Below are 55,735 nucleotides of genomic sequence, written 5' to 3' on the forward strand. Positions count from 1 at the left end.
CCGGGCAACGCGCAACTGGAACAGCAGTTTGGTGACCAGCAGTTTTTCGTCGACCGGCTTCTCGACCAGATCGTTGGCGCCGGCCTTGATCAAGGCCGCCTGGTTGTCCGGGTTTTCGTCGCCGGTCATCACCAGGATCGGCAGCTTGCCCTTGCCGTAGCCGAAGAACTTGCGCACGCATTCCACTAGGTCGCCACCGGTCAACTCGCCTTTCAGGCTGACGTCGGTGAGCACCACGTCAGCACCGACCTCACCGCGCGCCTTTGCCGTCTCCAGGTGTGCCAGCGCATCTTCGACGCTCACCACGTGGTGCACGGTGAGACCGTATTTTTCCAGCATGCGGCGCGTTGCCAGTGCCACCACGCGACTGTCCTCGACGTACAGCACCGTGCCTTCCGCCGTGGCTTCCGGCAGTACGTAGCCGCGAATGAATGCGGCCAGCGCCTGAAAGCCGAGCGACTTGTCGAAGTAATCGGTGACGTCGTCGCCCAGCGTGCGCTTGGACAGTCGGGCGTCGACGTCGCCGGAGACGACGACGATCGGCACATAGGTCTGCGGCGCGGATTCGCGCACGAAGTGCGCCAGCTCCAGGCCATCCATGTCGGGCAGGCGCAGCGCAACAGTGATGAAATCGAACACGCCGTCGGCCAGCAGCCGCTGCGCCTCGTTGCCGGTGCCGCAGCCAACGATTTCCACGTTCGGCACGTCGGCCTTGAGCACGCGGGCAATCAACTGGCGCACCACCTTGGAACCGTCAACCATCAGCACGCGCGGCGCAGTGCTGACCAACCGTTTACTGATGCTCGCCGTCATGCCCTTGCCCCTGCCGCATTCACGCCGCTCGCCGCAATTGCCACGCACTGACCAGCCGCGCGCCCAGCCAACCCAGCACCGCGGCGGCCAGCGGCACCGCCACCAATAGCCACGGCGGCAGGCCGCCAAGTTGCAGTTTGCCGGCGTAGGCCGCGTTCAAGCGGGTTATCGGCGCCGCCAGCGAGAACTCGATGGCGAGCGCGAGCAGCACCGCCAGCACGCCACTGAACAGCCCATACCAGATGCCGGCGTACAGGTAGGGCCGGCGCACGAAAGCGCCACTGGCACCGACCAGCACCAGCACCGAAATCTCTTCGCTGCGGCTGGCGATGTCCATCCGCACGGTATTGCCGACCACCAGCAGCGCGGCCAGCGCCAACAGCGCTGCCAGCACCAGCACGATGCGGTTGCCGACGCCCAGCATGGCGTCCATCCGCGCCCGCCATTGCCCGCTGTCCTGCACCAGTGCCACGCTGCGCAGGTCGCGCAAGTCCGCGCTCATGCGCGCCACGCCCGGCGCATCGAGATCGGCCCGCGGGGCGATCACCAGCACGTAGGGCAGCGGGTTCGCGTCCAGCGCATTGAGGGCGCCGGAAAAACCCTGCAGCTTCGCCAGCTCGTCCAACCCCTGTTGCGGGCTCTTGACCGTCACCGTGGCCACATCGCTGCGCCCACGCAACTGTGTGGCCAGCAACTGCGCCTGCTGCGCGACCTGGTTGTTCTGCAAAAACACGTTGATGGTCTGGTCCTGGCCGAGCGCGCGTCCGAGTTGCTGCACGTTGCCCAGCAACAGATAGAACGCCAGCGGCAGCGCGAGCGCGAGCCCCATCACCGCCACCGTGAGCAGCGTGCCGAACGGGCGCTGGGCGAGCCGCTTGAGACTCGACCCCGCGCTCCAGCCGTGGTGCTCGCGCCAGCTGGCAAAGCGACTGGTCGGCGCCGTGCGCTTGCGCGACGCGGTCATTGGCACCGTTTCAACCGGCACGTTCACAGCACCTCCTCGGCGGCAAGGTCGGCCACCAGCCGTCCCTGGTGCAGCACCACCACGCGCTTTTTCATCTGCTTGATGAGGCGCAAATCGTGACTGGCCACCAGCACGGTGGTGCCGGTGGTCTGGAATTCGGCGAACAAACCCATGATTTCCAGCGCCAGTTGCGGATCGAGGTTGCCGGTCGGCTCGTCGGCGATCAGCAACGGTGGATGGCCGACGATGGCACGCGCGATGCCCACGCGCTGCTGTTCGCCGGTCGACAGCGTGGCCGGCAGCTGGCGCTCGTAATGCAACAAGCCGACGCGGTCGAGCGCGGCACGCACCAGCCGTGCGCGGTCGGCGCGGCCGATGCCGACAATCGTCAGCGGCAGTTCAACGTTGGCGAACACGCTGCGATCCATCAGCAGGCGATGGTCCTGGAACACCATGCCGATGCGCCGGCGCAGCTTGGCGATGCCGCGGCCGCGCACCTTGGCCAGGTTCTGTCCGTCGACGGTGATCGTGCCGTGGCTCGGCCGCTCGATCACCGCAAGGAGTTTGAGCAGCGTGCTTTTGCCGGCACCGGAGTGTCCGGTGACGAACGCCATCTCGCCATCGGGCACGTCGAAGGAAAGCTGCAAGAGCGCGTCATGCCCGCCCTCGTAACGCTTGCTTACCGCGTCGAACTGGATCACCGCGCATCCCCGCCGCAACTGGCCGCAACCGCAGCAAGGATAAGGGATGCGCGGTGCACCGCGCTCAGTGGCGGGTAAACAGCGCCGTCAGGCGCCGGAACAGGCCCGGCTTCTTCGGCCGTGCGTGCTCGCCGGCCACTGCCGCAACCTGGCGCGAGGGCCGGCTCACTGCCGCAGCCGATGCGGCGACCGGCGTGGTGGGAATCGGTTCGCGCGGCGGGCGATGTTCCGTGCGCGCGGCGCGACCACTGTGGTCGATGGCGCGCGGCACGGCGGCGCCCGCTGCCGCCACCTCGCCGCCTTCGCGTCGACGACCGCGACCGCCACGGTGACGGCGGCGCTTGGGCTCGCCGCTGGCGCCCGGCGCCGTTGCGGGTGACTGCGCCTGCGTCGCCGGTGCCGCTGCCGCTGGCATCGGTGCCGCCGCCAGCTCGGCGCCGGCCCGAGGCGGACGCGCGCCACGCGGACGCTCACCATGTCCGGCGTGCTCGCCGCCATCGCGGTGTGAACGGCGGCCGCGACTGTCCTTGCGCTCGTCATGCCGCGCTTCGACGCGATCGCCAAACGCCTCGCTGTCGGCAGCCACGTTCTTGACGTACTCCGGGTCCAGCGCCTTGGGCTTGGGCATCACCAGCAGCTCGGGTTCGAGCTGCGCCACCGGAATGGTCTGGCCGATATAGGCCTCGATGTCCGGCAGGCTCATGGCGTACAGGTCGCAGGCGAAGCTGATCGCGTCGCCCTCTTCGCCCAGCCGCGCGGTGCGGCCGATGCGGTGCACGTAGTCCTCGGCATCCTGCGGCAGGTCGTAGTTGAACACGTGGGTGACGTGCGGAATGTGCAACCCGCGCGCGGCGACGTCGGTGGCCACCAGGTAGTCGAGCTGGCCATCCTCGAAACGCTGCAAAAGCTTTTGCCGCTTGAGCTGCGGCACGTCGCCCGAAATCGCGCCGACCCGGCAGCCGTGGCGCTTCACCCGCTCGGTGACGCGCTCGGCGGCGGCGCGGGTGTTGACGAAAATGATCGCGCGCTTGGGCTGATGCTTGTCGATCAGATTCAAGAGCAGCGGCATTTTTTCTTCCTTCGCCGGGAAATACACCACCTGGCGCACCTTGTCGGCGGTCACGTGGTCGCTTTCGGCGACGATCTTCTGCGCGTCATGCATGTGCTCGTAGGCCAGCTCCAGCACGCGCAGCGACAGCGTGGCGGAGAACAGCAGCACCTGGCGCTGCTCGCGCGCCGGCAGGCGGTGGAAGATGTAGCGCACGTCCTTGATGAAGCCGAGGTCGAACATGCGGTCGGCTTCGTCGACCACCATCACCTCGACGCTGTTCAGGCCGAACACGCCCTGTTTGTAGTAGTCGAGCAGGCGCCCCGGCGTGGCGATGACGATGTCGCAGCCGTCCTTGAGCTGCTGGCGCTGCTTGTCGTAATCGACGCCGCCGTAGATCAGCGCCAGGCGCAGGCCGGTGTGCGCCGCAAGCGCCTGCGCATCCTTGTCGATCTGGATCGCCAGCTCGCGGGTGGGAGCGATCACCAGCGCGCGCGGGTCGCTGTCCTTGCGCTCGGCATTCGCCGAGTTGGTCAGCAGGTGGTTCATCAGCGCGACCAGGAATGCGCAGGTCTTGCCGGTGCCGGTCTGCGCTTGACCTGCGACATCGCGGCCGGAGAGCGCCACCGGCAAAGTCAGTTTCTGGATCGGGGTGCAGCGGGTGAACCCGGCCGCGTCGAGGCCTTGTTGCAGCAGCGGGTGCAGGTTGAAGCTGGAAAAGAGGGTATCGGTGAGTACGGTTTGCGACATGAAAGCGGACAGCCCATGGCTAGCGGGCACGGAACCAAGGCCGGCCCGGCTCCGCGCGACCAGGGTGGGGCGGAGCAAGTGGGGGAGGCGCGTGGCGACGGCGCGGTTGCGGCGCGGCAAGCCGCAAGTGCAACCGCGGAGCCGCGCAGGGCACCGGTGGACAGCAACGCCACCATCGGCTCCGCTGGCATAGGTGAGGCCACTGCAGCAGTGGCCTCGCCTATGTCAACGGAACCCGTCGTGGCTGCCCTTGAATCGCTTGAATCGCGCCCCGAGTTACAGTGCAATGATGGCGACGGCCTTGACGGCCACGCCCCTTTCCCGGTTCGACCCGCGCTTCTTGGGCGACCCAGTGTAGCCGATGCCGGCTGCGCGGTTGTCAAACCTTCCATCCGCCTGCGTTTCGGAGATTCCGGTGAGCGAACTCATTACCCATGCCAGCGACGATACTTTTGAGCAGGAAGTGCTGAAATCCGACACTCCGGTGCTGCTCGACTTCTGGGCCGAGTGGTGTGGCCCGTGCAAGGCCATTGCCCCGGTGCTCGAAGAGCTGGCCAAGGATTACCAGGGCAAGCTGCGCGTGGTGAAGATCGACATCGACGCCAACCAGAAGACCCCGCGCAACTACAACGTGCGCGGCATCCCCACCCTGATGGTGTTCAAGGGCGGCAAGGTCGAGGCCACCCAGATCGGCGCCGTCGGCAAGAGCCAGCTCGCGCAAATGATCGACAAGGCCATCTGAGCCCGGTTTCATCCCGCTGCGCGCTTTACGACAGCGCGCGGCGGGTGCTAGATTCTTCGCGTCCGTCGGGGTCTTCCTGGCCCCCATGCGCCCTTCTGGCGCGGCGCACACCCTTCCTACCCTCCGTAATTTTTCAACGGCGCCCCGCGAGGATTGCCCGTGTCCGATACCGATAACACCCCACCGACCCCCGCCGGCGACGCCAACCCTTCGCCGGAAGCGCGTCCGCGCGCACCGCGCCGCGCACCGCGCGCAAGCCGCAGCGCCAGCACCGAAACCGCCACGCCGGCAGCCGCCACACCGGCGCCCGCGCCGGTTGCGGCACCTGCCCCGGTTCCCGCTCCTGTTCCCGTGCCGGTGGCGCCACCCATGGCAGCCGAGGCTGTCGGCAATGGCGAACCGCGCGAACCGGCACCGTCTGCGGCCACCGCCGCCAACCCCAACGCGGGCCAAAGCCAGGCGCCGGGTCAAGGCCAAAACCTGCCCGGCAACAATGGCGGCAACCGGCAGGAGCGGGAGGGCCGCGGCCGGCGGCGGCGCCACGAGCGCAGCCAGAACCGCCCGCAAGGCGGCAACCCCAACGGCAACCCGCATCACAACAACAACCCGCGCGGCCTGCCGGTGGACGACGACAACGCCGATCCGGGCGCCGACGACCGCCTCATCAACCTGACCGAGCTCAAGCGCATGAAGGCGCCGCAGCTCCTGGCGTTTGCCGAATCGCTCGGCATCTCCGAAGGCATTGCCCGCGCGCGCCGGCAGGACGTGATCTTCGCCGTGCTCAAGGCGCATGCGCGCTCCGGCGGCGGTATCTGGGCCGAAGGCGTGCTGGAGATCCTGCAGGACGGCTTCGGCTTCCTGCGCTCGGCCGACGAAAGCTATCTCGCCGGCCCGGACGACATCTACGTCAGCCCCAGCCAGATCCGCCGCTTCAACCTGCGCACCGGCGACTACCTCACCGGGCGCGTGCGCCATCCGAAGGAAGGCGAGCGCTACTTCGCGATGCTGCGCGTGGACGACATCAACGGCGATCCGCCGGAGGCGTCCAAGAACAAGATGCTGTTCGAGAACCTGACGCCGCTGTTTCCGCGCAAGGCATTCAAGCTCGAGCGCGGTGATGGTTCCAGCGAGGACATTACCGGCCGCATCCTTGACCTGATGGCGCCGATCGGCAAGGGCCAGCGCGCCCTGATCGTCTCGCAGCCCAAGTCCGGCAAGACGATGATGCTGCAGAACATCGCGCAGGCGCTGCAGTACAACCACCCCGAGGCGCACGTCATCATCCTGCTGGTGGACGAGCGCCCGGAGGAAGTGACCGAGATCGCGCGCACGGTGCGCGCCGAAGTCATCAGCTCCACCTTCGACGAGCCCGCCGTGCGCCACGTGCAGGTGGCCGAGATGGTGATCGAGCGGGCCAAGCGCCTGGTCGAGCACAAGCGCGACGTGGTGATCCTGCTGGATTCCATCACCCGCCTCGCCCGCGCCTACAACACCGTGGTGCCCAGCTCGGGCAAGGTGCTCACCGGCGGCGTCGACGCCAACGCGCTGCAGCGCCCCAAGCGCTTCTTCGGCGCCGCGCGCAACGTCGAGGAAGGCGGCAGCCTCACCATCGTCGGCACCGCGCTGATCGACACCGGCTCCAAGATGGACGAGGTGATCTACGAGGAGTTCAAGGGCACCGGCAATATGGAAGTGCACTTGAACCGCCGCATCTCGGAAAAGCGCGTCTACCCCGCGATCGACATCAACCGCTCCGGCACCCGCCGCGAAGAGCTGCTGATTCCGCCCGACCTGCTGCAGAAGGTGTGGATTTTGCGCAAGCTGCTGCACCCGATGGATGAGCTCGCCGCGATCGAGTTCATGCTCGACAAGATGAAGAACACCAAGTCCAACGACGAGTTCTTCAATTCGATGAAGCGCTGAGGTCCAGCGCAGCCAGGCCTCAGCGCCGGGCCATGGATGGCCCGCTCGCGGTGCCGTCGCGCAGCGATGACACCGTGGAGCCGGTTTCGGGCCACGCCCGAAATCGGCGAGCCCGGAAAGGGCAGGAAAGTCCTTTCCGGGCGGCATCCAGTAAAGCCTTCGTCTCCCCCCGAACCGCGCTGCGGTAGTGATCCAGCGAGCCCCGGCTGCGCCGCGGTCTCACGCAGCCCCGGAAGCCGACGGAAAATCCACGCTGACCGCCAGCCCGCGGCCGTCGATGCCGCGGCCAATGCCGACCGTCGCATGGTGGGCCGCGGCAATGCGCTCGACGATCGAGAGCCCGAGCCCGCTGCCTGCGGCGCTGCGGTCGGCGCCGCGGTAGAAGCGGTCGCGCAGGCGCGGCCAATCCGCTGCGGGTACGCCGGCGCCATCGTCGGCCACGGTCAGGCGCCAGGCGTCGGCGTGCCGCTCCACGGCAACGGCGAGACGACCACCGGAAACGCCGTACTTGATCGCGTTGTCCACCAGGTTGTCGACCAGGATGCGCAACGTGGCCGGGTCGCCATGCACCACGCAACCCGGGTCGGCCTGCAGGTCGACCGCGATGCCGCGGGCATCGGCATCGCCGGCGCGCAGCGCCAGGCATTCGGCGGCAACCCCGCCAAGGTCCACCGCCTGCAGCGCCAGCTCGCCACCGTGTTCGAGCCGCGCCAGCGTGAGCAACTGCTGCGCCAGATGCGTCGCGCGATCCACGCCCGCGATCACTTGCGCGATGGCTTGCTGGCGGATTGCCGCATCCGGCGCGCCCAGTGCCACCTCGGCCTGCACCTTGATCGCGGCCAGCGGCGTGCGCAGCTCGTGCGCGGCATCCGCGGTGAACGTGCGCTCGCGATCCAGCGATGCCGCCAGCCGGGCGAGCAGCCCATTCAGCGCGGCGACCAGCGGCACGGCTTCGGCCGGAATCCGCTGTACATGCAGCGGTTCGAGGTTGCCCGCATCGCGGGTGCCCACGCTGCGCGCGAGGCGCCCCAGCGGGGCGAGGCCGCGCGCGACGCTGAGCCACACCAGCAACCCCAGCAGCGGCAGCACCCACAGCGCGACGCGACCCACGCGCCAGGCCACCTCGCGCACCGGATGCTCGCGCAGCGCCAGCGGTTCCAGCACCGTCACCTGGTAGCCGCGGCGGGCATCGCGCAGGCTGTAGCTGCGCCACGGGCGGGCGTCGATCACGCGCGTGGCATAGCCGTCGTCGGGATGGAAGCGCGCCGCCGGCGCATCCGGGCTGGCCAGCAGCAGGCGCTGGTCGCCGCCCCACACCTGGAACGCGAGCGGCGCGACCTGATTGCCGTGATCGTGCCCGTTGCCGGCATCGCCATCGCCCGCCTGCGCCAGGCGCGCGAGGCGCTTCAGGTCGAGCGCCAGCAGCGTGCGCGCCCCCTGTTGCAGGCGCGCATCGGCCAGCTCGTGGATCTCCTCGCGCACCTCGTCATAGCCGACCGCCAGCATCGCGCCCCACGCCAGCACGAGGCTGCCGATCAGCAGCAGCAACAGCCGCATGCGCAGCGAACGCGGCGTCATGGTTGATCCCTCGGCACCAGATAGCCGACGCCACGGATGGTCTTGATCAGGTCGGCGCCGAGCTTCTTGCGCAGGTTGGAGATGTGCACTTCCACCGCGTTGCTCTCGATCTCCTCGTTCCAGCCGTATAGGCCCTCCTCGAGCCGCGCGCGCGACAGCGCGGTGCCGCGGTGTTCGAGCAGGTCGACGAGGATCGCGCACTCCCGGCCCGACAGCACGATGGTGTCCTCGCCGCGCGTCACGGTGAGGCTTTCCGGCGCAAGCACGAGGTCGCGGTAACGGATGACCTCGCTACTGCGGCCATGCGCGCGGCGCAGCAGCGCGCGGATGCGCGCCACCAGCTCGGCCAGCGCGAACGGCTTGACCAGGTAGTCGTCGGCCCCGGCGTCCAGCCCGGCGACACGGTCGTGCACGGTGTCGCGCGCGGTGAGGATCAGCACCGGCAGGTCGCTGCCCCGGGCGCGCAGCGCCTTCAGCACCTCCATGCCGCCGACACGCGGCAGGCCGAGGTCGAGCACGACCAGTTCGTAGCCGGTGGTGGCAAGCGCCAATTGAGCGCTGCGGCCATCGCGCGTCCAGTCCACGGCGAAGCCCGCCTGTTTCAGCCCGGCCTCGAGGCCGTTGCCGAGCAACTCGTCGTCTTCCACCAGCAGCAGGCGCATCGCGGTTCTCCAGGCATGCCGCGCGATTGTCCGCGACCGAGCTTAAGCGGTTCTTGCGGCCGCGCGCGAAACGGCCCGGGCAGCTTAAGACCGGCTTCAGCACCAACCGCCACCTTGGCACCGTGCCGATCGGCACGCCGGCTGCGGCCGGATACCCCACTGGAGAAGAACCATGCGCAACCCTGTCATCCACACCGTCGTCGCGCTCGGCCTGCTCGGGCTGTCAGCCGGCGCGTTCGCCTCCACCTACAACGGCGAGTGCACGACCCGGCCGAAGTCCGAATGGAAGAGCACCGCCGACGTCAAGGCGCAGTTCACCGCGCAGGGCTACACCGTCGGCAAGGTCAAGGCCGGCGGCAGTTGCTACGAGGTGTACGCCAAGGACAAGAACGGGCAGAAAGTCGAGCTGTTCGTTGACCCGGTGAAGGGCGCCATGGTCGGGCAGGCCGGCAAGCCATGAGCGCCCGGGCGCCGACGGTGCGCGTCTGGGATCCGCTGGTGCGGATCTTCCACTGGTCGCTGGTGGCCGCGTTCTTCGGCGCCTGGTTCCTGGGCGAGGACGGCGGCGCGCTGCATCAGGCGCTCGGCTACACGGTGCTCGGGCTGGTCGCATTCCGGCTGGTCTGGGGCGTGGTCGGCAGCCGCCATGCGCGGTTTGCCGACTTCGTGCCCACGCCGCGCCAGCTCGCCGGTTACGTCCGCGACATGCTGGCGCGCAGGGAAGCGCGCCACCTCGGCCACAACCCGGCCGGGGCGGTGATGATCCTTGCCCTCATCACCCTGTTGGCGGCCACCGGCTTCACCGGCTGGCTGCAGACCACCGACGCGTTCTGGGGCAGCGAAATGCTGGAGGAGGTGCACGGACTGCTCGCCCACACCACGCTGGTGCTGGTCGGGCTGCACGTTGCGGGCGTCGTCTACAGCAGCCTGCGCCACCGCGAAAACCTGGTGCGCGCCATGGTGACCGGGCGCAAGCGGCCGCTCGGCGACGACGCCGCCGCACGGTCCCCGGAAGCCGCGTCGGCCGAGCGGCACCCCTGACGGCATGCGACAAAACGCAGCAGTTGCAGCCGGCCCCGGTTTGCGTAAGATAGTAACCAATTACTTACTGCAAGGCCGAACGCCAGCATGCCTGTCCGCCACCATCTCCCTGCCGACGAACGCCGCACCGCCACGGTTGAAGCCGTGGTGGAGCTGGCGGCCAAACAGAACCCCAGCGACATCACCACCGCCGCGATCGCCCAGCACATGGGACTGACCCAGGGCGCGCTGTTTCGCCACTTCCCCACCAAGGACGCGGTGATGCAGGCCGTGATGGCCTGGGTGACCGACCGCCTGCTGGGGCGCGTGGACGAGGCCATCGCGAATGCGCCGACGCCAGTCGCCGGGCTGGAGGCCGCGTTCATGGCGCACGTCGATTTCGTCGTGCGCCATCCCGGCGTGCCGCGCATGCTGTTCGGCGAGCTGCAGCGCCCGGCCGCCACGCCGACAAAAAAGGTGGTGAAGGCCCTGCTGCAGCAATACGCCAAGCGTGTCGCCACTCTGCTCGCCGCCGGCAAGGCGCAAGGCGCGCTGGATGCGAAGCTCGATGTCGACGCCGCCACGATCGCCTTCGTCGGCACCTTCCAGGGGCTGGTGATGCGCACGCTGCTCGTCGGCACACCCTCCCTGATGCGGCGCGAGGCCGGTGCGGTATTCGCGATCTACCTGCGCGGCATCGGCGGAGGCACGCCATGAAACGCCTCCACCTGCAACGCCGCACCTGGGCCCTGCTCGGCGTCGCGGCCGCCATCGCCGGCCTGCTCGGCTACGTCGCGGTGAGCACCGGGCCGTTCGCCGCCGTACCGGTCACCACCGCCACCGTGCAGAGCCGCGCGATCCATCCGGCGCTGTTCGGTATCGGCACGGTGGAAGCCCGCTACACCTACCGCATCGGCCCGACCAGCGCCGGCCGCGTCGCGCGCCTCGCCGTGCACGTGAGCGACCGGGTGCACGCCGGGCAGGTGCTGGGCACGATGGACGCGGTCGATCTCGACGAGCGCATCCGCGCGCAGCAGGCCGCACTCGCCAGCGCGCAGGCGGCGCTGGCGCAGGCGGGCAGCCAGCGCGCGTACGCGGCCACGCAGGCGCAGCGCTATGCGAAGCTGCTGGACGCGCGCGGCACCAGCGCGGAAATCACTGCCGGCAAGCGCCAGGAACTCGCCAGCGCCAGTGCGGCGCGGGATGCCGCCGGCGCCAACGTGGAACGCCTGCGCGCGGACGTGCTGGCGCTCAAGGCGCAGCGCGCAAATCTCGACCTGGTATCGCCGGTGGACGGGCTGGTGGTCGCGCGCCACGCCGAACCGGGCAGCACGCTGGTCGCCGGGCAGGCCGCGCTGGACGTGATCGACCCGCGGCAGTTGTGGGTCGACGCGCGCTTCGACCAGTTGGGCGCGGGCGGGCTCGCCGCCGGCCTGCCGGTGGGCATCGTGCTGCGCTCGCGCCAGGGCCAGACCCTGCACGGCCGCGTGCTGCGGGTCGATCCGCTGGCCGACGCGGTGACCGAGGAGACGACGGCGAAGATCGTGTTCGACGCGTTGCCCGCGCCGCTGCCGCCGCTGGGCGAACTGGCGGAGGTCACGGTGGCGCTGCCGGCGACGACAGCCGCGCCGACCGTGCCCAACGCGGCGATCCGCATCCTGGGCGACCGTCGCGGCGTGTGGGAGATGAACCACGGCAAGCCGCGCTTCGCCAGCGTCGCGCTGGGCGCCGCCGACCTCGACGGTGCGGTGCAGGTTACCCGCGGGCTCGCCGCCGGCGACCGCGTGATTGCCTACAGCGCCGCCGCCATCACGCCGCACAGCCGGGTCAAGGTGGTGCCGCGCATCCCCGGGGTCGCGCCATGATCAGCCTCGCCGGCCGCGACATCCTGCATGCCTGGGGCAAGTTCGTGTTCACCGGCATCGGCCTCGGCCTCCTGATCGGCGTGACGCTGACGATGGCCGGCGTGTACCGCGGCATGGTCGCCGACGCGCAGGCGACGCTCGACAACAGCGGCGCCGACCTGTGGGTGGTGCAGCAGGGCACGCTCGGGCCGTATGCGGAATCCTCCAGCGTGTACGACGACCTGTGGCGCGGCATCCGCGCCATGCCCGGCGTCGCGCAGGCGGCCAACGTCACCTACCTGACGATGCAGGTGCGCGCCGGCAACCGCGACGTGCGCGCGATGGTCGCCGGCATCGCCGCCGCCGAACCGGGCGCGCCGGGCTGGCCGCCGTATCTCGTCGCCGGGCGCCAGATCACGCGCAGCCATTACGAGGCCGTGGCCGACATCGCCACCGGCTTCAAGCTCGGCGACGTGCTCACCATCCGCCGCAACCAGTACACCGTGGTCGGCCTGACCCGGCGCATGGTGTCCTCCAACGGCGATCCGATGGTGTTCATCCCGCTGAAGGACGCCCAGCAGGCGCAGTTCCTGAAGGACAACGACGCGATCCGCATGCAGCGCCGGCGCAGCGCCGAAAACCCGGCGTTCGCCGCACCCGGCGTGCTGGCGGCGGTGAACGCCAGCCAGGCGAGCAACCCGTTCGTCAACGCGATCCTGGTGCGCATCCAGCCGGGCTGGACGCCGCCGGAGGTCGCCGCGCCGATCGCGCGCTGGAAGCGGCTCACGGTATACGACCGCTCACAGATGAACCACATCCTCGTCGGCAAGCTGATCGAGTCCTCGGCCAAGCAGATCGGCATGTTTCTGGTCATTCTCGCGATGGTCAGCGCGGCCATCGTCGCCTTCATCATCTACACGCTGACGATGGACAAGATCCGCGAGATCGCGGTGCTGAAACTGATCGGCACGCGCGACCGCACGATCGCCGCGATGATCCTGCAACAGGCGCTGGTGCTGGGCGTGATCGGTTTTGCGGTGGGCAAGATCAGCGCCAGCTTCGCCGCGCCGTATTTCCCCAAATACGTGCTGCTGATTCCGGCCGACGCCGTCGCCGGTTTCGCCGCGATCCTCGTCATCTGCGCGCTGGCCAGCGTGGTGGCGATCCGCATGGCGCTGCGCGTCGACCCTGCCGCAGCGATCGGAGGCTGAGATGGGCCACGGCATCCGCATCGAAGGCCTGCGCAAGCGCTACGGCAGCGGCGACACCGCGGTGGACGCGCTGAAGAACGTCGACATGACGGTCGCGCCGGGCGAAGTCGTGGGCCTCATCGGGCCATCGGGCTCGGGCAAGAGCACGCTGCTGAAATGCCTGGGCGCGGTGATCGACCCGACCGCCGGGCGCATGGTGCTGGGCGACGAGGTGATCTTCGACGAAGGCTGGAAGGTGCGCGACCTGCGCGCCCTGCGCCGCGACAAGATCGGTTTCGTGTTCCAGGCGCCGTACCTGATCCCGTTTCTCGATGTGGCCGACAACGTGGCGCTGCTACCGATGCTGGCCGGCGTGCCGAACGCCGAGGCCCGCGCCCGCGCGCTGGAGCTGCTGACCGCGCTCGACGTGCAGCACCGCGCGAACGCGATGCCGGTGCAGCTTTCCGGCGGCGAGCAGCAGCGCGTCGCGATCGCCCGCGGGCTGGTCAACCGCCCGCCGGTGATCCTCGCCGACGAACCCACCGCGCCGCTCGACCTGGAGCGCGCGATGGCCGTGATCCGCGTGCTGAACGACATGGCGCGGCAACTGCAGACCGCGGTCATCGTCGTCACCCACGACGAGAAGATCATCCCCACCTTCAAGCGCATCTACCACATCCGCGACGGCGTCACCGTCGAGGAACCCGGCGAAGGTCGTGCCTTCGACTGACGCCACCCCACCACGAGGAGTCATCACCATGCATCGCCATCTGCTCACCACCGCCGTACTCGCCGCACTCGTCGCCATTCCGGCGCTGCCGGCGCTGGCCGCGCCGCAACACACGCACGAAGCCGCGGCCGCCACCCACCAGCTGCAGCTCAACGCGGGCCAGAAATGGCAGACCGACGCGCCGCTGCGCGCCAACATGGCGAGCCTGCGCACGAGCCTGCAGCCGCTGCTGCCGGGGATCCACGCCGACACCCTGAAGCCGGAGGATTACCGCCAGCTGGCCGCCACCGTCGAGGCGCGCGTCACCGACATCGTGCGCCAGTGCCGGCTGCCGGCCGCGGCCGACGCCCAGTTGCACATCATCGTCGGCGAGCTCTTTGCGGGCGCCGGCGCGATGAAGGGCACCGACGCGGCCCACACGCCACGCGACGGCGCCGTCCAGGTCGTGGCCGCGGTCAACGACTATGCGCGCTACTTCAACGACCCCGGCTTCAAGCCGCTCGGCCACTGACCGCTGCCCGACGAGCCCACGCCATGCACTTCGCCATCCTGCCTCCGCTGCGGCACACCGCCCTCGCGCTGGCCCTCGCCGGCCTGCTCGCGGGCTGCATGGCCGGACCGGACTACGTGCGCCCCGCGGCGCCGACCGCCACCGGCTACACCGCAACCCCGCTGCCGGCGCACACCACGTCGGCCGCGGGTGCGACGCAGGCGTTCGCGCCCGCCGCGGCGCCTGACGCGGAGTGGTGGCGTGCCTTCGGCTCCCCCGAACTCGACGGCCTGGTCGCGCGCGCACTGCGCGACAGCCCCACCCTCGCCGCGGCCGAGGCGAAACTGCGCGAGGCCGGCGCCAACCAGGCGGCGCAGGCCGGCGCCACCTACCTGCCGCGCGTGGACGCCGGCGTCGGCGCGCAGCGCCAGCGCTTCAACCCCAACCTGCTCGACCAACCCGGCACGCCGCGCGACTTCGACCTGTACACCGCCAATGTCGGCGTGCATTACCGGCTCGACCTCGGCGGCGGCAACCGGCGCGCACTGGAAGCGCTCGCCGCGCGCACCGACTACCAGCGCTACCAGCTCGAAGCCGCGCGCCTGACGCTCGCGGCCAGCGTGGTGGGCACCGCCATCAACCGCGCGCAGCTCGCCGACCAGATCGCGGCGACCGAAGCCCTGCTGCGCGACGAGGACGCGCGCGTCGCCCTGCTGCGTGCGCAACTGCGCCTGGGCCACGCCACGCCGGATGCGCTGGCCGCATTGCAGGCCGAAGCGGAGCAGAACCGGGCCGGCCTGCCGGCACTGCAGCAGTCGTTCGACCAGAGCGGACACCAGCTTGCGGTGCTCACCGGCCAGTCGCCGACGCAGGCCAAGCTGCCGCCGCTCACCCTGGCGGACCTGCACCTGCCGCGCGCGCTGCCGGTGGTCGTGCCTTCCGAACTGGTGCGCCGCCGCCCCGACATCGGCGCCGCCGAAGCGCTGCTGCACGCGGCCACGGCGGACTACGGCGTCGCCGTCGCCAAGGCCTACCCGCAACTCGATCTCAGCGCCAGCCTCGGCTCGCAGGCGCTCAGCACCGGCGCATTGTTCGGCAGCGGCGCGGCGGTGTGGAGTTTGCTCGCGCAATTGACCCAGCCGTTGTTCGACCCCGCGCTGCCGGCAAAAAAGCGCGCGGCCTTGGCCGCGGTCGACGCGGCCGGCGCGCAGTACCAGGGCGTGGTGCTGGATGCGCTGCGCGAGGTCGCCGACGCGCTGCGCGCCAGCCAGCACGACGCGGAAACGGTGGCCGCCCTGCAGGCCGTCGACACCGCGGCCCGCGACCGCCTGGTGATCGCCACCCGTCGCCACGCCCTGGGTGCCGCCGCGGACGACGACGTGCTGCAGGCCCGGATCGGCGCCACCCACGCGCGCCGGCAGCTCGACGCCGGCCGCGGCGCGCGACTGGCCAGCACGCTGCAGCTGTTCCAGGCCATGGGCAACAGCCAGCCGCCGGTGGCCCGCGCGGCGTTGCCGGCCGCCGCGCCATGACCCGCGTCAAATCACTGTACTGACGCGTACAAATATTTTCGGTCAAGCCCTTTTCGTCGGACACCCGCGCCTCCATAGTCGTCAGGTCGGATTACCAAGGCAGCACGCGTGTCCATAGCCAGCACCATTGAAAGCACCCCGATCACGGGGCGCCAGCAGCTTCTCGACTACATCGCGGCGGGCGAAAAACCGCTTGAGCGCTGGCGAATCGGCACCGAACACGAGAAATTCGGCTTCCGCACCGACGACCTGAAACCGCCCACGTACGAGGGCGAACGCGGCATCCGCGCGCTGCTGGAAGGCATCGCGTCGCGCCACGGCTGGAACCCGATCGCGGAGAACGGCAACCCGATCGCGCTCACCCGCGAGGCGGCCAACATCACGCTCGAACCCGCCGGCCAGCTCGAGCTTTCCGGCGCGCCGCTGGAAACCATCCACCAGACCTGCTGCGAGGTGAACACCCACCTCGCCGAGGTGCGGTCCGTCGCCGAACCGCTCGGCCTCGGCTTTCTCGGCATGGGCTTCCAGCCCAAGTGGCGGCGCGACGAGATGCCGTGGATGCCCAAGGGCCGCTACGCGATCATGCGCAAGTACATGCCCAAGGTCGGCAATCTCGGGCTGGACATGATGACCCGCACCTGCACGGTGCAGGTCAATCTCGATTTCGGCAGCGAAGCGGACATGGTGGAGAAGTTCCGCGTCGGCCTGGCGTTGCAGCCGATCGCCACCGCGCTGTTCGCCGACTCGCCGTTCACCGAGGGCAAGCCGAACGGCTACCAATCGCTGCGCTCCCACATCTGGGAAGACACCGACCCCGACCGCACCGGCATGCTCGATTTCGTGTTCGAGGACGGCTTCGGCTACGAGCGCTATCTCGACTACATCCTCGACGTGCCGATGTATTTCAGCGACCAGGCCACGGGCTACGTCGACCTCGCCGGCGAGGATTTCAAGCGCTTCATGCGCGGCGAGCTGCCCCAGCTCCCCGGCGTCAAGGCGACCATGCGCGACTTTGCCGACCACCTCACCACCGCGTTCCCCGAGGTGCGGCTCAAGCAATACCTGGAAATGCGCGGCGCCGACGGCGGCCCGTGGAACCGCCTGTGCGCGCTGCCGGCGCTGTGGGTCGGCCTGCTCTACGACCACGTGGCACTCGACGCCGCGTGGGACCTGGTCAAGGATTTCTCGCCCGCCGAACGCCACGCGCTGCGCGCCGGCGTGCCGCAGCAGGCGCTGAAGCTGCCGTTCCGCAAAGGCACCGTGCGCGACCTCGCGCGCGAGGCGCTGAAGATCGCCGCCCACGGCCTCGAGCGCCGCGCCAAACTCAACCAGAACGGCGCCGACGAACGCATCTATCTGGAACCGCTGATCGAGATCGTCGAAGCCAACCAGACCCCGGCCGAACGCAAGCTGGAGCTCTACCGCGGCGCCTGGGGCGGCAACGTGGACCACGTGTTCCGCGAGTTTGCGTATTGAGCGCTGGTCAATCCGCGAACCGGTCGCGTGCCACTTCGGCACGCCGGATCATTTGTTGGATTTCCGGCACTACGTGGATGGCTTCCAGCTCGATGGCCGGGTGATCCAGCGCAAACACCCGGAAGATCTCGTCCGCAAACGCCTGCCCGATGCTGCCGACCTCGGCAAAGTCGAGGACCACATGGCGGAAGCGATCCAGCCGCTGCATCAGCCACTTGGCCTGCGAGCGTGACACGAGGTTTCGCGCCCACGCGGGCCAGGCGCACCGGCACAACGGTCTTGGCAAAGTCGTAATCGTCCGGGCCACTGGAATACGCGTCGAACACCTGCTTCAGCGTGCGCGGCGACGTGGTGGCAATGGCCATGAAAACGGCAGTGCCGGCAGGCGGCAAATCGTCCGTATCGAACAAGACGTCGTGCGCGTCGCCTTCGGCATGCGCGTAGGTGAGGTCGTTGGCGACGATGCGGAACTCGTCGAACACGCGGGTGGTGAAAAACACGCCTTCGCCGGTGTGATGGCGCGGATCGGTGGTGAGCTTGCCTTTTGCCAGTTCCAGCAGCGACAAGCGCTCATCGGGAAGCACCAGCGCCTGCGCAATCTTGCGGAAAATGCCGACGCCATCGTCGGCAACCACGAGATGCAGCACGTCGTCGCGCAGATCGGCGGCCACCGTGACATGCACGGCACCCGAATGGTCGATTGCGTTGTTGACCATCTCGGTCACGCCGTAGTGGGCGATGTCGAACACGTTCGGTGCCAGTCCTCGCAGGACCGGCGCGAGCTGCGATGACCAGACGACATCCTCGGCCAGGCTGCGCCGGACGTAGCGTTGGACCGAGCGCCGGTTGCGCCCGAGCGAGTAGGTCGGCCGGGTGGTGCCGGACTTGTCGAGGTAGCCACTGGCAACCAAGTGCCGCACCTGCGTGCTGATGCGCGCGGTCGACAGGCCCAATTGCCGCGCGACCACGCTGACCAAGTCGCGCGGGTGGGCATCCACCGCTTGCAGCATGGCAAGCTCGATTTCGCTGGATCGGCTGGGTCGGGCCATGCGCCGACTCTGAAGTTAACCGGCTCTATTTGCTAGTTAAGGGTGATGCATTGACAATTTATGTCGTGCGAATCTGAGCTGCGACGCGCTCAGGGATGGCATGGCCAGCCCTGAGCGCCGGAACGTCGGACCAAGCTCGGCCCGCTGTCACTTCTTCTTCGGCGCGTCCTTGAGCCCGCGGTTCTCCAGCATCGGCTCGATGCTGGGCTGCTGGCCACGCCAGGTGTCGTAGAGCTTGGCGAGATCTTCGGTGTTGCCGCGGGAGAGGATCATGTCGCGGAAGCGCTGGCCGTTGGCGGCGGTCATGCCGCCGTGCTCCTGGAACCACTCGAAGGCGTCGTCGGCGAGCATCTCGGTCCACAGGTAGGCGTAGTAGCCGGCGGCGTAGCCATTGCCCCAGATGTGCTGGAAGTAGCTGGAGCGGTAGCGCGGCGGCACATAGGAGAGATCCACGCCGTCCTTCTTGAGCGCGGCGGTCTCGAACTTGTCGGCATCCTGCTTGGGCGCGCTCGCCGGCAGCATGTGCCAGTTCATGTCGAGCATGGCGGCGGCGACCAGCTCGGTCATGTCGTAGCCCTTGTTGAACTTGCCGGCCTTGCGCATCTTGTCGACCAGCGCCTGCGGCATCGGCGCGCCGGTCTGGTAGTTCTTGGCGAAGTTGGCGAACACCTTGGGATTCGACGCCCAGTGCTCGTTGAACTGCGACGGGAACTCGACGAAATCGCGCGCGGTGCTGGTGCCGGAGAGCGTCGGGTACTGCTCGTCGGCCAGCATGCCGTGCAGCGCGTGGCCGAACTCGTGGAACATGGTGATGACGTCATCCCACGACAGCAGCGCCGGCTGCCCGGCGGCGGGCTTGGTGAAGTTGGCGACGTTGTAGATCACCGGCTTGGTACCCAGGAGCTTCGACTGGCCGACGAAGTTGTCCATCCACGCGCCGCCGTTCTTGTTGTCGCGCTTGAAGTAGTCGCAATAGAACAGCGCCAGTGACTTGCCGTCCTTGTCGAACACCTCGAACACGCGCACATCCGGGTTGTACACCGGGATGTCCTTGCGCTCCTTGAAGGTGAGCCCGTAGAGCTGGTTGGCGGCGTAGAACACGCCGTTTTCGAGGACATTGTTCAACTCGAAATACGGCTTGATCTGGCTCTCGTCCAGGTCGTACTTGGCCTTGCGCACCTGCTCGGCGTAGTACTGCCAATCCCACGGTTCGAGCTTGAACGTCGGCTGGCCGGCGGCCTTCTGGTCCTGGTCGATCTGCGCCTGGATCTCCGCCGCCTCGGACTTGGCGCGCGCGACCGCGGCCGGCGCGAGCTTGTCCATGAACGCCATCGCCGTCTGCGGCGTCTTCGCCATCTGGTCTTCGAGCTTCCATGCAGCGTAATCCGGGAAGCCGAGCAGCTTGGCCTCTTCGGCGCGGATCTGCGCGATGCGCTCGATCGTGTCGCGGGTGTCGTCGGCGCCGCCCTTCTCGGCGCGGTTCCACGAGGCCTCGAACAGCGCCTTGCGCACGTCGCGATCCTTGAGATCCCGCAGCTCCGGCTGCTGGGTGGTGTTCTGCAGCGTCAGCACCCACTTGCCGTCCAGCCCGCGCGCCTTCGCGGCCTGCGCGGCGGCGGCGATGTCGGCGTCGGACAGGCCGGCGAGCTTGGCCTTGTCGTCGATCACCAGCGCGCCGTCCTTGGTGGCGGCGAGCAGCTTGTTGGTGAACTGCGTGCTGAGCGTGGAGACTTCCTGGTTCAGCGCCTCGAGCTTGGCCTTGTCGGCCGGCGCGAGCTTGGCGCCGGCGTGCACGAAGTTGCGGTACACCACGTCGACCAGGCGCGCGGATTCGGGGTCGAGCTTGAGCGTGGCGCGCTCGTCGTAGACCTTCTGGATGCGCGCGAACAGCTTGTCGTTCAGGTGAATGGCATCCTCGTGCTTGGCGAGCTGCGGCGCCACGGTTTCCTGCACCTTCTGCAGCGTGTCGTCGGTGTTGGCGGCGGTGACGCCGCTGAACACGGCCATCACGCGGTTGAGCAGCACGCCGGTTTTTTCCAGCGCCACGTAGGTGTTCTCGAACGTGGCAGGCTCGGGGTTGTCGGCGATCTTCTGCACTTCGGCCAGTTGCTCGGCCATGCCCTTTTCGATCGCCGGCTGGTAGTCGGCGTCCTTGATGTGGTCGAACGGCGGCGCCTGGAATGGCAGCGTGCTGGCGGTGAAGAACGGATTGGCAGCCGTGGCATCAGCCACCGATGCGGCGCTGGCCGGCGCACTGGCGCTGGGCGCCGGCGCGGTCTTGGCGGCGTCGTTGCCGCCTTGCGAGCAGCCGGCAAGAGCAATGCTGGTGGCAATCACGATGGTGCGGAGAGGAAGCATGCGATGGTCCCGGTCAGGGGCGCCGCGCGCGGCGCCGAAGTGAATGGCCATCGACTGTAACGATTCTCTCCGGCACAAGGCCAGCCGCAGCGCGTCATACCCCAAGCCATGCCAGATCGAGCGCCGAAGCGGCCGCTTCCGGCGCCATGCCGTGCGGCAGCACGCCCAGGCACGGCGCCGGCAGGCGCTCACGCAGGGTGGCGAGGTTTTCCTCCACCGCGTCCATCGCCGGGTCGATGCGGTTGGCGATCCAGCCGGCGAGCGTGCAGCGGTCGGCGCGGATCGCCTCGATGCTGAGCAGCGTGTGGTTCAAACAGCCGAGCTTGAGGCCCACCACGAAGATCACCGGCAGCTGCCACGCGCGCGGGATCTCCGAGGCGTACAAGCCCGGCGACAGCGGCACGCGCCAGCCACCGACACCTTCGACCACCACCGCGTCGTGCGTGGCGCACAGGGCATCGAACGCCGCGCGCAGCGGCGCCAGGCTGATGGCGACGCCATCATGCGCGGCGGCAAGATGCGGCGACAGCGGCTCGCGCAGCGCCACCGGATTGCTCGACGCGTAGTCCGGCAAGGGCGTGCTGCTCGCGGCACGCAAGGCTTGAGCGTCTTCGCTGATGAGCCCGGCGAGCGACGGCAAACAGCCGCTGGCCACCGGTTTCATGCCGGTGGCGCGCAAGCCCCTGGCGCGCAGCGCGTGGATCAGCGCGCAGCTCGCATGCGTCTTGCCGATGCCGGTATCAGTGCCGGCGATGAAAAAGCTGCGAGCGGTCATGGCAGGCGCGGTTCAAAGAGGGAGGCCGCGCATAATAGGCGCTACGCACACAGCGGCCCGCCGGCATGGTTGAAGTTGAAATGGCGCCGCTGCCCCACACTTGCAAACCAGGGCCGCGCGAGCCTTCGCACCAAGCTTGGCCGCGCGTGGCACGAACGCGGTCGACGCGGCATCTCACCTCCATTCGAGCAACGTTCCATGTTTGAAGCCAAACCCCTCACCCACGCCAGCAAACCCGAGCTCTACGCCGATCTCGCCCAGCAGGCGCGCAGCCTGGTCAGCGGCGAGCCGAGCATGGTCGCCAACGCGGCCAACTTTTCGGCGCTGGTCTATCACGCACTGCCGGACATCAACTGGTGCGGGTTCTACCTGCACGACGGCAACGAGCTGGTGGTCGGCCCGTTCCAGGGCAAGCCGGCGTGCATCCGCATCGCACTCGGGCGTGGTGTGTGCGGCACCGCGGCGCACACGCGCCAGACGCAGGTGGTGCGCGACGTCAGCGTGCACCCCAACCACGTCTACTGCGACACCGCCTCGCAGTCGGAGATCGTGGTGCCACTGGTGCGCGCCGACGGCAGCCTGTTCGGCGTGTGGGATGTGGACAGCCCGCACACCGACCGCTTCGACGACGAAGACCGCGCCGGCATGGAAACGCTGTGCACCACCTTCATGAATGCGGCGGGGCTGTAGGCAAGTTGCGACAAAAGCCCCGCTGGCTCCGCGGGGTGAGATCTATCCCAATGAGGCTCTTCGCAGAGGACGCGTCGGGCTGAAGCCCGGCCCACCGCGCCCCTTGCCAAGAACCGCTCTGCCGAATCTCCAATCCCAGCCTTTCACTCCCGCGGCGTGTGCAGGAGTTCGACCACCCGCGCGCGCGCTTCATCCACGCCGGTGCCGGCCGGGGTGGAAAACGCCTGCAGCGTTGCGTGCAGGCCGTCGGGAAAACTCTTGCGCACGGCGGCCAGCGCCTGCGCCACCTGATTGCGTGACAGCTTGTCGGCCTTGGTCAAGAGCAGGTGGCACGGCAGCGCGCTGGCAAAGCAGAAATCCAGCATCTGGCGATCAAAGTCCTTGAGCGGGTGACGAATGTCCGCGATCAGCACCACGCCGCGCAGGCTGGCGCGCTGCTGCAGGTAAGCGTCGATTTCGTGCTTCCAGTGCGCACGCAACTCCTCCGGCACCTTCGCGTAGCCGTAGCCTGGCAGGTCGATCAGGCGCAATGCCTCGTCACCCCCGGCGGCCGGCAGGTCGAACACCACCATCTGCTGCGTGCGGCCGGGCGTTTTCGAGGTGCGCGCCAGGCCTTTCTGCCCGGTGAGCGCGTTCAGCGCGCTGGATTTGCCGGCGTTGGAGCGCCCGGCAAACGCCACTTCGGCACCGGTGTCCGCGGGCAACTGGTTGATCTGGTGGGCGGCAAGGGCGAACTGCGCCCGCTGCAAGGGGTTTGGCATCGTTTGACCAGAGTACGAGGGCACGGAGATAATCCGACGGTTTCTGCCCGCTGCGCCGATGCCGGCCCGCGATGGCAGCCTTCGAGGTTTCTCGGGAGAGCAGTGTATGAGTTTTCGGTTCGCGGGTTTTCGGCCGGCTGCGCTGGGTGCCGCGGCCGCATTGATGTTCGCATTCGGTGCGGGCACGGTGGCGGCGCAGGATTCCGCCACAGCGGCCAGCACGCCGGCGCCGGCAGGCACGGCAGCGCCCGCGGCGGCGGCCACTGCAGCGGCACCGGCGGTGGCAGCCGCACCGGCCACCGCCGAAGCATCGAAGCCGGGTGACCCGAAAGTGGGCCAGACCAAGGCCACGGCGTGTGCTGCCTGCCATGGCGCCGACGGCAACTCGACCGATCCGCAGTACCCCAAGCTGGCCGGCCAGAGCGAGCAGTACATCGTCCGCCAGCTGGAAAACTTCAAGAGCCAGAAACGCAAGAACGCGATCATGTTCGGCATGGCGTCCACCCTGTCCACACAGGACATGCACGACATCGCCGCGTATTTCTCCAGCCAGAAACGCCTGCCGGGCGTGGCCGATCAGGCGCTGGTCGAAGCCGGGCAAAAGCTCTATCGCGAGGGTGATGTGAAAACCGGGGTACCGGCCTGCATGGCCTGCCACGGCATGGACGGTCGCGGCAACCCCGGCGCGATGTACCCGGCGATCGAGGGCCAGCATGCGCAGTATGTGCAGACCCAGCTCAAGGCCTGGCACGACGGCAATGCGTGGGGAACCGATGCCCACTCGCAGATCATGCCCACCATTGCCAAGAAGCTGAGCGCCAACGATATCTCCGCGGTTTCCAGTTATGTCGAAGGCCTGCACTCGGCTGCCGCCAGCGCCAAGGGCGCGCCTGCCACGCCGTGACGTCCGGCGCCGGGCTGGCCACGCCGGCCCGGTCGCGCCGCAGTGACCCGGTTTTGTCGAGGTGATTCCATGTTGAAGCGTTTGACGTTGGTGTGCGCCGCCGTGCTGGCGCTGAGTGCGTGCGGCCATTCCGCCGACAACGCGGTCACGCCGCCCGCTCCGGCCATCCCGGCCAGCGCACCGGCAACACCGGCGGCATCCGCCACCGCGGCAGCGCCAAGTGCCGCCACGACGGCCAGTGCGGCCACCGCGCCGGCCACTGCCGGCACGACACCCGCACCTGCCACCACCGCCGCCGCGACACCGCCACCGGCGCAGCCATTCGTGGACGATGGCAAGTGGGTGGAAGGCAAAAATTATTTCCGCATCAATCCGCAGCAACCCAAGGCCACCAACACCAGCAAGATCGAAGTGGTCGAGGTGTTCTCCTACGCCTGCCCGGCGTGCAACGCCTTCCACGGCACGATGGATGCGATCGCGAAGAGCCTGCCGGCGGATGCGGTGGTGGATTACCTGCCCGCCTCGTTCCGCCCGGACGAGAACTGGCCGGTGTACCAGCGCGCGTTCTACGCCGCCGAAGCGCTCGGCGTGCGCGCCAAGACCCAGGACGCGATGTTCGACGCCACCTGGAAAACCGGCGAAACCGCCACCTACGACCTTTCCACCGGTCGACCCAAGCCCAAAGGCGCATGGCCAACGATCGAGACGCTGGCGAGGTTCTACGCCAAATACGGGGTCGATCCGAAGGAATTCGTCGCCGTGGCGAACTCGTTCTCGGTGAATACCAAGATGAAACAAGCCGACGACCTCATCAAGGCGTACGGCGTGCCTGGCACTCCCACCATCGTGGTCGACGGCAAGTACCGTTTCTCGCCGTCGGACGTGGGCAGCATGCAGCGCGCGATCGAACTGACCCAGTGGCTGGTGGCGAAGGAAGCTGCCGGCAAATAGGTCGCCGCCGCAACCCGTTGTGGAGCAATTCGTGATGAAGCATCTCGCCAAACTGCGTTTTCTTGCCCTCGCCCTGGGCCTCGTGCTGGCCAGCGCGTGCACCGCGCAATCCGGCACCGGCACCACCGCCGCCAGCAACGCGCCGGCGCCGTACACCGAGGGCGATCAGTACGTGACGCTGCCAGCGCCGCACCGGCGCTACAGCAGCGACGGCAAGGTGGAAGTGGCCGAGGTGTTCTCCTATGGCTGCATCCACTGCGCCGAGTTCGCGCCGATTGCGGAAAAGCTCAAGGCGCAGTTGCCCAAGGGCGTGGTGTTCAAGCTGGTGCCGGCGCCGTTCAGCGCGCAATGGCTGCCGTTTGCGCGCGCCTACTACGCGGCCAACCAGTTGGGCGTGGTGGATCGCACGCACCTGCAGTTGTTCACCGCCAAGTTTGCCCAGCACTACCCGATCAACACGCTGGACGAGCTGGCCGATTTCTATGCCCGCGAAGGTGTGGATCGGGCCAAGTTCATGAGCATTGCCACTTCCGACGCCGCCACTGCCAAGCTCAAGGCCGATCTCGCCCTGATCCAGCAGTGGGGCGTGGACGGTACACCGAGCGTCGTGGTGGACGGCAAGTACAAGGTCGTCAACGTGCACACGCTCGATGAGCTCTCCGCCGTCGCCCAATGGCTGGCAAAACGCGAGCTGACCGCTGCCGACAAGGGCGGCAAATAGGGCGCGGCATGTTCACGCGCAGTGCGACCTGCCGCGCGCACCATGGCAACGTCATGAGCCGCCCCCAACCCGCCAACCAGCACCTGCGCCTGCTGAGCTGCAACATCCTCGCCGGCGCCAGCGTGCGCAGCTACCGCGACTACGTCACGCACAGCCTGAACGCGATGCTGCCCGGCCGGCGCAAGATCGACAACCTTGATCGACTCGCAGCGCTGTTGCCGCAATTCGACGTGATCGGCCTGCAGGAGGCCGATGCCGGCAGCCTGCGTTCGGGTTTCCTGAACCAGACGCGTTACCTCGCCGAAGCCTCGGGCATGCCGTACTGGAGCTATCAGTCGAATCGCCCGGTGGCCAAGCTGTCGCACACCGCCAACGGCCTCATCAGCCGGATCGAGCCCACCGCGGTGCTCGACTACCCGTTGCCCGGCCACGGCCGTGGCGCACTGCTGGTGCGCTTTGGCGAGGGTGAACACGCGTTTGCCGTGGTCATTGCCCACCTGTCGCTGCGCGCCCCATCGCGCGCGCGGCAACTGGCGTTCATCAGCGAAATCCTGGCCGACTACCCGCAGGCGGTGCTGATGGGTGACCTCAACACCAGCGCCGACAGCAGCGAAATGCGCCAGCTGTTTGCGCGCACCAACCTGCAGCCGCCGATGCTGGATGCGCCCACTTTCCCCAGCTGGAAACCACGGCGCGCGCTCGACCACATTTTGGTGTCGCCCAGCGTGCAGCTGGAAAAGGTGTGGACCCTGCCGCAGGCGTTTTCCGACCACCTCCCGCTGGCGGCGGAAATCCGCCTGCCGGGCGCCAGCACGACCAAGGCGCGCTGATGCCACGCATCGCCCGCGCCGCCCTGCCCTGGCTGGCGATCGTGCTGGCGGGCGCCGGTGCGATGTGGCTGCGGCTGGGCCTGATCGAACAACCCCTGCTGGCCGACCTGTGCACGCGCGCGGCGCCGCCGTGGTGGTGCCCGTTGCGCCAGGCGCTGGTGCTGGGCTTTTTGCACGGCGTCTACGGCTGGCTGGCGCTGGCGGCGCTTGCCCTGGCCCTGCTGCGCCGTGCGCGCGGGCTGGCCGCGCTGGCCGCCGCGCTCGGCGCCTTTGCGCTGGTGCTGTATTGCCCGGAGTCCGGCGCGTTCGTGCTGCTCGCCGGCTGCCTGCGGCTGGTGCACCTCGACAGCGGGCGCGCCCTGCCTACACCCGCCCCGTCACCGGTATCAGCGCGCCAGTAATCGCGCTGGCGTCGTCGGAAAACAGAAACAGGATCACTGCCGCCAGTTGTTCCGGCCGCACCCAGCGGCTGAAATCCGCCTTTGGCATGTCGGCGCGGTTGGGCGCGGTGTCGATGATGCTGGGCAGCAGCGCATTGACGGTGATGCCGCGCGTCTTGACCTCCTCGGCCAGCGCTTCGGTAAAACGCATCACGCCCGATTTGGACGCCGCATACGCGCCCATGCCGGCGCCCGCCTTGAGTGCCGCCGCGGCGCCGATGTTGACGATGCGGCCGCGCTCGTCCGGCAGGTGCGCCAACGCGGCGCGGCTGGCGGCAATCGCGGTACGCAGGTTCACCCGGTAGAGCAGATCCCAGGTTTCCGCGCTGCCATCGGCCAGCGTCTCGAAGCGGAAGGTGCCGGCAATGTTGACCAGCGCATCGAGCCCGCCCAGCGCCGCGGCCGCGGCATCGAGTGCACCTTTGGCCGCCGTGGTGTCGGCCAGGTCCACCCCGCCAAAACCATGTGCGGCGCCCAGCCCCGCCGGTACCGGTGCGCGGTCGATCGCCGCCACCGCGTGGCCAGCGGCCAGCGCCGCGCGTACCACGGCGGCGCCGAGCGTGCCGAAGGCGCCGGTTACTGCAATGCGTCGTTGCTGGGCCATGTCCGTGTCCTCGTCAAGATGAAACGCCGAGCATAGTCCGCGCGGTGACCAGACCGGAACGGCTGTGCGCCCATGCGACGACAACCGGCAGCGCCAGCGCAAGATTCAGCGCCAGCCACCACCATGTTGCGGGATCGAGACCCAGTTCGAGCGCCACGCTGGCGCCGCCGAGCAGTGGCAGGCAGCCGGCGAGAAACAGCGTCTCGCGGCTTGGCGCGCGCACGCGTGCATCCAGCCAGGCAGTGAGCGCGTAGCCGGCGCACGGCAGCGCAAACAACCCCAGCGGAAAATCGCGATAGCGCCCGTCGAACACCAGCAGCAGGCCGTACAGCGCCAGCGCAAACAGCCAGATTGAGCGCCAACGTCCGGCCGGCGCACGCCGATACGGCGCACCGGCCAGCCGTCCGGCCAGCCAGCGCGCCAACCGCACGCCGGTGAACAGCGCAACCAGCCAGGCGACGCCGGACACGCTCCACTCCCAGGCGTCGTGGCAGGCAAACAGCATTTGCCGCACCTGCCACCCCAGCGCCATGCCGCCGGCCGCACCGGCCAACGCCAACGCGAGCGCATGGCGCCAGCCGCGCGCCCGCCGTTGCCGCGCACCGAGCAGCATGAACAGCGCCGCGCCCAGCGCGCCAGCCAGCCAGCCCAGCCACCAGCGCGGAATCTCCACCACCGGGCCCTGCATCGGGAATTTCGGCTGCGCGTGCGCGTCGAAAATGCCCCAGTAGCCGCCCACCGTGCCTTCCTGCGCACGCTTCCACGGCTGGTCGAACGCCTCGATCACGTTGTACGGCATGTGCACGCTGGCGGCGTAATCGAGAAACTCGCGCAAGTAGCGCGCCTCGTTCACCCGGCTGGCGGCGGCACCACGGCGCGGGCGGCCCTCGCTCGGCCAGCCGGTTTCGCCGATCATCACGGCCTTGCCGGGAAACGCATGCTCGACCCGCGCGTACACATCGGCCACATGCTGCACCGCGGCCTCCGGCGGTACCGGCTGATCCTCCCAGTACGGCAGGATGTGCACGGTGACGAAATCCACGCCCCCGGCGAGCGCCGGGTGCGCCAGCCAGAACTCCCATACATCGGCATAGGTGACCGGAATCGCCGCCGGCAACGCGGCGCGCACCTCGCGCAGATACCCCGCCAGCTCGCGCTCGCTGAGGTCGCCGCGCAACAAGACCTCGTTGCCCACCACCACGCCGCGCAGCACCTGCGGATATTTGCGCGCGGTGGCGATGCCCAGCGCGATCTGCCGCGCGTTCGCCTTGCGGTCGCTGCCCAGCCAGATGCCCATCAGTACGCGCATGTGGTAGCGCGCGGCGATCTCCGGCACCACTGACAGCCCTTGCCCCTGTGAATAGGTACGCACGCAATCGAAACGCGCCGACAGCGCGCGCAAATCGGCGTCGATGCGTCCCGGACTGACAAAGGCGTGCGGATCGAGCGGCGTCTCGCCCGGCTTGCGGAACGGCGCGTAGGACACGCAGGCGATGCGCGCCGACGGCGCATCCGGCAACGGTACCGGCCGCCCCGCGTTCCACCACCACGCCGCGCCGGCCGCAGCCATCACCACCAGCGCCAACCAGGCGACCACGCGGCGCGCGCGCGACGACGGGGAGAACGACATGCCGATCCTGTGAGCCGCAACGGGGAAGGCCGCAGCTTATCAGGCCGCCCGGCGCAAGGCCGTGCGAGCCCATCCACTACAATGCAACCGCCTTCCCCAAGGAGTCGTCATGTTCGCCCACGTCGTGCGGCGCTGCCGCGTGTGGTTCGCGGTTTCATCCTTGCTGCTGGCCGCCGGCCTGCCGATCGCCGCCAGCGGTCAGGCCGCCGCGTCGCTCGACGCGCAGCGTGCCGCCTTCAAGCAGGCGTGGGCCGCCGCCAAGCAGGGCGGCGACGGCTGGCGTACCTACGCGCCGCAACTGCGCGGCTACGCGCTGTATCCCTACCTGCAGGCCGCCGCGCTGGAGCACGACATCGCCAGCGTCGACGACGCGACGGTGCAGGCATATCTCACCCAATATCCGGATCTGATTCCGGCGCAGGACCTGCGACGCACCTACCTGCGCGAGCTGGCCTCGCGGCAGGATTGGGCAGGTTTCCGCACGTTCTACCGGCCCGGCCTGGGCGACGCCTTCACCTGCTACGCGCTTGAGGCCTCGCTGGCCGCTGGCGCGCCGCTGGATTTTGACCGCGACCTCGCCGCGCTGTGGGCCAAGCCGGAATTGCCGAGCGCGTGCGACCCGGTGCTGCAGGCGGCACGCACGCAAGGGCTCCTGACCGACACCCGCCTCTGGGCACGCATCGACCGCGCCGCCAGCGCCGGCAAGGGGGGCACCGTGGCCGCGCTGGCGGCATGGCTGCCCTCCGCGCAAGCCGGCGAGGCGCAGCGCATCGCGCTGGCGCTGCGCGACCCGAATGCCGCCGTGGCCGCTGCCGCCAGCTGGCCGGACACGCTGCGCGCACGCCAGGCCGCGGCGATCACGCTTGAACGCGCGGCGCGCCGCAACGTCGATGCCGCCGACGCCGCGTGGCAACGACTGCAGGCCAACTTCCGCTTCAGCCAGGCCCAGCGCGACGACATCACCCGCGCGCTGGCGCTGTTCCACGCGACCGACTTTGAACCCGACGCCGGCGCCCAACTCGCCGCACTGCCGGCCAGCGCGCAAACCGACGCCACCCGCGAATGGCGCGCCCGGGTGGCGCTGGCCGCGCAGGATTGGCCGGGCGTGCTGGCGGCGATCGCGGCGATGCCGGCCAACCTGCAGCAGGATGGCGAGTGGCGCTGGTTCCGCGCGCGGGCGCTGCGCGCCACCAACCATCCGGTTCAGGCGCGCGACCTGGTCACCGCGCTTGCCGGCGAAGCCACGTACTACGGCTTCCTCGCCGCCGACCAGGTGCAACAACCGTACGCGATCTGCCCGCAGACGCCGCCGGTCGACGCCAGCCAGGCGCCGGCGCTGCTCGGCCAGATGCCCGGCCTCGATCGCGCCTTCGAGTTGTATGCCGTCGACCTGCCGCAACTCGCCCGACGCGAATGGAACCGCGCACTCGACGGCAGCGACGCCAGCACCCGCGCGCTGGCCGCGGAGCTGGCCAACCAGCGCGGCTGGTTTGACCGCGCGGTATTCACCTTCACCAGCGGCAAGGCGCTGCGCTACTACACGCTGCGTTTCCCGCTCGCCGCCGAAGATGGGTTGGTCGCGCAGGCCCGGCAGGCCGGCGTCGCCCCGGCCTGGGCGTACGGCATCCTGCGTTCGGAAAGTGCGTGGGTGACCGACGCGCGCTCCGGCGCCGACGCGCGCGGGCTGATGCAGCTCCTGCCCGCCACCGCGGCCAAGGTCGCGCAGCAGAACGGCCTGCCATGGGCCGGCGGCGACAGCCTGTACGTGCCGACCGTCAATATCGCGCTCGGCACCCGCCACCTGGCCGAGCTCGCCGCGCGCTTCAACGGTTCGCCGTGGCTCGCCAGCGCCGCCTACAACGCTGGCGCGGCCAAGGTCGAGCAATGGCTCGCCGCACGCGGCACGCTCAGCCCCGATCTCTTCGTCGCCACCATCCCGTACAAGGAAACCCGCGAATACGTCGCCCGCGTGATGGCTTTCAGCGTGATCTACGACTGGCGCCTGCACGGCAACCCGCTGCCGATGAGCGCGCGCATGCCGGCCATCGGCCAAGCCTACACACCACCGGGCGCCGACGCGACACGCAAGACCGTGGCGTGCCCGGCGGCGACCACTGCCAGCACACCATAGGCCAACTGTCGGGCTTTCGAACCGGGCCCCAAGATGGACGGCAACGGCATTCCCTGCGAGCAACAGTGGTGCAACTGAGCGTCTGACCGCCTGCATGCGAGAATGCTGCGCATGCGTATCTATCTCGTCGGCGGCGCCGTGCGCGACCGGTTGCTCGGCTTGCCGGCAGGCGACCGCGATTACGTGGTGACCGGCGCGCGGCCGGAGGAGTTGCTGGCGCTGGGCTACGCGCCAGTGGGCAAGGATTTCCCGGTGTTCCTGCACCCGCGCACGCACGAGGAATATGCGCTGGCGCGCACCGAGCGCAAGGCGGGGCACGGTTACCACGGCTTCGTGTTCCAGGCCGATCCCTCGGTGACGCTGGAAGCCGACCTGGCGCGCCGCGACCTCACCATCAACGCCATCGCGCAGGATGAGCACGGCACGCTCGTCGACCCTTACGGCGGCGCGGCGGATATCGAGGCGCGGGTACTGCGCCACGTGTCGCCGGCGTTTGGCGAGGACCCGGTGCGCCTGTTGCGCGTGGCGCGCTTCGCCGCGCGCTTTGCGCCACTGGGGTTCACGCTGGCGCCGGAAACCCTGGCGCTGCTCCGGCAGATGGTGACCGACGGCGAGGTGGATCACCTGGTGCCCGAGCGCGTCTGGGCGGAAACCCGCAAGGCGCTGGCCGCACCGCAGCCGTCCGCTTTCCTGCGGGTGCTGCGCGAAACCGGCGCACTGGCCGTGCTGTTGCCCGAGGTGGAGGCGCTCTACGGCGTGCCCCAACGCGCCGATTACCACCCGGAGATCGACACTGGCGCGCATATGGAGCTGGTGCTGGATGCGGCGGCGCGACTCGCGCCTGGCGACGACCTCGTCGGCTTCTGCGCGCTGGTCCACGACCTCGGCAAGGCGCTGACCCCACGCGCGGAATGGCCGCGCCACGTCGGCCACGAGGCGCGCGGCGTGGTGCCCACGCGGGCGCTCGCAACGCGGCTCAAGGTACCGGCGGAACATGCCGCACTGGGCGAGCTGGTATGTCGCGAGCATTTGAACGGCCACCGCGCTCTGGAGCTGAAGCCGGCGACGGTGCTGAAACTGCTGGGCGCGCTGGACGCCCTGCGCCGCCCACAGCGGCTGGAAACCTTCGTGCGGGCCTGCATGGCGGACGCGCTGGGCCGGCTTGGCCACGCGGACGACGCCTACCCGCAGGCGGACTACCTGCGCGCCGCACAGACTGCCGCCGCGGCGGTGCATGCCGCACCGTTTCTTGCCGGTGGCCTTGTCGGGCCAGCCATCGGCGCGGCCGTGCAGCGTGCGCGCATCGACGCGATCGCCGCCTTGCCCCACCAGCCGGGCACCGGTTGAACACGGCGTAGCCCGGGAGCGAGGGCGGTGGAAAGCCAGCGGTTGCAACTGCGCCGTTTTGGCCATCTTTCCCGCCAGCTCTTGGCCCATGCTGGCGAACCGGCACGCAAGCGGACACAAACGGCTTTGCGCCGCTTGCCTGCTTTCGATCACCTGCGCTTCCGGCGCAAACCCGCGCCACTTCGGACATCGGCGCGCCACTACGTGTATAAAACGCGCTGGTACCTGATCCGCAGCTACCGTTTGCCGGAGTCGTCGTCCGTGTCGCGCACCTTGTTCATATCCTCGCCGCTGCGTCAGCGGTTCCGGCCCTTGTGGTGGCTGGGCATCACCTACCTCATCCTCAGTTTCATCACCCGCGTGGCACTGCTGGTGATGAGCGGGCGCAACGTACCGCTGAACCCGCTGGACTGGTTGTATGCGTTCGGCGTCGGGCTGGGCTACGACCTCGTCACGTTCCTCTATCTCGCCTGGCCGCTGGTGCTTTATCTATGGCTGGTGCCGACGCGACGCGCGCCGGTCACCGGCGGCGCACGCTGGCTGGCTTGGCTCATCGGCATGGCCGCGCTGTACGGCGCGTGCCTGCTGGCGGTGTTCCTCTTGTGGCACGTGCACCTCAAGGAATCCTGGCCGCTGCTGGCGGTGTTCCTGTTTTTCCTGCCGCTGCCGGCGCTCAGTTACACCCGCGGCAGTGGCCAGTGGGGGTTGTACCTGCTTGGCCTCGCACTGCTCTACGGGCTGTTGTTCGTGGCCGCGTCCGAGCTGGTGTTCTGGAACGAGTTCAGCGTGCGCTTCAATTTCATCGCGGTGGACTACCTCGTCTACACCACCGAGGTGATCGGCAATATCCGCGAGTCGTATCCGGTCGGCACCTGGCTGGCGCTGCTGGTGGTGCTGGCGCTGGTGATGTTCATCGCCTCGCGACGCAAATTGCGTGCGCGCGACGACGGCAGCACGCTGTGGCAGCGCGCGCGGGTGCCACTGGTGTGGCTGGTGTTGACGGTAGCCACAGTGGCCGGCATCAACGGCGAAATGAAGGACCGCACCGCCAACAACTACGTCAACGAGCTTTCCGGCAACGGCATCTATCAGTTCTTTGCCGCGTTCCGATCGAGCCACCTGGATTTCAAGAAGTTCTACCGCTCACTGCCGGATACCGAGGCGTTTGCCCTCGTGCGCAAGGATCTTGCCGCACCAAATGCCACCTTCATCAGCAACGACCCGCGCGACCTGACGCGCGAGATCCGCGCCGCCGGACCGGAAAAGCACCTGAACGTGGTGCTGATCAGCGTGGAAAGCCTCTCCGGCGACTACCTCGCCACCTTCGGCAACCAGCAGGGCATCACGCCGTTCCTGGATTCGCTGGTCGGCAAGAGCCTGTTTTTCGACAACCTGTATGCCAACGGCACGCGCACGGTGCGCGGGCTCGAAGCACTGTCGCTGTCGGTGCCGCCGACACCGGGTGACTCGCTGGTGCGTGCAAAGGACAACGAAAACCTGTCCTCGCTGGCCAGCGTGTTCAATGATCGCGGCTACGTGTCGGAGTTTGTCTACGGCGGCTACGGCTACTTCGACAACATGAATTATTTCTTCGGCCACAACGGCTACATCGATGTGGACCGCAGCGCGATTCCGAAGGACATGCCGATCCACAGCCAGAACGTGTGGGGCGTGTCCGACGAGGATCTCTACACCCTGGCGCTGCGCCAGATGGACCAGATCGCGGGCGAGCACAAGCCGTTCTTCCTGCACATCATGACCACCTCCAACCACCGGCCGTACACCTACCCGGCCGGGCGGGTGAAGTGGCCGGCGCCCTCGCGCCTGGGCGCGGTGGCCTACACTGACTGGGCGATCAAGGACTTGATCGAGCGCGCGCGCACCAAGCCGTACTTCGCCAACACGGTGTTCGTGATCACCGCCGACCATTGCGCATCGAGCGCCGGCAAGACCAGCATCCCGATCAACCGTTACCACATCCCGTTGTGGATCTACGCGCCGAAATGGGTCACCCCGCGCCGGGTGGGGACGCTCATGGGCCAGCTCGACATCCCGCCGACGCTGCTTGGTCTTTTGGACTTCAGCTACCGCTCGCGCTTCTTTGGCCAGGATGTATTCCAGCGCCCGGCGGACGCGGGCCACGCCTTCCCCGGCACCTACGAAAAACTCGGCTACGTGCACGGCGACACGCTGACCATCCTCGAACCGCGCCAGCGCATCGAACAGTTGAAGCCGGACTTTGCGACCGGCGACGCGACCCCGGTCAGCCCGGTCAACCAGTCGCTGCTGGACACCACGATCGCCTATTACCAGGTGGCCAGCGATCTGTACCAGCACGGCGGGCTCGCGCGTCGCGCCGCGGACAGCACCAAGGTGGCGCCGCTGCCGACGGCAACGCCTGCGCCGGCCGCTCCTGCACCGGAGACACCTGCGACCCAGCCTGCGCCTGCGGGCAACGCGGCGCCTGCGGCCAGCGCGACCGTACCGGCCACTGCGACGAGCACGGCGGTAAAGCCGGTATCCATGGTTGCGTTGCACGCTGCTCCGTCCATGGCGCCAGCGGCGAGCTCGCCGCCGCCGGCCACCGCGGCGAGCACTGTCGCGCCTGCCGCTGCGGGTTCGGCCGGATGACGCCAACTGACGGCGTCACGCCGCCGGTTTCGCGTCGACCTTCGCCGGCACCAGCCAGCGCACGGCCAAGATGCCAAGCTCATAGAGCAGCGTCATCGGCACCGCCAGCATCACCATCGAGGTGACGTCCGGCGGGGTCAGCACGGCGGCAATCGCGAACGCACCAACGATCGCGTAGCGCCGTGCGCTGCGCAGCCTGGCCACATCGACCACGCCCACCGCCGCCAGGATCACCACCGCCACCGGCACCTCGAAACACAGGCCGAAGGCGAAGAACATCAGCATCACGAAATCGAGGTAATGCGTGATGTCGGTCATCATCTCCACCCCGGCCGGCGTCACCGCGGTGAGAAACCGGAACGCCGCCGGCAGCACCAGAAAATACGCAAATGCGCAGCCGCAGTAGAACAGCACCATCGCCGCCAGCAGCAGCGGTCGCGCCAGGCGCTTTTCGCGCTTGTACAGGCCGGGGCTGACGAACGCCCACAGCTGGTAGACGATCACCGGCATGCTGATGAACAGCGCGGTGTAGAACGCGAGCTTCAGCGGCGTGAGGAACGGGCTGGTGACCTGGGTGGCAATGAGATGCGCGCCCTGCGGCAGGCGCGCCACCAGCGGCGCGGCCAGCTCCGCATACAGCCGGTTGGCGAACGGCACCAGCGCCAGGAGCACCACCAGCACGCACGCGGCCGCCTTCAGCAGCCGCGAGCGCAGCTCGATCAGGTGCGAAATGATGCCTTCCTGCAGGTCGCTGCCGAGGCCGTCGGGTTCAGGCTCCGCCATGCGCGCCTCCCTTGCCGGTGGCGTGCGGCATCGCCAGCGGCAGCTCCTGTTGCGGATCGGGCTCGGCCGGCGGCTCCGGTTCCGGTTCCGGCTCCGAGGTCAGTTCCATGGGCGCGGGTTCCGCCACTGCCTCGCGCATCTCGTTGCCCGCCTGCTTCACCGCGGTTTCCACCGCGCCGACCGATTGCCGAAAATCGTCCTGCGCGGCTTCGGCGCGCGCCGCGGCCTCGCGCGCGGCGCGGCGGATCTCCTCCACCTCCAGCTCGCGCTCCACCTCGGAGCGCACGCTGTCCCAGCCGCTGCGCATGCGGCGCAGCAGCGCGCCGGCGGTACGCGCCGCACCGGGCAGTTTCTCCGGGCCCAGCACGATCAGTGCCACCAGCGCCAGCAGCACCAGCTTGGCGAAGCTGATCTCGATCATCGCCGACGCCTGCCGCGGCTACTTCGACTCGTGCGTGTCGTGCTGCTCCTGCGCGCTGGGCTGCGCCGGGCCGGGGCTCGGGCTCGGCGCATCGGCGCGCAGCTTTTCCTGCTCCGCCGGCGTCGGCTTGGACTTGTCGTCGTCCTCGCCGTGCATCGCCTTCTTGAACCCGCGCACGGCGTTGCCGAGGTCGGAGCCGATGTTGCCGATCTTCTTGGTGCCGAACACCAGCACCACGATGAGCAGAAGCAGGAGCCAGTGCCAGATGCTGTCGAAACCCATGTCAACCTCGGTCGGAGGGGGCGGAAACGGCGCCGCCCGCAATACCGCGATCTTCGCACATGGCCAGTGCCGGCGCGTTATTTCGCGGTGTATTCCTCCAGCGTGTCGCGAAACTTCACCACATCCGGCGGCACGTTCTGGACCCCACCCTCGAAAATGCGGCGCGGCGTGATGTCCTTGCCGTACACCTCGGCATTGGCGTCATAGTCGATCCGCAACGCGCCGCCGTTGATCGCGGCACCGGCGAACAGGCCGCGCGAGCGCGAGTAGGAGTAGATCTCGGCCTTCATGTTCTGGTCGGTGTCAGCGCTGGCGCTGCGCCCGACCGGGCCGGCGGCGGCGGTGGCATCCACGCCGAAGGTGAATTTGCCGTTCACGATGGTATCGACGCCGTGCTGGGTGCGGAACACCAGCACCACGTCAGTCGAGGACACGCCGATCTGGAACCCGACGCTGGCGCCGGTCAGCGTGATGAAGCTCGGATCGGACCAGGTGCCGTCGGCACGCTTCACCGAAATCAGCCCCTCGCCGCGGCGCCCGCCGAAGATAAAGCCGGCCTTGAGCAGGCTCGGGATCACCGCGATCGCACGCGCCTCCTTCAACAGGTCGGACGGGATCGACTTGTCCGGCGACTGCTCGATGGTGTTCAGCACTTCGACCGCGTTGTGCACGCGCACCAGCGGCGGGTCTTCCGCCTGCGCGGCGGCAACCGGCAACAGCAGCGCGGCAGCCAGCAGGAGCAGGCGATGCAGGGGCCTCTTGGACATGGGCAACTCCGTCATGGAAGGGGGAACATGCAGCGGGACGCCACCACGCTTGTGGCAAACTCGACGCCACGATGCCTGACCACAATCACTATACCGGCGCCGATGCGGCGTCCAGCACGGCACCGGCGACCGGCGTTCAGACTGCCGTGCTGCTGGTGAACCTTGGCACACCGACCGCACCCACCGCCGCTGCGGTGCGGCCGTATCTCGCCGAGTTCCTCTCCGACCCGCGCGTGATCGAACTGCCGCGCTGGCAATGGTGGCCGATCCTGCACGGCATCATCCTGCGCGTGCGGCCCAAACGCTCGGCGCATGCCTACGGACGCATCTGGGATGCGCAAGGTTCCCCGCTGCGCTGGCACAGCGAAGCGCTCGCCCGCGCGCTGCAGGCGGAGCTGGGCGACGCGGTGCGGGTCGCGCTGGCGATGCGCTACGGCGAGCCGGCCGTGGCGCCGACCATTGCCGAGCTGCAGCGCGACGGCGTGCGCCGGTTGCTGGTGCTGCCGCTCTACCCGCAATACTCGGCCACCTCGATCGGCTCGGTGATCGACGCCGTCGCCGACGCGATGAAAGCCCTGCGCTGGCCGCCGGAGCTGCGACTCATCAACGGCTACCACGACGACACCGGGCACATCGACGCCTTGGCCAGCTCGATCGAACGCTGGTGGGCCACGAACGGTCGCGGCGAAAAACTGCTGATCTCGTTCCACGGCATCCCCGAGCGCTACGCGCGTGCCGGTGACCCCTACCCCGAGCAATGCCGCGCCACCGCGCACCTGCTCGCCAGCCGCCTGCAGCTTGCCGCTGAACAGTGGACGCTGAGCTTCCAGTCGCGGCTCGGTCGCGAGCGCTGGCTGTCGCCCTACACCGACGCCACCGTGCGCAAGCTGGCTGCCGACGGGGTGAAGAAACTCGACGTCGTGTGCCCCGGCTTTGCGGTGGACTGCCTCGAGACGCTGGAAGAAATCGGCATGCAGAACCGCGACTTCTTCCGCGCCGCGGGCGGCACGGCGCTGCGCTACATCCCGGCGTTGAACACCAGCCCCGCGCAAATCGCCAGCCTCGCCGCGCTGCTGCGCCGCCACCTTGGCGGCTGGCTCGCGCCGTGAACGCGCCGCGCGAGCGGCGCATCGCCTTGCCGCAAGGCGACCTGGCGGCGCTGACCTGGGGCAATCCGGCCGCACCGCCGCTGGTGGCCTTGCACGGCTGGCTCGACAACGCGGCGAGTTTTGCGCTGCTGGCGCCGCTCCTGGCCGAGCGGCATCACGTCATCGCCCTTGACCTGCCCGGCCACGGCGCCAGCGCCCATGTGGCCCCCGGCGCGCACTACCACTACGTCGACTACGTACGCACGGTGCTGGCGGCGCTGGACGCGCAGGACCTCGCGCACTGCACGCTGCTCGGCCACTCGCTCGGCGCCGGCATCGCCGCACTGGTGGCCGCCGCCGCGCCGCAACGCATCGACCGCCTGTTTCTGATCGAAGGCCTCGGCCCGCTGGCCGACGACGGCAGCCGCACGCTGGAACGCTACCGCAACGCGCTGGCCAAACCGGTGGCGGACGGCAAGGGACTGCGCACGTTTGCCAGCATCGACCAAGCAGTCAGTGCCCGCACCATGGCCACCGGCCTGCGCGCGGAGTTGGCGCGCCCCATCGTCGAACGCGGCCTACGCCAAGCCGCCGAGGGCTGGCAATGGCGCAGCGACCCGCGCCTCGCCCGCGCCAGCGCCATCCGCCTCGCCGAAAGCCAGGTGCGCGCGCTGCTGGCTGGCATCGCAGCGCCCACCGCCCTGCTGCTCGCCACGCCGGCCACGCCCTACCTGCCTTCCGCGCTGATGCAGGCGCGCGCCGCCTGCGTGGCGCGCATCACCGTCGACACCCTTGCTGGCGGGCACCACTTGCAGCTGGAACATCCCGCGGCCGTGGCGCAATGGCTGATGGGAACGTGAAGACCAAGGGCAGAGCCGGTCTCCACCACCTGACACCTGCCCCAGCACCACGCCCCCCATCAAGCCGACTGCGACCCCTCGCCATCGGCTCGGGTTCCGGCCCCCGTGGCGGCGCGGATGCCTGATGAAAGGCCCCGCCCCCCTGGTGCTTCCGCGCAGCTCGTCAACAAGTGACGGACTTAGTCATTAGTCGTATTTGTTTCAAAGCGCGAAATACGTCACATTTTTGTATGCTGGCAACGTGACGGCCGTCACATTAACCGGCGTTCAGCGTCGCGTTAGGAACGCATACGCCGTCGTTGGCAAGAATCGTCAGACAAGACTGTCGTTTCTGGCGGAACGATGACAGGGATAAGTCACCCACCGTACTTGAGGTGAAACGCTGACGTCCTTATCGCCGCCTTCCACCATCGCATCAAGCCCACGCACTGCACTGCGCATGCAGTCATTCGCCACCGTGTGGCTCACCACATTTTGATCCAGCGCGCGCGCGGCACGGCGATTGCTTAGTCCGCGTCTGACAGCCTTGCGCTTCGAGCCGAGGGGTGGACAGCCACCGCGAGCCGGTCGGGGAGACCACGGCAAGCTGCTCAAAACCCATTCCATACCTGCCACCAAGGAAACATCATGAGCAAATCGCTACTTTCCGCTGCTTTGGTCGCCGCTCTTGGCACCTTCGCGTTCATCCCGTCGGCCCAGGCGGCCACCGCCATCGACGGCACCATCACCATCAACGGCCAGGTGGTGGCCGCCACCTGCACAGTCGCCGTCAACGGCACCAGTGGCGGCAACGGCACCGTGGTGCTGAAGCCCGCTCCGACCAGCGCGCTGGCCGCCGCCGCCGCCACCTATGGCGACATGCCGTTCACCATCGCCGTGACCGGCTGCGACTCCAGCCTCAACGGCAAGACCGTGACCCCGTACTGGAGCGGCACCAACGTCAACGGCAGCGGCCGCCTGAACAGCACCGGCACGGCAAACAACGTCAACCTGCAGCTGCTGAACAGTGACGACAGCACGGCCATTGCCCTGAACGGCGCCGAAGGCAACCAGGGCACGTCTAGCGCCACCGTTGCGAGCCAAGCGGCCACGATGACCTACTACGCTCGCTACTACGCCACCGGCGCGGCTACCGCCGGTACCGTCAGCAGCACGGTCGACTACACGCTGATCTACCAGTAAGCGACTACCGTCGCCCGCACTCCGTCGCGGCACTGCCGCCGCGACGGAGCTGTATCCAGCCGGCGCCATGCTGAGCTCATCCCTGCCGGAGCACCTCCCCAATGAAGCCTTTCAACCTTGCGGCCCGTGCTGCGGCGATCGCCGTGTGCCTGTGTATGGCAACCGCGGCCCGCGCCGGCGTCGTCATCGGCGGCACCCGCGTCGTGTTCGCGGCCCAGCAGGGCGAAGCCACCGTGCGCCTGACCAACGAGAACAATTACGCGGCGCTGGTCGAGGCGTGGATCGATACCGGCAACCTCAAATCGACCCCGAACAGCGTGAGCACGCCCTTCCTGATCACGCCGCCGCTGTTCCGCATGGATCAGCACAAGGACCAAAGCCTGCGGATCATCTACACCCAGGGTTCCCAGCCACTGCCGATCGACCGCGAGTCGCTGTTCTGGCTGAACGTGCTCGAGATCCCGCCGAGGCCCACTGCGGCGCAGACCGCCGGCCAGAATTACCTGCAGTTCGCGATACGTTCGCGGCTGAAACTGTTCTATCGCCCGGCCAGCTTGCCGGGCAGCGCGATGAAGGCCCCCGACCAGCTGAGCTTCACCGCCCGGGGCGCCACGCTGGTCGTGCACAACCCCACGCCGTACTACGTCACGATCAGCAGCCTTTCGCTCGGCGCTAACACCAAGCCGATCGAGGACGCCAGCGGCATGGTCGCACCGTTCGGCGACCTGCGCCTGCCGCTGAAGGGCCACGCGCAGGCACCATCCGTCGGCACACCGGTCGCGTTCACCACCATCGACGACTACGGCGCGGCTGATGCCCACAAGGGCACCGTGGCGCCGTGAAATCACGCCGCGCCATGCTTCGCCAGTTAAGCGGGCGCCGTACAGCGCTCGCTCTGGCATGCGGCATGGCGTTGGCCACCGCCATGGGGTGGCCGTACCCCGCATGGGCGGCGACCGCCGACGCAGGTGCATCATCCGCCGTTGACGCCGCCGGTGGCGGCTACGCCAATTTCGACCGCAGCATGCTGGCCGGGGCCGGGCACGGCACTGCCGATCTCTCGCGCTTCGAGCACGGCAACCCCGTGCTGCCCGGCATCTACAACCTCGACGTCTACCTCAACGGCAGCTGGGTGGGCCGCCTGGACGTGCGCTTCGCCGCACCATCGGTCGATGCCAATGCCCTGCCCTGCGCCAGCACCGAACTGCTCGACCGCATGGGCCTGGCGCCGGCGAAAGCCGATGCTGCGGCAGCCGCGAAACTGTCGTCCCCGTCAGACTGCGTGGTCCTGGGCGACCTGATCCCCGGCGCCACGTTGTCCTTCGACATGCCCGACTTGCGCATGGACGCTACCGTGCCGCAAGCGTACATGCACCTGCGGCCGCGCGGCTGGGTCAACCCGGCCTCCTGGGATGCCGGCGTGCCCGCGTTCCTGCTCAACTACAACCTCAACAGCTACCACACCAGCAACCGCGGACAGAACCAGACCAGCACCTATCTGGGCTTGCGTTCCGGCTTCAATATCGGCCGCTGGCAGTTCCGGCAGAACAGCACCGCCACCTGGCAGTCGGGCGTCGTCGGCCAACCAAGCCAGCATCACTGGCACAACATCAATGCCTATGTACAGCGCGCGCTGCCGAAGTTGGGCGCCGTGCTGAGCCTGGGCGACAGCTACACCGACGGCGCGGTGTTCGACAGCTATGGCATCCGCGGCGTGCAGCTGGGCACCGACGACCGCATGCTGCCGCAGTCGCTGCGCGGTTACGCGCCCGTGGTCCGCGGCACGGCCTATACCAACGCCAAGGTCGTGGTGACCCAGAACGGCGTGCAGATCTACCAGACCACGGTCGCACCCGGTCCGTTCGTCATCGATGACCTCTACCCCACCGGGTACGGCGGCAACCTGGTCGTGACCGTGACCGAGGCCGACGGCCGCCAGCGCAGCTATACCGTGCCGTATGCCGCAGTGGCACAGCTGATGCGCCCCGGCGTCACCCGCTTCGACATCGCCGCCGGCCAACTGCGCGACACGGTGCTGCGGGACAACTCCAATGTGGTCCAGGCCGCGGTGCAGCACGGCTTCGGCAACCGCCTCACCGGCTACGCGGGCGTGCAGGGTTCGGAAGGCTACGCGGCGGCGCTGGTCGGCAGCGCGTTCAACACGCGTTTCGGCGCGCTGGCGCTGGACATCACCCAGGCCCACACGAGCATCCCCGGCCATGGCAGCTACGACGGCCAGAGCTTCCGCGTGACCTACAGCAAGATCATCCCGGAAACCGAAACCTCGCTGAGCGTCGCCGCCGACCGCTACTCCACCGGCGGCTTCCTGAGCCTGGGCGACGCCGAGGCCGCACGCGACTACGCCAGGCGCGGCATGAACGCCCTGCAATACCAGCCGTCCAGCGTGCAGACCATCGACGGCCTGCCAGCACAGAGCCTGCTCACCCCGGCCCAGCTCGCGGCGCTGAGCGGCAGCCTCTACAACAACCGCCCCTACACCGCGCGCGGCCTGGTGCAGCAGCGCAACCGCTTCACCCTGACGCTCAACCAGCAACTGGGGCGCAACGGCGGCTCGCTGTACGCCAACGCCTCGATCAACGACTACTGGAACCGCGACGGCAGCGACACGCAGTTCCAGGTCGGCTACAACAGCCACGTCGGGCGCCTGACCTACGGGGTTTCCGTCAGTCGCGGGCGCACGGCGCTCGGCGGCTACGACAACCAGGTCGCCTTCAACGCCAGCCTGCCACTGGGCAACACGCCGCATGCACCGAGCATGTCGTTCAACCTCGACCACGGCACCGGCAACAGCACGCAGGAACAGGCCACCATCAACGGCACGCTGGGCCAGTGGAGCCAGTTCAACTATGGCGCCACCGCCTCGCATGGCGGCAACGGCATCGGCAACGCTTACAGCGCGAACGGCGGCTACAACAGCCCCTATGCCACATTCAACGCCAGCGTCGGCAACGGCAGCGGCTACTCGCAGGCATCCTTCGGCGCCAGCGGCGCGGTGGTCGCGCACGCGGGCGGCATCACCTTCGGCCAGTCGACCGGCGACACGGTCGCCATCGTGCATGCACCAGGCGCCGCGGGCGCGCACATCCTCAGCGCACCGGGCCTGAGCGTGGGCCGCTCCGGCTACGCGCTGGTGCCGTACCTGGCCCCATACCAGCTCGACACCATCCGGATCGACCCGCAGGGGCTGCCGCTGGGTGTGCAGATGGATGCCACCAGCGCGCAGGTGGCACCGTATGCCGGCGCCGTGGTGATGGTGGACTTCAAGAGCAAGGCCGGTCGGGCGCTGGTTGCGCTCATCCGCATGCCCGACGGCCAGCCTGCGCCCTTCGGCGCGCAGGTGTTCAACGCTCAAAACGAACCGCTGGGCGTCGTCGGGCAGGCTGGCCTGTCGCTGCTGCGCGGCGTCGGCGCGAGCGGCAAGCTCAACGTGCAGTGGGACGACGAGCAAGGCGCGGCGCATGCCTGCGCATTCCAATACGCCCTGCCCAGGACCGGCAAGCCCGAGGCGGTGTACCGGCAGATCCAGGCCACGTGCGTCGCGGGCAATGCCGCGACACAACCGCAGGAGAAAGGTGGAACATGACCTTCAGTGCAACCATCGGCGCGTCGGCTCTGCACCATGTATCCCGCCTCGCGGGAGGACCACGGTTCGCGACCGCCACTGTCCGGACGGAACGCGCGGCTCGTGGGCCATGGTTGCTGGCGCTGCTGGCCTTGGTTGCGCTGGCCTTGTCCGGCCGCGCCCACGCCGATTGTTCTTACACCAACAATCCGGGCACCGTGACGTTCACTCCGCCCGGCGGCAAGATCGTACTGTCGAACACCGGTGCCGGCATAGGCACCGTCCTGTGGACGTCGGCGCAAGCCACCCCTGCGAACTACCCCGTCCTCGACTGCTCGGGCGCCACCAACAATGGCATCGTGAGCAATTACGGCCCGCCGACGGGTGGCGATCAAGCCCTCTTTCCCACCAATCTTCCGTGGTTGTCCTTCCGGATCCTGCACCCGGATTCATCCAATCTCTTGTCGGCCTACCCGAACAATGCATCCGTGCCGACGGGAAGGATTCGGTTCAGCGTGGCCTCTGCCTTGCAGCTGGTGGTGACAGGCACCATTCCCCAGGGTCAGCAAGGCAGCACGCAGCAAATGGTGATACCGGCCGGACAGCTCGCGCAGTGGAACGTGGACATGTTCGGCAGCAGCAATCCTGTCGAGATCTTCAACATCACCAACATCACCTTCGTCATCCCCACCTGCACGGCGGCTGTCGACCCCACCGTGGTGACGTTGCCCCCGGTGCCCGCCACCGCTTTTGCCCGCAAGGGCACCACCGCAGGCCAGCTGCCCTTCCAGGTGCAACTGAACTGCGTCGCCGGCGCCAACCTCCGCATCACCTTGAGCACAACCAGCGCTTACAGCAACACGCTCGGCGTGATCAACAACACCGCAGGCGCGGGATACGCGACGAACGCGGGCGTGCAGATCCTTCAATCGGACGGCGCCACTCCCGTCAAATTCGGTACCGCAATCTCCGAGGGCGCCACCCAGACAGGCACCATGAACCTGCCCTTTTTTGCGCGCTATTACCAAACCTCCAATCGCGGCGTGACAGCCGGCCAGGTCAGTGCCACCGCCACCTATACACTGACCTATCAATAGGCCCACGGCAGGTTCCGGCGCATCGGCGCGAGCCCAAACCGCGCTTCTATTCGTAGGTCCGGGTCACCATCTGCGTGGTGGTAGCGTGCGCGGCGACGCGATAGCCGACGAAGTACTGCAGCAACGGGCTACCCGCGGCAGCCACATTGTCCATGCGCTGCATCGAGAACACATAAACCGGGGTATCGACGACGCCGTACCCTCGGGACTGGCCACCACAGGCATAGAGGTGACCGGTCCGCGGGTTGCCCATCGCCAGCGCCGCAGTCTCGGCTTGTGCCACACAAGTCGGCACCAGGACGGCACCGCTGAAACTGATCCGCCCGCTGCTCGCCGCCCACGCGCTCGACGTTGCCAGCGCCATGAGCGAAACAATTATCCAGCGATACCGGGTGCGCACGATCCACCTCGCTCGGCACGCGAGAAACTGCGTGTCCTATGAGAGCTGTCGACACCTTCCCCAATGACTTGACGGTATGCGTCCGCCTCCCTTCCCGAAGTGAGAAGTCCATCACGCTTTGGCCGCGCCTGGCTTCTGCCTGTCGTTTAGCGAACTGGGAGTGAATACGGTGTCTGCGCGCGTGGCGGGTTTATCGACGAGGCGGCAACAATCTGTACCGCCCCGACGCGATCACACGGCCGCCGCGGCCATGCTCAGCGCGAGCTGACGTACTTTTCGCGACGGACCTGGCCGATCGGCAGGCCGTATGCCTTGAGCGCGGCATACGCGGCATCGACCATGGCGGGGTTGCCGCACAGGTAGGCGATATCCCGCTCGGCACTGGGTTGCAGTTCGGCGAGCAGATCCTGCACGTGGCCGGCGTGGTCGCCGGGATGCGGCACGGCGCGCGGGGCGCGGCTCAGGCAGGCATGGAAATGGAAGTTCGAGTGGCTGGCGGCGAAGGCTTCGAACTCGTCGGCATAGAGCAGCTCCGCCTCGTTGCGCGCGCCGTACAGCAGCACGGCTTCGCGGTTGGCGTCGGCGAGAATGCGGTCGAGCTGCGGCAGCATCGCGCGGTAGGGCGCAATGCCGGTACCGGTGGCGATCAGGAGATAACGCGGCTGTGCGTCGTTCGGCAGCAGGCAAAAGCGCCCGTTGGGGCCGCTGGCGTCGATCACGCTGCCGGTTTCCAGCTCGGCAAACAGCTTGGTCGCCGCACCGCCATTGACATAGCTCACCACCAGCTCGACGCGCGCCACCGGCGCGCTGCCGTCGCCTACGCTGGCGATCGAGTAACTGCGCTTGGCCGGCGCGCCATCCGGGTAGGCAAAATGCACCTGCAGGAACTGCCCCGGCTTGAACGCCAGCGGCGCGCCATCGGCTCGCTCGAACGCAAGGTGACGCACGCTCGGCGCCAGCATGCGGCTGTCGACGAGGCGTAGCTGAAAGGTTTCGGCCATGGGTGGTTCCGGGAAACGATGCGTGCGTCCGGTGGAGCCGGCCGCGTGGGGTTGACTGGCTATAATAAGCGGCTTGTTTCCTGACATGCAGCCATGAGCCCGGTTCCCGCCCTCGTCGTCGACAATTTGCGCAAGACCTACGAGGGCGGCGTCGAAGCGCTCAAGGGCGTCAGCTTTAGCGTGGAGCAGGGCGATTTCTTCGCGCTCCTGGGGCCGAATGGCGCCGGCAAATCCACCTTGATCGGCATCCTGTCCTCGCTGGTCAACGCCTCCGGCGGCGATGCGCAGATTTTCGGCGTGTCGGTGCGCAAGCAGCGCAACGCGGCGATGCGGCTGATCGGACTGGTGCCGCAGGAGCTCAACTTCAACCAGTTCGAGAAGCCGTTCGACATCTGCGTGAACGAGGCCGGGTTCTACGGCATTCCGCGCGCGGTTGCCATCGAACGCGCCGAAAAATACCTCGCCACGATGAGCCTGTCGGACAAGGCCCACGAGCAGGCGCGCCGGCTGTCGGGCGGCATGAAGCGGCGGCTGATGATCGCGCGGGCGATGATGAACGAGCCCAAGCTATTGATCCTCGACGAGCCCACCGCGGGCGTCGACATCGAGATCCGCCGCTCGATGTGGCAGTTCATCGACGGCATCAACGCCGCCGGCACCACGGTCATTCTCACCACGCATTACCTGGAGGAGGCCGAGCAGCTCTGCCGCAACATCGCCATCATCGACCACGGCACCATCGTGGAAAACACCTCGATGCGCAGCCTGCCGGCGAAGCTCGACATCGAAACCTTCGTGCTCGACATCGCCGCGCCGGTGGCCACGCTGCCCGCGATCGACGGCTGCACCCTGCGCCGCAGGGACGAGCGCCGGCTGGAGGTCACTCTGCCCCGCACGCAAAACATCAATGCCCTGTTTGCCGCGCTCTCCGCGCACGGCATCACCGTCATCTCCATGCGCAACAAGACCAACCGGCTGGAGGAGCTGTTCGTGCGCGTGGTGGAGCACGGGCGCGACGACGCCCCGCGTGCCACGGTGGAGGCCGGCGCATGAGCCAGTCATCGGCCAACCTGATTGCGCTCAAGACCGTCGTGCACCGCGAAATCATGCGCATCCTGCGCATCTGGACGCAGACGCTGATCCCGCCTGCCATCACGATGACGCTGTATTTCGTCATCTTCGGCACCCTGATCGGCAGCCGCATCGGCTCGATCTCCGGCCACTTCACCTACATGCAGTTCATCGTGCCGGGCCTGGTGATGATGGCGATCATCACCAACAGCTACGGCAACATCACCAGCTCGTTTTTTGGCGCCAAGTTCGGCCGCTACGTGGAAGAGATGCTGGTGTCGCCGATGCCCGCCTGGGTGATGCTCACCGGCTATGTGCTCGGCGCCACCGTGCGCGGGCTGGCGGTCGGCGTGATCGTGCTCGGCATCGCGCTGTTCTTCACCTCGCTCGACATCCAGCATCCGCTGATCACCGCCGCCTCGGTCGTGCTTGGCGCGGTGATCTTTTCGCTCGCCGGTTTCATCAACGCGGTTTTCGCGAAAAAGTTCGACGACATCGCGCTGGTGCCCACTTTCATCCTTACCCCGCTCACCTATCTGGGCGGTGTGTTCTACTCGATCAACATGCTCGGCGAGCCGTGGCGCACGCTGTCCAAGGCCAACCCGATCCTGTACATGGTCAACGCGTTCCGCTACGGCGTGCTCGGCATCAGCGACTTCAACGTGGCGTGGTCATTCGTGGTGATGATCGGCTTTGTCGTGCTGCTCGGCGGCTTCTCGCTGTGGGTGCTCAAGCGCGGCATCGGGCTGCGGTCGTAGGCCCCACAAGCGGGGTCAGGTTCACTTCCCGATAGCCCGTGCCATCACGTGCACGGTCGCGTTCACAACAGCCAGTTGACCAGCCGGTCCAACCGCACGCGGCTCATGCGGCGCAGCAGCTTGCGCACTTCCGGCGGGTACTGGCGCTGGCTTTGCAGCGCGCGGTAGTCGGTGATCCGCGTCGCATGCCGGCGCAGCGCAATCCATTCCGCCTCGTGCATGGCGTGCAGGCGATGCTCCGGGTCGCGCAACAACAGGCCGTTTTCAAGATCGAGCGCCCACGCGCGCGGATTCAGGTTGTGCCCGGTGATGAGCGCCGCGTGGTCGTCCACCAGCACACCCTTCAGGTGGTAGGTGTTGTCGCCGTCGCGCCACAGCCACAGGTTCAACTGCTCGCTGGCGATCTGGCGCGCATGCGCGCGCGCAAAGCGGCGCAGATTGTTTTCGTACAGGTACGGCAGCACGCCGATGGTGGTGAACGGCCGCTCCGGCGGGATGTAGAAATCGTTCGCGGTCTTGTCGCCGACCATGATGTCGATCCGGCAGCCGCGCCGCAGCGCATGCCCCACCGCGGCGCGCACCGGGCGCGGCAGATTGAAATACGGCGTCAGCAGCACCACCCGCTCGCGTGCCGAGGCGATGAGATCCAGCACCACGGCGTTCAACGCATTGTCATGCCGGCCGAGCCCGACCAGCGGCGTCACCACCACCTCGCCGGCGCGCGGCGCCGTATCGGGTGCCGTGTAGTTCGCGCCCTGCAGGCCCTGGCGCAAATCACGGATCGCACCCAGCAGGCTGCGCGTGGTCGGCATGGCATCGGTACCGAACCGGGTCACCGCCGCGCTGTCGGCAAAATGCTCGGCGGCAAAGGCGGCCAGCGCATCGGCCAAGGCACGATCGCGCAGCAGGTGGTAGCGGTCGAGCCGGTAACGCCCATGGCGGGCCAGGTACACATCGTTCAAGCTGGCGCCGGTGTAGAGCACCGCGTCGTCGATCACCCAGCCTTTCAAATGCAGCACGCCGAGCAGCTCGCGGCTCTGCACCGGCACGCCGCGGATCACCACGCCATCGCCCAGCCGCTGCGCGTACTCGCGGTACATCCCGGCGTTGCCCTCGGCGCGCTTGTCACCGATCAACCCGCGCCGTGCGCGGTGCCAGTCGACGTACACCGAGATGGCCAGCCCCGGTCGCCGCGCCTTGGCCGCGTACAACGCCTCCAGCACCTCGCGCCCGCCGTCGTCGTCCTGCAGGTATAGCGCCACGATCACGATGCGCCGCTGCGCGGCGGCAATCATCGACAGCAGGGTTTGGCGCATCGCCGCTGGATCGGGCAAGGCCGTGATCGCACCCGCCGGCAGCGCAAACCCCGGCAGCGCCGCCAACCGCGCCGCACCGCGCCGGCGCGGCAACCACCGCCGGGCCAACCGCCCCGGCGCACTCAACAGACTGTTCATGGGGACGCATGATCGCAAAAGGGGACCGGGGTTGCCTACCGGGCACGCGTGTTGCCGGTGCGCCCGAGTGATGGGTGCATGCGTCAACCACTTGACTGCACGATACGCTGTATATACGAAACGTCATGGCGTTCACTTGGTCAAAAGCCGAATGCACCACGAACCTGAAAACACACGGGCTCGACTTTGCCGACGCACCGCGCGTGTTCGAAGGTCTGACGTTCACCTATGAAGATGACCGCTTCGCATACGGCGAGCAGCGCTTCGTCACCTTGGGCTTGCTCGCGGGTATCCCCGTATCCATCGTCCACACCGAGACCCCATATGAAATCCGCATCATCTCGTTCCGCAAAGCCACGCAACGCGAAGCACACCTCTACTTCGCGCAAGTCCAAAACTGATTGGGCCAAGCTTCAGGCCGAGGCACCGGGCAAGCCCGTCCCCGAACACCCTGAGGCAGACATCCGGCACATCGTCCGCAGCTTGGTGCGTCACGGTCTGCAGCCAAGGGCGACCAAGACCGCCGTCTCCCTGCGGGTCGACGAGGACGTCATCGAATGGTTCAAGGCACAAGGGCCGGGCTACCAGACCCGCATCAACGCCGTGCTTCGCGCGTTTCGGGACGCGTCAGCGGTTCGATAGGTGAACCTGGCCCTGTCCTGGATTCGCTTAGTGCGAAGTCGCCAGCAGCGGCAGCACCAGCAGGATGGCGCCCAACGCGATGCGATAGACGGCGAACACGGTGAAGCGGTGGGTGCGGATGTAGCGCAGCAGCCATTTCACGGCAATGAAGGCCACGACCATCGAGGTCAGGAAGCCGACGCCAAAGCCGGTCCAGTCCACCTGGGCCACACCGCCGCTGGTGAAAATCTTCAGAAGCTCAACGGCGGTGGCGGCAAACATGGTGGGGATGCCGACCAGAAACGCGAACTGGGTGGCGGCGGAACGGTTGTTGGTGCCGAACAGCATGGCGGCAAAGATGGTGCTGGCGGAACGCGACGTGCCGGGAAAGATGCCGGCGACGATCTGCGCGATGCCGACCAGGATCGCCACCGTCCACGTCACCCGGGTCGATTCCGGCCGCCGTTCGGCGAGCTTTTCGGCCGCGATCATCCACACGCCGCCGATGACCAGCGCCCAGGCTACCGGCGTGATCGAGGTCGGAAGTTTGAAGCCGAGTTTGAGCGCGACCACCCCCAGCGCGGAAGTGATGACGAACGCGCCCACCAACTTCAGCAGGTAGGCGCGGGTTTGCGGGTCTTTCCAGCCGGTCAGCAATTGCCAGATCTGCTGCCAGTAGATCAACGTGATGGCGAGGATCGCGCCAGCCTGGATGCCGATGTTGAACAGGTCGGAACGGTGCCCCAGCCAGCGCTCCGCAATCAGCAGGTGCCCGGTACTCGAGATCGGCAGAAACTCGGTGATGCCCTCAATGACGCCGAGCAGGATGACATTGATGAGATCAGGCATGGGGAGCCGGTGGTGGCGGGACGCCGCATCCTAAACCACGACGGGGTGCGTTGGCGCGATCCGTCCTGCCGCGACCACGATGGGCGACTTCACGCAGATTCGAACCGCGACCATCGGTTTCCGTGGCGTAGCTGAAAAAACCAGGTTCATCTTTCAACTGCCCACACACTCGCGAGTGGCAATCGCAAAGTGCGCGTGACCCGTTCCGCGCGACGCGGGCGAAAGGCGGTGGAACAAAGCGGGGCGCCCCAAGGCGCCCCGCTTTGTTCCATACCAACGTGCGATAACCCGCCCTACTTCAACCCTGCCACCACCTGATTGAAGGTGGCACTCGGCCGCATCGCGGCACTGACCAGCGCCATGTCCGGGTGGTAATACCCCTTGATGTCGACGCTCTTGCCCTGCACGCCGTTGAGCTCGCCAACGATCTTGGCCTCGTTGTCGGCCAGCGTCTTGGCCAGCGGGGCAAACTTTGCAGCGAGGTCGGCGTCGTCGTGCTGCGCGGCCAATGCCTGCGCCCAGTACAGGGCCAGGTAGTAGTGGCTGCCGCGGTTGTCGAGCTGGCCGATCTTGCGGGCAGGGGATTTGTTGTTGTCGAGCACCTTGCCGTTGGCGGCGTCCAGTGCCTTCGCCAGCACGGTCGCACGCGGGTTCTGGTAGTGCTCACCGAGGTGTTCGAGCGAGGCGGCGAGGGCGAGGAATTCGCCGAGCGAATCCCAGCGCAGGTAATCCTCTTCGAGGAATTGCTGCACGTGCTTGGGCGCGCTGCCGCCGGCGCCGGTCTCGAACAGGCCGCCGCCCGCCATCAGCGGCACGATGGAGAGCATCTTGGCGGAGGTGCCGAGCTCCATGATCGGGAACAGGTCGGTCAGGTAATCGCGCAGCACGTTGCCGGTGACCGAGATCGTGTCCTGGCCCTTGCGGATGCGCTCCAGCGAGAGCTTGGTCGCGGCCACCGGATCGAGGATGCGGATGTCCAGCCCCTTGGTGTCGTGATCCTTCAGATAACGCTCGACCTTGGCCTGCACGGCGCGGTCGTGCGCGCGCTGCGGGTCCAGCCAGAACACGGCGGGCGTGTTGGAAAGACGCGCGCGGCTCACGGCGAGCTTCACCCAGTCGGCCACCGGGGCGTCCTTGGTCTGGCAGGCGCGCCAGATGTCGCCGGCTTCCACTGCATGCTCGAGCAGCACCTTGCCAGTGGCGTCGATCACCTTGACCGCGCCATCGCCGCCGATCTGGAAGGTCTTGTCGTGGCTGCCGTATTCCTCGGCCTTTGCCGCCATCAGGCCGACGTTGGGCACGCTGCCCATGGTGGCCGGGTCGAACGCGCCGTGCGCCTTGCAATCCTCGATGGTGACGGCGTAGACACCGGCGTAGCTGCGATCGGGGATGACCGCCTTGCAGTCCTGGTGCTCGCCCTTGGCGTTCCACATCTTGCCGGAGTCGCGGATCATCGCCGGCATCGAGGCGTCGATGATGACGTCGCTCGGCACGTGCAGGTTGGTGATGCCCTTGTCGGAGTTGACCATGGCGATGGCCGGGCGCTTGGCGTACTCGGCGGCCATGTCGGCGGTGATTTCGGCCTGCTTGGAAGCCGGCAGCGTGGCGAGCTTGGCGTAGAGGTCGCCGATGCCGTTGTTGGGGTTGAAGCCGGCCTGCTTCAGCACCTCGGCGTGCTTCACCAGCACGTCTTTGTAGAACTCGCTCACCGCGACGCCAAACATGATCGGGTCGGAGACCTTCATCATGGTGGCCTTGAAATGCACCGAAAACAGCACGCCCTGCGCCTTGGCGTCGGCGATCTGCGCATCAATGAATGCCGCCAGCGCCTTGCGGCTCATGAACGTGCCGTCGAGGATTTCGCCGGCTTCGAGCGCGAGGCCGTCCTTCAGCACCTTGCTCGTGCCGTCCTTGCCGAACCATTCGATCCTGACCGTGGTGGGCGCATCCAGCACCACCGATTTTTCGTTGGCGTAGAAGTCGTGGCCGTCCATCGCGGCAACGTGGGTCTTCGAGCTGGCGCTCCACGCGCCCATCTTGTGCGGATGCTTGCGCGCGTAGTTCTTCACGGATAGCGGCGCACGGCGGTCGGAGTTGCCCTCGCGCAGCACCGGGTTCACCGCACTGCCCTTGATCTTGTCGTAGCGCGCCTTGGTCGTGCGCTCCGCGTCGTTCGCGGGTGCATCCGGGTAATCCGGCAGCGCGTAGCCCTGGGTTTGCAGCTCCTTGATGGCGGCCTTGAGCTGCGGCAACGAGGCGCTGATGTTGGGCAGCTTGATGATGTTGGCCTGCGGCGTGAGCGCAAGCTGGCCCAGTTCGGCCAAGTGATCGCCCACGCGCTGCTCGGGTTTCAGCTGCTGGGGAAACTGCGCCAGCAGACGCCCGGCAAGCGAAATATCGCGCGTTTCCACCGCAATGCCGGCGGTGGCCGTATACGCCTTGACGATCGGCAGCAGCGATGCGGTGGCGAGGAACGGCGCCTCGTCGGTAAGGGTGTAGATGATCTTCGGCGTATCGGACATGGTTGGCCTGGCTCTCGGAAGACGGACGGAATCGCAACGCACCATTGTCGCGGTTTCCCCAGGGCGCGCAAATCGCCATTCGTACCAATGCCGGGCGCCCGCGATATGCCAGACTGTTGGGCTGCAGACACCGACCAACCATGAACCTCGAGGACTTGCGCCAGTGGCTGACCACGTGCGAGTGGCAGTCGACCTTCAATGACCGCACACTGCAGCGCGGCCGCGACTACGCGCGCCGCGGCCAGGTGCGGGAGCTCGACGTCATGGAGCTCGATGACAACCTCTGCGCGGTCTATGGCACGGTGGCCGGCAGCGGCAAGGAGCCCTACCACGTCACCCTTTCCGTGCGCCGCACCCGCGACTGGCTCAGGCTGGAAACCCAGTGCGAGTGCCCGGTTGAACTGGACTGCAAACATGCCGCCGCCACGCTGTTCCACGCAATGGGGCGGCGGCAAAAGCGGAGCGCCAACCGGCGCGACTCGGGCGCCAGCGCGCCGAGGCGGCGCAGCAGGCGCTGGCCGCGTGGGACGCATGGCTGGCCAGGCTCGACGCGAACGACGCTGCCCACGCCGTCTGCGCCGAGCCCGGGCGCCAGTTCGGCATCCTGCTGCGCGTCGGTACCTACCAGCATCAACTGCTGGCGCTGCCCGCCTGGCTGCGCCCTTCGCGCAGCGTGGCGAGCGCCGGCACCCTGGTCGATCCACAGCCGGTGCTGCAGGACAATACGCGTGTCGCGACACCGATGCCAGCCGATGGCTGGCCAGAGGAAGACGCCGCCGCACCGGCCCTGCTGCTGACCTCGTCGTGGGAGCGATACGGCAACGCCGTGTGGCCGGCGGTGCGCGCCGTCCACGCCGAGCGCGCGCTGGAGCATCTGTGCGCACGCTACCCGGTGTGGTTCGAGCGCGGCAGCCAGCCGCTCAGGCGCGGCTCCGACCGGTCCGCGCAAATCACCTGGGTGGAAGCGGCCGATGGCAGCCAGCACCCGGAATTCCGCCTCGATCGCCCGCAGGCGCAACTGCTGTGCGGCGCGAGCCTGTGGTACGTCGATATGCAGGCTGGCGAATATGGCCGCGCGACCGGCGACGCGCGTCTGTACAGACACCTGGCCGATGCCCCGGCACTCGGGCCCACGCAGGTTGCCGCCGTTGCCCAGCGGTTGGCGGCTTCGCCGCACGCGTAGGCGCTGCCGGCACCGATCGACCGCGGCCCGGCCATCGTCATCCGCGAACAGCCGGTGGGTTACCTGCACCTGTGGGTGGGCAACGCCGTCGACACGCACGGCCACCAGCAGCGGATCGGCATGGCCACGCTCGGCTATCGCTACGCCGGCCACGCGGTTCGCGCGGGCGAGCGCGGCACGACGCTCGCCCGCGTCGAGGGCGGCCACGCCATTGAAATCCAGCGCGACGAGGTGGCCGAACGACAATGGCGGCAGCTTCTGCTCGCGCTCGGCCTGCAACCGCGGGAGCAATTTGGCTATGGGTTGTTCCTGTCCATGGAACAGTCCGACCGCTCGCACCGGCTCGCCTCTACCAAGGGCAAGCGTGCCTTGCCGCCGGAGGCCTGGGCGCCGCTTGCCCGGCAACTGACGCAGACCGGCTTCCAACTCGACTACGCTGACGGCTTTCCGCGCGAGCGGCAAGTTGCCATCGACGCCTGGCACGCCGAGCTGGAGCCCGACGGCAACGCCTGGTTCGACGTGGCGCTG

Annotated in this window: 54 protein-coding genes (2 of these 54 running past the window's edge); 32 read left to right on the top strand and 22 right to left on the bottom strand. The window is 68.1% G+C overall.

Annotation, left to right across the window (positions count from 1 at the left end; all coding sequences use genetic code 11):
• The 4 genes from AC3WP6_RS14565 to rhlB form a co-directional block, all read right to left on the bottom strand.
• Window positions 1-813 carry the 5' portion of a response regulator gene (locus AC3WP6_RS14565; RefSeq protein WP_492628330.1) on the bottom strand. 30 nt of this gene lie to the left of the window's left edge, so 813 of the gene's 843 nt are visible here — the first part of the coding sequence; its start codon is at window positions 811-813; its stop codon lies off the left edge, out of view.
• Between the two features lie 19 nt (window positions 814-832).
• A complete protein-coding gene (gene ftsX / locus AC3WP6_RS14570; RefSeq protein WP_492628331.1) occupies window positions 833-1,804 on the bottom strand; it encodes a permease-like cell division protein FtsX in 972 nt (323 codons plus the stop codon).
• Window positions 1,801-2,478: a cell division ATP-binding protein FtsE gene (gene ftsE / locus AC3WP6_RS14575; RefSeq protein WP_492628332.1), complete on the bottom strand. Its 678-nt coding sequence runs from the start codon at window positions 2,476-2,478 to the stop codon at window positions 1,801-1,803. Before ftsE ends, ftsX begins: the two co-directional genes overlap by 4 nt.
• Window positions 2,479-2,542: 64 nt before the next feature.
• Window positions 2,543-4,276: an ATP-dependent RNA helicase RhlB gene (gene rhlB, locus AC3WP6_RS14580; protein ID WP_492628333.1), complete on the bottom strand. Its 1,734-nt coding sequence runs from the start codon at window positions 4,274-4,276 to the stop codon at window positions 2,543-2,545.
• A gap of 415 nt (window positions 4,277-4,691) precedes the next feature.
• Between rhlB and trxA the strand changes: the two genes are divergently transcribed.
• The gene (gene trxA / locus AC3WP6_RS14585) at window positions 4,692-5,018 is read left to right on the top strand and encodes a thioredoxin TrxA (protein WP_492628334.1); all 327 of its coding nucleotides are present in this window, start codon (window positions 4,692-4,694) and stop codon (window positions 5,016-5,018) included.
• Between the two features lie 159 nt (window positions 5,019-5,177).
• On the top strand, window positions 5,178-6,941 hold the full coding sequence (gene rho / locus AC3WP6_RS14590; RefSeq protein ID WP_492628335.1) for a transcription termination factor Rho: 1,764 nt from the start codon (window positions 5,178-5,180) through the stop codon (window positions 6,939-6,941).
• A gap of 219 nt (window positions 6,942-7,160) precedes the next feature.
• On the opposite strand, the gene AC3WP6_RS14595 is transcribed toward rho, so the two are convergent.
• The gene (locus tag AC3WP6_RS14595; RefSeq protein ID WP_492628336.1) at window positions 7,161-8,519 is read right to left on the bottom strand and encodes an ATP-binding protein; all 1,359 of its coding nucleotides are present in this window, start codon (window positions 8,517-8,519) and stop codon (window positions 7,161-7,163) included.
• Window positions 8,516-9,181, bottom strand: a complete 666-nt coding sequence (locus AC3WP6_RS14600) for a response regulator (RefSeq protein WP_492628337.1) — start codon at window positions 9,179-9,181, stop codon at window positions 8,516-8,518. The genes AC3WP6_RS14595 and AC3WP6_RS14600 overlap by 4 nt, the downstream gene beginning before the upstream one ends.
• Window positions 9,182-9,353: 172 nt before the next feature.
• On the opposite strand from AC3WP6_RS14600, the gene AC3WP6_RS14605 reads away from it, so the two are divergent.
• The 9 genes from AC3WP6_RS14605 to AC3WP6_RS14645 all read left to right on the top strand — a co-directional run bounded on the left by AC3WP6_RS14605 (window position 9,354) and on the right by AC3WP6_RS14645 (window position 17,463).
• A complete protein-coding gene (locus AC3WP6_RS14605; RefSeq protein WP_492628338.1) occupies window positions 9,354-9,641 on the top strand; it encodes a PepSY domain-containing protein in 288 nt (95 codons plus the stop codon).
• Entirely contained in the window at window positions 9,638-10,222 is a 585-nt protein-coding gene (locus tag AC3WP6_RS14610; RefSeq protein ID WP_492628339.1) for a cytochrome b/b6 domain-containing protein, read from the top strand. The genes AC3WP6_RS14605 and AC3WP6_RS14610 overlap by 4 nt, the downstream gene beginning before the upstream one ends.
• Before the next feature lie 87 nt (window positions 10,223-10,309).
• Window positions 10,310-10,918 carry a TetR/AcrR family transcriptional regulator gene (locus AC3WP6_RS14615; protein ID WP_492628340.1) on the top strand — a complete coding sequence of 203 codons (609 nt, stop codon included), beginning with the start codon at window positions 10,310-10,312 and terminating at the stop codon, window positions 10,916-10,918.
• Complete coding sequence (locus AC3WP6_RS14620) at window positions 10,915-12,066, top strand: efflux RND transporter periplasmic adaptor subunit (protein ID WP_492628341.1); 1,152 nt, start codon at window positions 10,915-10,917, stop codon at window positions 12,064-12,066. The genes AC3WP6_RS14615 and AC3WP6_RS14620 overlap by 4 nt, the downstream gene beginning before the upstream one ends.
• Window positions 12,063-13,256 (top strand): ABC transporter permease, encoded by a 1,194-nt coding sequence (locus AC3WP6_RS14625; RefSeq protein WP_492628342.1) that lies wholly within the window; start codon window positions 12,063-12,065, stop codon window positions 13,254-13,256. The genes AC3WP6_RS14620 and AC3WP6_RS14625 overlap by 4 nt, the downstream gene beginning before the upstream one ends.
• Window position 13,257: 1 nt before the next feature.
• Window positions 13,258-13,965: an ABC transporter ATP-binding protein gene (locus AC3WP6_RS14630; protein ID WP_492628343.1), complete on the top strand. Its 708-nt coding sequence runs from the start codon at window positions 13,258-13,260 to the stop codon at window positions 13,963-13,965.
• Between the two features lie 28 nt (window positions 13,966-13,993).
• The gene (locus AC3WP6_RS14635) at window positions 13,994-14,476 is read left to right on the top strand and encodes a hypothetical protein (RefSeq protein ID WP_492628344.1); all 483 of its coding nucleotides are present in this window, start codon (window positions 13,994-13,996) and stop codon (window positions 14,474-14,476) included.
• Window positions 14,477-14,499: 23 nt separating this feature from the next.
• Window positions 14,500-15,987, top strand: coding sequence for an efflux transporter outer membrane subunit (locus AC3WP6_RS14640; protein ID WP_492628345.1), 1,488 nt, complete (start codon window positions 14,500-14,502; stop codon window positions 15,985-15,987).
• A 108-nt stretch (window positions 15,988-16,095) separates the two neighbouring features.
• Window positions 16,096-17,463: a glutamate--cysteine ligase gene (locus AC3WP6_RS14645; RefSeq protein WP_492628346.1), complete on the top strand. Its 1,368-nt coding sequence runs from the start codon at window positions 16,096-16,098 to the stop codon at window positions 17,461-17,463.
• Here AC3WP6_RS14645 and AC3WP6_RS14650 read toward each other — a convergent pair.
• From AC3WP6_RS14650 to bioD, 3 genes are all read right to left on the bottom strand, one after another.
• Window positions 17,406-18,212 carry an ATP-binding protein gene (locus AC3WP6_RS14650; protein ID WP_492628347.1) on the bottom strand — a complete coding sequence of 269 codons (807 nt, stop codon included), beginning with the start codon at window positions 18,210-18,212 and terminating at the stop codon, window positions 17,406-17,408. The genes AC3WP6_RS14645 and AC3WP6_RS14650 overlap by 58 nt on opposite strands.
• Before the next feature lie 447 nt (window positions 18,213-18,659).
• Window positions 18,660-20,870, bottom strand: coding sequence for a peptidyl-dipeptidase Dcp (gene dcp, locus AC3WP6_RS14655; RefSeq protein WP_492628348.1), 2,211 nt, complete (start codon window positions 20,868-20,870; stop codon window positions 18,660-18,662).
• Between the two features lie 94 nt (window positions 20,871-20,964).
• On the bottom strand, window positions 20,965-21,645 hold the full coding sequence (gene bioD / locus AC3WP6_RS14660) for a dethiobiotin synthase (RefSeq protein WP_492628349.1): 681 nt from the start codon (window positions 21,643-21,645) through the stop codon (window positions 20,965-20,967).
• Window positions 21,646-21,843: 198 nt separating this feature from the next.
• Between bioD and AC3WP6_RS14665 the strand changes: the two genes are divergently transcribed.
• Window positions 21,844-22,335, top strand: a complete 492-nt coding sequence (locus AC3WP6_RS14665; protein ID WP_492628350.1) for a GAF domain-containing protein — start codon at window positions 21,844-21,846, stop codon at window positions 22,333-22,335.
• Window positions 22,336-22,478: 143 nt separating this feature from the next.
• Here the strand turns inward: AC3WP6_RS14665 and yihA are convergent, their stop codons facing one another.
• The gene (yihA, locus tag AC3WP6_RS14670) at window positions 22,479-23,096 is read right to left on the bottom strand and encodes a ribosome biogenesis GTP-binding protein YihA/YsxC (RefSeq protein ID WP_492628351.1); all 618 of its coding nucleotides are present in this window, start codon (window positions 23,094-23,096) and stop codon (window positions 22,479-22,481) included.
• Window positions 23,097-23,202: 106 nt separating this feature from the next.
• Here yihA and AC3WP6_RS14675 point away from each other — a divergent pair, with 106 nt between their 5' ends.
• From AC3WP6_RS14675 to AC3WP6_RS14695, 5 genes are all read left to right on the top strand, one after another.
• Window positions 23,203-24,000: a c-type cytochrome gene (locus AC3WP6_RS14675; RefSeq protein ID WP_492628352.1), complete on the top strand. Its 798-nt coding sequence runs from the start codon at window positions 23,203-23,205 to the stop codon at window positions 23,998-24,000.
• A gap of 69 nt (window positions 24,001-24,069) precedes the next feature.
• Window positions 24,070-24,951 (top strand): thiol:disulfide interchange protein DsbA/DsbL, encoded by an 882-nt coding sequence (locus AC3WP6_RS14680; RefSeq protein ID WP_492628353.1) that lies wholly within the window; start codon window positions 24,070-24,072, stop codon window positions 24,949-24,951.
• 34 nt (window positions 24,952-24,985) lie between these two features.
• Window positions 24,986-25,672 (top strand): thiol:disulfide interchange protein DsbA/DsbL, encoded by a 687-nt coding sequence (locus AC3WP6_RS14685; RefSeq protein ID WP_492628715.1) that lies wholly within the window; start codon window positions 24,986-24,988, stop codon window positions 25,670-25,672.
• A gap of 53 nt (window positions 25,673-25,725) precedes the next feature.
• Window positions 25,726-26,502 (top strand): endonuclease/exonuclease/phosphatase family protein, encoded by a 777-nt coding sequence (locus AC3WP6_RS14690; protein WP_492628354.1) that lies wholly within the window; start codon window positions 25,726-25,728, stop codon window positions 26,500-26,502.
• On the top strand, window positions 26,502-26,903 hold the full coding sequence (locus AC3WP6_RS14695; protein ID WP_492628355.1) for a hypothetical protein: 402 nt from the start codon (window positions 26,502-26,504) through the stop codon (window positions 26,901-26,903). The genes AC3WP6_RS14690 and AC3WP6_RS14695 overlap by 1 nt, the downstream gene beginning before the upstream one ends.
• Here AC3WP6_RS14695 and AC3WP6_RS14700 read toward each other — a convergent pair.
• Together AC3WP6_RS14700 and AC3WP6_RS14705 are read right to left on the bottom strand one after the other, a co-directional pair.
• A complete protein-coding gene (locus AC3WP6_RS14700) occupies window positions 26,866-27,546 on the bottom strand; it encodes an SDR family NAD(P)-dependent oxidoreductase (protein ID WP_492628356.1) in 681 nt (226 codons plus the stop codon). The two genes, AC3WP6_RS14695 and AC3WP6_RS14700, sit on opposite strands and share 38 nt — an antisense overlap.
• Window positions 27,547-27,559: 13 nt before the next feature.
• Window positions 27,560-29,176 (bottom strand): glycoside hydrolase family 17 protein, encoded by a 1,617-nt coding sequence (locus AC3WP6_RS14705; RefSeq protein ID WP_492628357.1) that lies wholly within the window; start codon window positions 29,174-29,176, stop codon window positions 27,560-27,562.
• Window positions 29,177-29,285: 109 nt separating this feature from the next.
• Here AC3WP6_RS14705 and AC3WP6_RS14710 point away from each other — a divergent pair, with 109 nt between their 5' ends.
• The 3 genes from AC3WP6_RS14710 to AC3WP6_RS14720 all read left to right on the top strand — a co-directional run bounded on the left by AC3WP6_RS14710 (window position 29,286) and on the right by AC3WP6_RS14720 (window position 35,285).
• Window positions 29,286-31,307 carry a transglycosylase SLT domain-containing protein gene (locus AC3WP6_RS14710; protein WP_492628358.1) on the top strand — a complete coding sequence of 674 codons (2,022 nt, stop codon included), beginning with the start codon at window positions 29,286-29,288 and terminating at the stop codon, window positions 31,305-31,307.
• A 111-nt stretch (window positions 31,308-31,418) separates the two neighbouring features.
• Complete coding sequence (locus tag AC3WP6_RS14715; RefSeq protein ID WP_492628359.1) at window positions 31,419-32,654, top strand: multifunctional CCA addition/repair protein; 1,236 nt, start codon at window positions 31,419-31,421, stop codon at window positions 32,652-32,654.
• A 261-nt stretch (window positions 32,655-32,915) separates the two neighbouring features.
• A complete protein-coding gene (locus AC3WP6_RS14720) occupies window positions 32,916-35,285 on the top strand; it encodes an LTA synthase family protein (RefSeq protein ID WP_492628716.1) in 2,370 nt (789 codons plus the stop codon).
• A 15-nt stretch (window positions 35,286-35,300) separates the two neighbouring features.
• Here the strand turns inward: AC3WP6_RS14720 and tatC are convergent, their stop codons facing one another.
• The 4 genes from tatC to AC3WP6_RS14740 form a co-directional block, all read right to left on the bottom strand.
• A complete protein-coding gene (tatC, locus tag AC3WP6_RS14725; protein WP_492628360.1) occupies window positions 35,301-36,068 on the bottom strand; it encodes a twin-arginine translocase subunit TatC in 768 nt (255 codons plus the stop codon).
• Window positions 36,055-36,489 (bottom strand): Sec-independent protein translocase protein TatB, encoded by a 435-nt coding sequence (gene tatB, locus AC3WP6_RS14730; protein ID WP_492628361.1) that lies wholly within the window; start codon window positions 36,487-36,489, stop codon window positions 36,055-36,057. Before tatB ends, tatC begins: the two co-directional genes overlap by 14 nt.
• Before the next feature lie 18 nt (window positions 36,490-36,507).
• Complete coding sequence (gene tatA, locus AC3WP6_RS14735; protein ID WP_492628362.1) at window positions 36,508-36,771, bottom strand: Sec-independent protein translocase subunit TatA; 264 nt, start codon at window positions 36,769-36,771, stop codon at window positions 36,508-36,510.
• 77 nt (window positions 36,772-36,848) lie between these two features.
• Window positions 36,849-37,538: a lipid-binding SYLF domain-containing protein gene (locus AC3WP6_RS14740; protein WP_492628363.1), complete on the bottom strand. Its 690-nt coding sequence runs from the start codon at window positions 37,536-37,538 to the stop codon at window positions 36,849-36,851.
• A 71-nt stretch (window positions 37,539-37,609) separates the two neighbouring features.
• Between AC3WP6_RS14740 and hemH the strand changes: the two genes are divergently transcribed.
• The 6 genes from hemH to AC3WP6_RS14770 all read left to right on the top strand — a co-directional run bounded on the left by hemH (window position 37,610) and on the right by AC3WP6_RS14770 (window position 45,348).
• Window positions 37,610-38,647 (top strand): ferrochelatase, encoded by a 1,038-nt coding sequence (gene hemH / locus AC3WP6_RS14745; RefSeq protein WP_492628364.1) that lies wholly within the window; start codon window positions 37,610-37,612, stop codon window positions 38,645-38,647.
• Window positions 38,644-39,486, top strand: coding sequence for an alpha/beta fold hydrolase (locus AC3WP6_RS14750; RefSeq protein WP_492628365.1), 843 nt, complete (start codon window positions 38,644-38,646; stop codon window positions 39,484-39,486). The genes hemH and AC3WP6_RS14750 overlap by 4 nt, the downstream gene beginning before the upstream one ends.
• A 627-nt stretch (window positions 39,487-40,113) precedes the next feature.
• Window positions 40,114-40,668, top strand: a complete 555-nt coding sequence (locus AC3WP6_RS14755) for a fimbrial protein (protein ID WP_492628366.1) — start codon at window positions 40,114-40,116, stop codon at window positions 40,666-40,668.
• Window positions 40,669-40,769: 101 nt separating this feature from the next.
• Window positions 40,770-41,510 carry a fimbrial biogenesis chaperone gene (locus AC3WP6_RS14760; protein WP_492628367.1) on the top strand — a complete coding sequence of 247 codons (741 nt, stop codon included), beginning with the start codon at window positions 40,770-40,772 and terminating at the stop codon, window positions 41,508-41,510.
• A 65-nt stretch (window positions 41,511-41,575) separates the two neighbouring features.
• The gene (locus AC3WP6_RS14765; RefSeq protein WP_492628368.1) at window positions 41,576-44,272 is read left to right on the top strand and encodes a fimbria/pilus outer membrane usher protein; all 2,697 of its coding nucleotides are present in this window, start codon (window positions 41,576-41,578) and stop codon (window positions 44,270-44,272) included.
• On the top strand, window positions 44,269-45,348 hold the full coding sequence (locus AC3WP6_RS14770) for a fimbrial protein (protein WP_492628369.1): 1,080 nt from the start codon (window positions 44,269-44,271) through the stop codon (window positions 45,346-45,348). Before AC3WP6_RS14765 ends, AC3WP6_RS14770 begins: the two co-directional genes overlap by 4 nt.
• Window positions 45,349-45,394: 46 nt before the next feature.
• Here the strand turns inward: AC3WP6_RS14770 and AC3WP6_RS14775 are convergent, their stop codons facing one another.
• Both AC3WP6_RS14775 and AC3WP6_RS14780 read right to left on the bottom strand, forming a co-directional pair.
• Complete coding sequence (locus AC3WP6_RS14775; RefSeq protein WP_492628370.1) at window positions 45,395-45,748, bottom strand: hypothetical protein; 354 nt, start codon at window positions 45,746-45,748, stop codon at window positions 45,395-45,397.
• Between the two features lie 254 nt (window positions 45,749-46,002).
• Window positions 46,003-46,749 carry a ferredoxin--NADP reductase gene (locus AC3WP6_RS14780; protein WP_492628371.1) on the bottom strand — a complete coding sequence of 249 codons (747 nt, stop codon included), beginning with the start codon at window positions 46,747-46,749 and terminating at the stop codon, window positions 46,003-46,005.
• A gap of 93 nt (window positions 46,750-46,842) precedes the next feature.
• Between AC3WP6_RS14780 and AC3WP6_RS14785 the strand changes: the two genes are divergently transcribed.
• Window positions 46,843-47,802 carry an ABC transporter ATP-binding protein gene (locus tag AC3WP6_RS14785; RefSeq protein WP_492628372.1) on the top strand — a complete coding sequence of 320 codons (960 nt, stop codon included), beginning with the start codon at window positions 46,843-46,845 and terminating at the stop codon, window positions 47,800-47,802.
• The gene (locus AC3WP6_RS14790) at window positions 47,799-48,578 is read left to right on the top strand and encodes an ABC transporter permease (RefSeq protein ID WP_492628373.1); all 780 of its coding nucleotides are present in this window, start codon (window positions 47,799-47,801) and stop codon (window positions 48,576-48,578) included. Before AC3WP6_RS14785 ends, AC3WP6_RS14790 begins: the two co-directional genes overlap by 4 nt.
• Before the next feature lie 62 nt (window positions 48,579-48,640).
• On the opposite strand, the gene pssA is transcribed toward AC3WP6_RS14790, so the two are convergent.
• A complete protein-coding gene (gene pssA, locus AC3WP6_RS14795) occupies window positions 48,641-50,032 on the bottom strand; it encodes a CDP-diacylglycerol--serine O-phosphatidyltransferase (protein WP_492628374.1) in 1,392 nt (463 codons plus the stop codon).
• A gap of 125 nt (window positions 50,033-50,157) precedes the next feature.
• Here pssA and AC3WP6_RS14800 point away from each other — a divergent pair, with 125 nt between their 5' ends.
• Both AC3WP6_RS14800 and AC3WP6_RS14805 read left to right on the top strand, forming a co-directional pair.
• Complete coding sequence (locus AC3WP6_RS14800) at window positions 50,158-50,433, top strand: BrnT family toxin (protein ID WP_492628375.1); 276 nt, start codon at window positions 50,158-50,160, stop codon at window positions 50,431-50,433.
• Window positions 50,357-50,674, top strand: a complete 318-nt coding sequence (locus AC3WP6_RS14805) for a BrnA antitoxin family protein (RefSeq protein WP_492628376.1) — start codon at window positions 50,357-50,359, stop codon at window positions 50,672-50,674. Before AC3WP6_RS14800 ends, AC3WP6_RS14805 begins: the two co-directional genes overlap by 77 nt.
• 27 nt (window positions 50,675-50,701) lie before the next feature.
• Here AC3WP6_RS14805 and AC3WP6_RS14810 read toward each other — a convergent pair whose 3' ends face one another.
• From AC3WP6_RS14810 to AC3WP6_RS14820, 3 genes are all read right to left on the bottom strand, one after another.
• Window positions 50,702-51,502 (bottom strand): undecaprenyl-diphosphate phosphatase, encoded by an 801-nt coding sequence (locus tag AC3WP6_RS14810; protein WP_492628377.1) that lies wholly within the window; start codon window positions 51,500-51,502, stop codon window positions 50,702-50,704.
• Window positions 51,503-51,795: 293 nt separating this feature from the next.
• Window positions 51,796-54,024 carry an NADP-dependent isocitrate dehydrogenase gene (locus AC3WP6_RS14815; protein ID WP_492628378.1) on the bottom strand — a complete coding sequence of 743 codons (2,229 nt, stop codon included), beginning with the start codon at window positions 54,022-54,024 and terminating at the stop codon, window positions 51,796-51,798.
• Between the two features lie 325 nt (window positions 54,025-54,349).
• On the bottom strand, window positions 54,350-54,655 hold the full coding sequence (locus AC3WP6_RS14820; protein WP_492628379.1) for a hypothetical protein: 306 nt from the start codon (window positions 54,653-54,655) through the stop codon (window positions 54,350-54,352).
• 42 nt (window positions 54,656-54,697) lie between these two features.
• On the opposite strand from AC3WP6_RS14820, the gene AC3WP6_RS14825 reads away from it, so the two are divergent.
• Window positions 54,698-55,207, top strand: a complete 510-nt coding sequence (locus tag AC3WP6_RS14825; RefSeq protein ID WP_492628380.1) for a hypothetical protein — start codon at window positions 54,698-54,700, stop codon at window positions 55,205-55,207.
• Between the two features lie 54 nt (window positions 55,208-55,261).
• A protein-coding gene (locus AC3WP6_RS14830; RefSeq protein WP_492628381.1) for a DEAD/DEAH box helicase crosses the window boundary here: on the top strand, window positions 55,262-55,735 show its 5' end (the start). The gene runs 1,761 nt beyond the window's last position; the window shows 474 of its 2,235 coding nt (coding positions 1-474); the start codon lies at window positions 55,262-55,264; the stop codon falls past the right edge of the window.

The organism is Rhodanobacter sp. FW106-HT46G03 (genome assembly GCF_058789895.1).

What these genes read in the sequence shown, in the direction of transcription:
- rhlB (WP_492628333.1), bottom strand. Translation starts at nt 4,276, where the DNA reads ATGTCGCAAACCGTACTCACCGATACCCTCTTTTCCAGCTTCAACCTG.
- AC3WP6_RS14595 (WP_492628336.1), bottom strand. Translation starts at nt 8,519, where the DNA reads ATGACGCCGCGTTCGCTGCGCATGCGGCTGTTGCTGCTGCTGATCGGC.
- AC3WP6_RS14600 (WP_492628337.1), bottom strand. Translation starts at nt 9,181, where the DNA reads ATGCGCCTGCTGCTGGTGGAAGACGACGAGTTGCTCGGCAACGGCCTC.
- AC3WP6_RS14605 (WP_492628338.1), top strand. Translation starts at nt 9,354, where the DNA reads ATGCGCAACCCTGTCATCCACACCGTCGTCGCGCTCGGCCTGCTCGGG.
- AC3WP6_RS14610 (WP_492628339.1), top strand. Translation starts at nt 9,638, where the DNA reads ATGAGCGCCCGGGCGCCGACGGTGCGCGTCTGGGATCCGCTGGTGCGG.
- AC3WP6_RS14615 (WP_492628340.1), top strand. Translation starts at nt 10,310, where the DNA reads ATGCCTGTCCGCCACCATCTCCCTGCCGACGAACGCCGCACCGCCACG.
- AC3WP6_RS14620 (WP_492628341.1), top strand. Translation starts at nt 10,915, where the DNA reads ATGAAACGCCTCCACCTGCAACGCCGCACCTGGGCCCTGCTCGGCGTC.
- AC3WP6_RS14625 (WP_492628342.1), top strand. Translation starts at nt 12,063, where the DNA reads ATGATCAGCCTCGCCGGCCGCGACATCCTGCATGCCTGGGGCAAGTTC.
- AC3WP6_RS14630 (WP_492628343.1), top strand. Translation starts at nt 13,258, where the DNA reads ATGGGCCACGGCATCCGCATCGAAGGCCTGCGCAAGCGCTACGGCAGC.
- AC3WP6_RS14635 (WP_492628344.1), top strand. Translation starts at nt 13,994, where the DNA reads ATGCATCGCCATCTGCTCACCACCGCCGTACTCGCCGCACTCGTCGCC.
- AC3WP6_RS14640 (WP_492628345.1), top strand. Translation starts at nt 14,500, where the DNA reads ATGCACTTCGCCATCCTGCCTCCGCTGCGGCACACCGCCCTCGCGCTG.
- dcp (WP_492628348.1), bottom strand. Translation starts at nt 20,870, where the DNA reads ATGCTTCCTCTCCGCACCATCGTGATTGCCACCAGCATTGCTCTTGCC.
- bioD (WP_492628349.1), bottom strand. Translation starts at nt 21,645, where the DNA reads ATGACCGCTCGCAGCTTTTTCATCGCCGGCACTGATACCGGCATCGGC.
- AC3WP6_RS14665 (WP_492628350.1), top strand. Translation starts at nt 21,844, where the DNA reads ATGTTTGAAGCCAAACCCCTCACCCACGCCAGCAAACCCGAGCTCTAC.
- yihA (WP_492628351.1), bottom strand. Translation starts at nt 23,096, where the DNA reads ATGCCAAACCCCTTGCAGCGGGCGCAGTTCGCCCTTGCCGCCCACCAG.
- AC3WP6_RS14675 (WP_492628352.1), top strand. Translation starts at nt 23,203, where the DNA reads ATGAGTTTTCGGTTCGCGGGTTTTCGGCCGGCTGCGCTGGGTGCCGCG.
- AC3WP6_RS14680 (WP_492628353.1), top strand. Translation starts at nt 24,070, where the DNA reads ATGTTGAAGCGTTTGACGTTGGTGTGCGCCGCCGTGCTGGCGCTGAGT.
- AC3WP6_RS14685 (WP_492628715.1), top strand. Translation starts at nt 24,986, where the DNA reads ATGAAGCATCTCGCCAAACTGCGTTTTCTTGCCCTCGCCCTGGGCCTC.
- AC3WP6_RS14690 (WP_492628354.1), top strand. Translation starts at nt 25,726, where the DNA reads ATGAGCCGCCCCCAACCCGCCAACCAGCACCTGCGCCTGCTGAGCTGC.
- AC3WP6_RS14695 (WP_492628355.1), top strand. Translation starts at nt 26,502, where the DNA reads ATGCCACGCATCGCCCGCGCCGCCCTGCCCTGGCTGGCGATCGTGCTG.
- AC3WP6_RS14700 (WP_492628356.1), bottom strand. Translation starts at nt 27,546, where the DNA reads ATGGCCCAGCAACGACGCATTGCAGTAACCGGCGCCTTCGGCACGCTC.
- AC3WP6_RS14705 (WP_492628357.1), bottom strand. Translation starts at nt 29,176, where the DNA reads ATGTCGTTCTCCCCGTCGTCGCGCGCGCGCCGCGTGGTCGCCTGGTTG.
- AC3WP6_RS14710 (WP_492628358.1), top strand. Translation starts at nt 29,286, where the DNA reads ATGTTCGCCCACGTCGTGCGGCGCTGCCGCGTGTGGTTCGCGGTTTCA.
- AC3WP6_RS14715 (WP_492628359.1), top strand. Translation starts at nt 31,419, where the DNA reads ATGCGTATCTATCTCGTCGGCGGCGCCGTGCGCGACCGGTTGCTCGGC.
- tatC (WP_492628360.1), bottom strand. Translation starts at nt 36,068, where the DNA reads ATGGCGGAGCCTGAACCCGACGGCCTCGGCAGCGACCTGCAGGAAGGC.
- tatB (WP_492628361.1), bottom strand. Translation starts at nt 36,489, where the DNA reads ATGATCGAGATCAGCTTCGCCAAGCTGGTGCTGCTGGCGCTGGTGGCA.
- tatA (WP_492628362.1), bottom strand. Translation starts at nt 36,771, where the DNA reads ATGGGTTTCGACAGCATCTGGCACTGGCTCCTGCTTCTGCTCATCGTG.
- AC3WP6_RS14740 (WP_492628363.1), bottom strand. Translation starts at nt 37,538, where the DNA reads ATGTCCAAGAGGCCCCTGCATCGCCTGCTCCTGCTGGCTGCCGCGCTG.
- hemH (WP_492628364.1), top strand. Translation starts at nt 37,610, where the DNA reads ATGCCTGACCACAATCACTATACCGGCGCCGATGCGGCGTCCAGCACG.
- AC3WP6_RS14755 (WP_492628366.1), top strand. Translation starts at nt 40,114, where the DNA reads ATGAGCAAATCGCTACTTTCCGCTGCTTTGGTCGCCGCTCTTGGCACC.
- AC3WP6_RS14760 (WP_492628367.1), top strand. Translation starts at nt 40,770, where the DNA reads ATGAAGCCTTTCAACCTTGCGGCCCGTGCTGCGGCGATCGCCGTGTGC.
- AC3WP6_RS14765 (WP_492628368.1), top strand. Translation starts at nt 41,576, where the DNA reads ATGGCGTTGGCCACCGCCATGGGGTGGCCGTACCCCGCATGGGCGGCG.
- AC3WP6_RS14770 (WP_492628369.1), top strand. Translation starts at nt 44,269, where the DNA reads ATGACCTTCAGTGCAACCATCGGCGCGTCGGCTCTGCACCATGTATCC.
- AC3WP6_RS14780 (WP_492628371.1), bottom strand. Translation starts at nt 46,749, where the DNA reads ATGGCCGAAACCTTTCAGCTACGCCTCGTCGACAGCCGCATGCTGGCG.
- AC3WP6_RS14785 (WP_492628372.1), top strand. Translation starts at nt 46,843, where the DNA reads ATGAGCCCGGTTCCCGCCCTCGTCGTCGACAATTTGCGCAAGACCTAC.
- AC3WP6_RS14790 (WP_492628373.1), top strand. Translation starts at nt 47,799, where the DNA reads ATGAGCCAGTCATCGGCCAACCTGATTGCGCTCAAGACCGTCGTGCAC.
- pssA (WP_492628374.1), bottom strand. Translation starts at nt 50,032, where the DNA reads ATGAACAGTCTGTTGAGTGCGCCGGGGCGGTTGGCCCGGCGGTGGTTG.
- AC3WP6_RS14800 (WP_492628375.1), top strand. Translation starts at nt 50,158, where the DNA reads ATGGCGTTCACTTGGTCAAAAGCCGAATGCACCACGAACCTGAAAACA.
- AC3WP6_RS14805 (WP_492628376.1), top strand. Translation starts at nt 50,357, where the DNA reads ATGAAATCCGCATCATCTCGTTCCGCAAAGCCACGCAACGCGAAGCAC.
- AC3WP6_RS14810 (WP_492628377.1), bottom strand. Translation starts at nt 51,502, where the DNA reads ATGCCTGATCTCATCAATGTCATCCTGCTCGGCGTCATTGAGGGCATC.
- AC3WP6_RS14815 (WP_492628378.1), bottom strand. Translation starts at nt 54,024, where the DNA reads ATGTCCGATACGCCGAAGATCATCTACACCCTTACCGACGAGGCGCCG.
- AC3WP6_RS14820 (WP_492628379.1), bottom strand. Translation starts at nt 54,655, where the DNA reads ATGCTGGTAGGTACCGACGCGCAGCAGGATGCCGAACTGGCGCCCGGG.